Genomic DNA, 57,671 nt, shown 5'->3' with positions numbered 1-57,671 from the left:
AAATTAATCATCAGTATAAATGCCGTAAATATTAATTTTTTAAATTTCATAGTTATTTATTTTTCATAAGGTTTTTTATAATTTTCGTATTTTATCAATATTAGCTTAGATTTTTTTAATTAAAACTAATATAATTATAATTAATATATTTAATTGAGAAAATATTATAAATCTGTTATATTATATTAAAAACCTTTTTATATATTGGTATGTTGATTGGAGATTAAATTTATGAAAAAACAGCAAAAAGAGGAAGCTATAAGACTTGTAAAAGTTATATTGGAATCTGGTTTTGCAAGCAGAAGAAACTGCGAAAAAGCTATAATGTCTGGAAGAATAAGAGTTAATAATCAGGTTGTATTGGATCCTGCCTATAAAGTAAAAGAAGAAGATTCGGTTTCTATTGACAGAAATTTGATAAAAAGACAGACAAAAAGGTATATGGTATTATATAAGCCGCTTGGAGTTGTAAGCACAACTAAATATCTTCCAGGAAGAAGAATAATAACGGAGTTTTTTAAAAATATAAATGAAAGATTATTCTATGCAGGAAGACTTGATTCGGAATCAAGAGGCATAATGATAATCACAAATGACGGAGAGTTTGCAAATATAATTACACACCCTTCATACGAAATATTAAAAGTTTATGATGTTACCATTAACGGCAAAATAGATTCTGAGGCTCTCTTAAATACCAGTAAAGGAATAACTATAAAAAATATTGTTTATTCTCCTTTTAAGTTTAAAATTTTAGCTAAAGGAAGAATACAAAGTAAAATCCGTATGACTATCAATGAAGGAAAAAATAGGGAAATAAGAAAGATATTTGATTATCTAGGATATAAAGTTGTAGATTTGGAGAGAATATCTGTAGGGTGCGTAAATAAATATGATGAGGTTTCAGGAACATTAGAAGCGGGTCATATCAGAGATTTAACTCAAAAAGAAATAGACTTCTTTTTCAGACAAAAAGAGAAAAAATTAAAAGATATAGAAAGCATATTTTCAGATATAGGCAGCTTCAGCGATATTGATAAAACAAATGATAGTAATAATTATGAGGATAATAATATTATTATTGAAGAAGGGAAAAAACATAATAAATCAAAATGGGCTAAAGCAAAGCCTAAGAAAAAAAGATTGTCCTTAAAGAAAAACAGTACATACAAAACTAAAACTCAGAAAGATGAAAAAAATAACAGCAAAAAGAGAGATTTTAAAGATTATAAGAAAAAAACAAAAAGAGTTAATAAAAAAAATTTTTTATAATAACAATAAATATATTGACTTTATTTTATTGTATTGTAACATAGCTAACTAGATTTTTATATATTAAATTTACTTAATTTATTTTTATGAAATTTATTATCGGAAGTTTTTTATTAATTTATAAAATAATAAAAAAAATCTAAACATTAATAAGCGGATAATTTAGGTGCATTATGGAAAAAAATAAGATGTTGGAATTAACTGACGGAGATGTAAGCAAAGGACTTATTAAATTAGTTGTGCCGATGATATTGGGAAACCTATTAAATATAGCATATAATATAGTTGATACTATTTGGATAGGGCAGATGATAGGACCTAAAGGACTTGGGGCAATTGCTGTAAGCTTTCCTATTATATTGATACTTATGGCTATAGCTTCTGGAGTAACTGTGGCAGCAAATATTCTGATAGGTCAGTATTTCGGAGCTGATGATAAAGCTTCTGTATTTTATATATCTAAAGTTGCCACCACTATAAGTTTAATAACAGCTTTAGCTTTATCTGTAATAGGGTATATATTTGCTCCTTCTTTAATGATATTTTTAAATACGGCAGACAGCATAATGGAATATTCCGTCAGTTATTTCAGAATAAGCATGATAGGTTTTCCTTTTATGTTTTATTATTTTTTAGTTTCTGCACTTCTTAGAGGCATAGGAGATACGGTAAGACCTTTAATATTTTTGGCAATATCTTCTATTTTAAATTTGATATTGGATCCGCTTATGATAAAGGGCATAGGACCTTTTCCTTCTATGGGACTTGACGGCGCTGCTTATGCTACGGCTTTCTCTCAGTTTATTTCTGTTGCCGTTAGTATGATATATTTAAAAATGAAAGACAGTATTGTAAGAGCTAATCCTTTTAATTTAACATTTGATTTCAGAATAACAAAATTAATGTTCAGAATAGGCATTCCATTTGCCGCTATGCAGTTAATCGTGTCCGTAAGTTGGCTTTTTTTAAATAGACTTATAAATACTTACGGAGAATCCGCTTCAGCTTCCGTTGCCGTATCTATGAGGGTAGATTCTTTATCATTTCTTCCTCTTATGGCATTATCCGCAGGTATTGCGACTATGGCAGCTCAGAATATAGGTGCCGGAAAAATAGAAAGAGTTAAAGAAATATATAAAGCAGGTATGAAGCTTTCCGTATGCATATCGGCTTTTATGGCTGTTTTTTCTATGATGTTTCCCGAGATTATAGTAAGAATGTTTACAGATGATATGAGCGTTTTAAAATATACTAAGAGTTATATTTATGTGGTTATGCCTTCAATAATAATGCTTGCCGTGATGTTTTCTGCAAACGGAGTTATAAACGGCGCTGGAAAAACATTTATACTTATGCTTTTTGCTTTTTGCGCACATATAATAATAAGAGTTCCGCTTGCTTATATTATATCCCCTAAAATGGAATTATGGGGTATATGGACTGCTATGGCTATAAGTAATTTTTTCAGTATGACTTTCAGTTTAATATATTATTACTCAAATAAATGGAAAAAAGGATCAAATATAGCTGCATATAATAATATATAATAATTATTTTTAAATATCATTACCGTATAAAAACTCTTGAAAATAATCGGGATAATCAATTTCAAACTCAAATTTTTCATTACTTATAGGATGAATAAAACTTATTTTTTTAGCAACAAGCATAAGAGAAGAGTATTTATTAAAACTTTTAGAATATACTTTATCTCCGGCTATTGGAAATCCCTTATATGATGAATGAACTCTTATTTGATGCGTTCTTCCAGTTCTAAGATTAATTTCCATAAGCGTATGATTTTTAAATCTTTTTAAAACTTTTATATATGTAACAGCTTCCTTTCCGTCATCTCTTACCGTCATTTTCTTTCTGTATATTTTATGTCTTCCTATAGGCATATTAATTTCCATATAATTATCTTTTAAAACTCCTGCCGCAATTGCATGATATATCTTTTTAACCGTTCTGTTTTTGAATTGTTCCTGAATGCCTGATACTATATTGGAATTCTTTCCTATAATTATTAGTCCTGAAGTATCTTTATCAAGTCTATGTATTATTCCAGCTCTGCTTTTATTTCCCGCAAAGCTGAAATCTTTTATATTATAAAGAAGAGCATTAACTAAAGTACCGCTTATCTCTGAAGCAGAACAATGCACACTCATACCTGCAGGCTTATTTACTACAAGCAAATACTTATCTTCATAAACTATATTTAAAGGTATATTCTCTGGTATTGGATTTTCAGAATCTATTTTATAATTTTCTTTGTATAAATTTATTTCTATATTATCATTTAATTTTAGGGAATATGATAATTTTTTTACCCCTCCATTAACTATTATAGAATCTAAATAATTTTTTATCTGACTTCTGGTTATATTAAGCCTTTCGCTTATAAAAATATCCAATCTTTTATTAATATCTTCTTCCGTTATTATAAACGATATTTTTTTATTATTATAAAATATATCGGATTCATTATTATAATTTTCTTTATTATTGAAACTGCCGTTTTTAATATCTTTTTGAAACTCTAAGTTCATATTCTATTTTTCTGTATTGTCATCAGTTTTAATATTTTTATTTTTATCAAAATCTTCTTTAAATAAAAATACTCCTAAAGCTATAATACATATTCCTATTGTAATTGAACCATCGGCTATATTATAATTGTAAGGAAATCTTATAGTTTCATTAAATCCCATACTGATAAAATCGGTAACATATCCTCTCATAATTCTGTCCGTCAAATTTCCCATAGCCCCCCCTAATACCATAGTAAAGCCTATCATAGATAATTTCTGCTTATTAGGATTTATGGAAAGCATTATAAAAAATACTATAATCATAGCGGCAAATACAATAACTTTTAATAATTCGGGTATTATATGCTCTACAGCTCCATGAACATTATTGAGAAAACCGAATGATACGCCGTAATTTCTTGTATATATAAATATTAATATATCTCCTATAACTCTTTTTACTATAATATCCTGCAGATATTTATCTACAAAGTATTTAGAAACAATATCAGCCGTAAATATTAATAGTGATGCTGAAAAATATAATTTTTTTATTTTTATTTCTTCTATAATCCTATTTAATTTAATCATATTTATTTTTATCTCTGTAAAGTTAATTAATTAAAAATCGTATTTTATAATAAACTAAAAATGATAATTTGTAAATATTGTATAATCATTTTTTTAAATAGCATTGAAATATAAAAATGCTTATTATATTTATAAGTAAAGCTTATTTAAATAATTATTAAATATTTGCAATTGATTTTTTAATAAAAAATATTATAATTATTAATTGTGTTATTTTATATATATGAGGTGTTATATATGGAGTTAAAAGACTATATAAGAAATATTCAGGATTATCCTAAAAAGGGAATACTTTTCAGAGATATTACAACTTTGCTTCAAAATAAAGATGCATTCAAATATGCAATAGATAAGATGGCGGAGCATGTTAGCGATGAAAAAATAGATTATATAGTCGGAGCTGAAAGCAGAGGATTTTTGATAGGTTCCGCATTAGCTTATAAAATGAATACAGGGTTTATACCTGTAAGAAAAAAGGGAAAACTGCCTTATAAAACTATTTCAGAAGAATATGCATTAGAATACGGTACTGATTCATTATTTATGCATGAAGATGCGGTTAAAAAAGGAGAAAGAGTTTTGATAGTTGATGACTTAATTGCAACAGGAGGCACGGCTTTAGCTATGATAAAAATGGCTGAGAAATTAGGCGCTGTAGTGGTTGGTTCTTCTTTTTTAATAGAATTGAAAGAGTTAAACGGAATAAAAGAAATATCAAAATATCCTGTTAATGTTCTAATAAAATATTAAAAAATATTATTAAGATTAAATTATAAAAATTGTTTTATTATTTAATTTATTCGTTATTTTTTATATAGATTAAAAGAACATGATTAAAGAAATAAAATAATAATGAGTATTAATAGAAATAATAAATATCAAAAAAAGCGAGCAGCGAACTTATAACAACTAAAGTTGTTATAGGCTGTCAGTGAACTGCGGGCATAGCAATAATAAAGCAATTTTTATCAGCAATAATAAAAAATAATTTTTTTAGAAAGCTATTTAATCAGATTTCTGCTTTCATAATATTCTTTCCATTTTTTCCCAATCTTTTCCGATTTTATTTTAACGGAATTGTTAAAATAATTTTTTAATTTAGGCAGATCGTCTTTATTCTCTTTTGCAACGCTTCCTATTAAATTTTCAACTAAAGTTGACATTTTTATGTTTTTATCTCCGTAATAATAGGAATGAAGAGCCGACTGATAATAAACGGATACAGCTTCGGCGGTACTCATAACAGAGTTCAATTCCTGTATTTTGGCATTTTCAAAACTTTTTCCGCTTCTGAGTTCATTAAATGTTGTTGCAAGAACATCTACAACATCATATTCTATATCAATATCTATATCCGCAAGCTCAAGCAGCTTTCTGCATTGCTCCGTTATAATTTCTCCTTCAAGCTTAGGATTTTTTATAGGCTCTACGGTTTCAAAATTAAATCTTCTTTTCAGAGCGCTGCTCATTTCGTTAATTCCTTTATCTCTAGTGTTTGCAGTGGCTATGATATTGAAGCCGGCATTTGCAAATAATACTCTGTTTTGTTCAGGTATATTCATAATTTTATCGCTTAATATGCTTATAAGCGAGTCTTGTATTTCAAGCGGGCATCTTGTAATTTCCTCAAATCTGGTAATTATTCCGTTAGTCATGCCGCTGTAAACGGGCGACGGTATAAGAGCTTCATTTACAGGACCTTTTGCAAAAAGCATAGCATAATTCCAAGAATATTTTATATTGTCTTCGCTTGTTCCAGCCGTACCCTGTATTGTAATTGTACTGTTTCCGCTTATAGCAGCAGATAATAATTCGCTCAGCATAGTTTTTGCAGTGCCGGGCTCTCCTACAAGCATTAAACCTCTGTTTCCCGCTAATGTTATAATAGCACGCTCCACTAAAGCGTCATCTCCGTAGAATTTTCTGTTTATGACAGTTCCATTTTTTAATTTTTTTCCCAATATGAAATCCCTCACAGACTTAGGAGAAAGCTGCCAGTTTTTAGGCTTGCTGTTTTTATCTTCAGATTTTAAAGCGTCAAGCTCTTCTTTATATAGTTCTTCCATTAAAGGTTTCTGATGTATTATTTTTTCCGAATTATTGTCTTTTTCCATAAAATTTAGCTCCTTGATTTTTTAGTTTTATAGTAAGTATTATAATATTCAAAAATTATATTAATAAGCATTTCTTTTCTATTAAAAAATAATCCTATTCCAAGCAATATAATCAGTATTCCTGCAATATTCTCATTAAGTATAAAGTACCCTAATATGCATGCCCCCAGCAGCTTCTCCTAATATTGTAATGTATATAACGGAGGCTTTAAAAGCCAAGTGAATATTACCTGCCCAAGCATAGTTGATATTAATGTAACCGCCGATATATTAATCCAAGTTTTTAATGAATATACTGTAAGCCGAAGTAATAATATACTAAAAAAATGATATTTCGCAACTGTAAAACATATAAAATTATTGTAATTATAAAAAAATAATTAATAAATCTTTGACAAAAATAAAAATTTTAAGTATAAATTACTTAAATATTAATTTAAGTAAATTCGGCAGGATAATAGCAATAATAATATAAGGGAGTAAAATTTTTCTGTATTATTTTTTATTATTCTATATTTCTATTAATGTTTATTATTATTTCTCTTTCCTTTTCTTTTTTTGATAAAAAAAGAAAAGGGTTTTTTTGCTTCTTTTTTGCCCGTACAAAAAAGAACAGGAAAAATAGAAAAACATTAAATAAGGCAGGTACTCACATAGCAATAATAAAAGCATAACAATAAATAAAGCGGGAACGAGGCGGCGGGATTATTTATAAACCCTCCGTAATCAGCCAAGTTCAAGCATAGCAATAATAGAAATAAATAAAATAATAATATATAATGAAGCGAGCCGAAGGCGAACATAGCAACAATAAAAAAAATATATTTTAGGAGATGCCTATAATGAAAAAATATGTTTTTATAATAATTATATTAATTTCAAATATTATATTCGGATACAATCAGTCTTTTAAGCCCGGCGAGTATATAAAATATGATGTTTTAGCGCAGGTTCCTGAGTTTAATATAAGCGGGAAAGTGGGAGTTCTTGAAGCTGAAGTTCTTGCCGTAAGCAATGTAAACGGAAAGCCCGCCTATCATTTATATGCTCATGTTTATACAACGGGAGCTGCTAATTGGGTTTATAAGGTAAGCGATATATTTGAAGCATGGATATGTACAAATGATTTTAAGCCTATGATATTAAAAAAAGACACATCGGAGGGAGATTGGACTAATAAGGAAACTTTAATTTTTTATGATAATTATTATCTGTTCAGCGATAAAAGAACGGATAATGAAAAGATAGAGTTTAGCGGAATGGCTTTCGATGCTTTGTCTTTGGTGTTCTTTATGCGTTTTGTTGATAAAAATATAGGTACATTTAAAGTTAATTGGCTTGAAGGAAAAAATATAAAAAGAGATATAAGATTTACTATAGAAGAAGGCGAAGAGTTAAAAACAAAAATATCAAGAGAAAAACTCCCTGCTGTAAGGATTTATGAAAAAGATAAATACGGCACTGATGCATTGATTTCCGCAAATATTTATAATCAGGTGCCTTTAGATGTTATTATAGCTGAACAGAAAATTTACGGTCTTACAATAAGAGTAAGAGGAATTATCAGAGAGTATAAAGACGGCAAATAATTATAAAAGCTTTATAATATAAAAAGAGGCGGCTTTATAAACCGTCTCTTTAATTTCTGCATATTATTTGCCAGCTTCAAATTTATCGTTTATCTCTTTAACAAGACTGTCTATAATTTCGTCATTCATGCCATGACCCCTGCAGCCTTCTTCCAAGCTTTCCCAGCTTGCAACATGACAGCCTACGCAATGCAGACCTCTTTCCATCATTATTTCCACAGAATCGGGAAACATCTGTATAATCTCGCCTATACTCATAGTTTTGTTTATCATTTTATTACCTCTTAATTTTTATATTTTATAAAGCTATATATTACTATAATATATTTTTTTGTCAAAGATTAAAATCCCTGCTTAAAATAGGATAAAAATTATTGAAATTTTTTATATACTTTTTTAAATAATTAAGGTTTAATTCTCCCGTATTTTCTAAAGCCTTATTTTCCATTTTGGACATTCTTTTTACATCATAATTTCTACCAAGCTTTTTATATATTCTTTTTAATGTCATTATTATATATACATTAGAAGAATACTGTTCTATATTTTCAAACAGAGTCAAAGCTTTAAACAGATTAAATCCTTCTATATTATTAAGTGCAAAATATGAATATAATAATGCGGCATGTTCATGCAGATCTTTACCAAAAATATCGGCGTACTTTTTTATAATACTGAAAGCCTTATTTTCATTTTTTTTAACGCCTATTCCTTTATAATAGCAATGAGCTGTAAGCCCTGCAGAGCATGAGCATTTTGAATTATTTATACAGCAGAGTTTTTTAGCTTTAATGTACATTTCAAAGGCTTTATTGTTATTCTGTTCTAATCCTCTTCCAAGTTCGTATGCTTTTCCTATAATAGTTAATGCGCATTCTAAATTATTATCAATTTCAAATGCAGTATCAGCAATAGATACAGCCAATTTAGGATTAGGGCTTATAATATCTCCGTAAAATAATTCTTTTGAATATATAAAATACGATAAAGAATCATTCAATTCCATAGCTTTTTTTAACATATATATGCCCTCATCATTATATTCGCTCGGCATATTATAAAGCATTATATTTGCTGCATGTCTGTATATTAAGGCTTTATCTAAATCACTGTTTAAGCATGACTTAAAATTATTAAGTATTAATTCATAATCATTGGAGTATGTCATCTGAAGAGAATGAGCATAAATAAATTTTATATGATATACTTCATTATCGCTGTAATTTTCTAATTCAAAGAACTCTCTGCATAACTGCACAGCTTCCTCATAATTTTTTATTTTATAATTGCAGAATATCATAAGGCAGTAAGTTGAATATTTATACTGCGTTTTTTTTATATGAGATAGATATTTTAAGGCTTCTTTATAATCATCATTGCTTTGTGCATAATTATGGCAGAGTTCGGCTATTTTTTCATAGATCCAATCTTCTTTATTTTCATTTAGTATTTTTTTAAACTCTTCTATCGATTTTTTTATTTCTCCATTATAGGCATATAAGTTTCCTCTGTAATATCGGCACTGAATACTATTTATTCCTATTGCATTTATAGCTTTATCAAGAAGATAAAAAACCTCCTCTAAATCTTTTCCTTCCTGCTGACTGTCTGGGTAATCTTTATCTTCGTTCTCTATAATTAAATCATGCAAAGCCTGAATCTTTCCAAGTAAAGCGTCTAATTTATATTTATTACTGTTATTATTTAAAAGTTCATTATAATTTTCTATAGCCTTTCTGTAATTTTCCTTATTAAAATACCATTCGGCTCTTTCATATACGGCATTGAAATTAAAGGAGTTTAATTCTACTGCCCTGTCTAAAAAGAATATTGCATCATTATAAAACTCCGAACTGATGCCTTTTTTAGCAAGTATTATTCCTTTAAGAAAATAAGCGTCATCATAGAAAGGAAAATCGTATATAAGCTTATTTGCCTCTATATCCGCTTTTGTAAGTATATTAAGATTATAATAGCAAAGACCTCTTTCAAATCTTGCCGTTCTGCCGCTGTCAAAGCTTGAGTTTTTAATAAAATCGTCATAATAACCTATAGCCTGATAAAAATCGGCTTCGTTTTCACCGTTATTTAAATAGCTGCTTGCCAGTATTAAAAGCGCATCAAAAGCTGAAGCGTCTTTTTCAAAAAGTATCTGAGCATATTCTCTTTCTTTATCCGTATTCTTTAAATCCCTATTAAGATACATAAGACCTCTGTATGCATCTATTATATTAGGATCAATATCTATGGATCTATTCAAATCATATTCTATTGTTGAATATATTAAAGCTATTCTGGCATTGTATTCGTTTTTATCAAACTCCTTATTCTGAAGTTCTATAAATGCCGATTTGCCTCTCATATAAAAAGCTCTTGCATTATCAGGGTCTTTTGATATAATTATGTCTAATTCTTCTATTGCTTTTTTATAGTCGCCGTCATCAATATATTTACTTATTTCATCTAAGGAACTCATAAGTTATACCCTAGCAGCTATATTTAATAAAAATTGAAAAACTATTCTGAGTAATGCGGGAACTGCTAATTGAAGAATTAAAAGAAATACCAAAGGAGATATATCTATTACTCCTATAATGAGCTTATCTCTGAAATTTCCGAATACTTTATCTATTACGCCGTCTGTAATTTTATAAAAAAAGTTCACTATCGGATTATAATAATCCAAATGCATAGCTCCGAAAGCCTGAAGCCAGCTTAATATAATCCATATAAACCATATAAAAGAATATAGTTTCAAAGTCTGCATTAATAAATAATATATAAATTTGATAGTTTCTATTAACATATATTTCCTATAATTTATTTAATATTCTTAAGCGCATCATCTATATTATTTGCCGTATTTACTATAGTTAAAAATTTTGTAGCTTCAAATAGCTTCTTTAATTGTCTGCTTAATGAACAGAAATAAACAATGCCTCCGTTCTCTCCCGATATTCTTAAAGCAGATGCTATAAGTCCCAAAGCGGAGGAGCACATATACTCTATATTATGAAAATCAAATATAAAATTAAGCGCGCCTGCATTTTTTATATAATTTAATTTTTCTTCTAATATATCCACATTTTCTGATATAATATTTTTTTCTATGTTAATTATGGCTGTTTTATCCTCAATGATTGTACGAACCATACAAACTCCTTTATATAAATAAAATAGTATTGTATTCACTGATTTTTAATATTATTATAAAACTTTAAAAAATCAAGCAGTTTTTTATTTGTTAATTCCTGTCCCATTCAATTAATATAGGACAGTGATCGCTTCCCATAACATCAGTTAATATATCCGCTCTTTTTATATCGCATGCTATTTCATTATTAACAAAGAAGTAATCTATTCTCCAGCCCACATTTTTTTCCCTAGACCTTGTTTTCATATCCCACCAGCTGTAATGTCCGCCTTCTTTTACAAATATTCTAAATGTATCGGTAAAGCCTTTGCTTAAAAACTTTGTTATTTTTTCTCGCTCTTCTGGGAGAAAACCTATGCTTTTTTCATTTTCTTTAGGTCTTGCCAAATCTATAGCCTCATGCGCAATATTCATATCTCCGCATAATATTATATTTGTATTCTTTTTAATTCTGCTTAAATGTTTTGTAATTTCATCATAAAAAGAAAGCTTATACTGAAAATGCTCTTCGGATTTGCCTCCGTTCGGAAAATATACATTAAATATAGTAAAATCGTCAAACTCTAAAGAAAGTATTCTTCCCTCTCTGTCTGAAAATTTAGCCCCTAATTTGTTTTTTATTTCCTTATTGGGATTTAATTTAGTGTATATTGCAACGCCGCTGTATCCTTTTTTTATTTCAGGGTCTGCAGGATTTATAAAGAGTTTATATCCATCAATATTTTTTAAATCTTCGGGAAGCTGCTCTTCAAAAGCTTTAGTTTCCTGAAGGCATATTATATCAGGATTTTCTTTTTTTATAAAATCTGTTAAGCCCTTTTTATATGCTGCCCTTATGCCGTTTACATTCCAAGATATTATTTTAAAAAGTCCCATTAATAATAAACCTTTTTTATTTATTATGCTTATTATAAGCCTTATCTGCTAATAATACAAGTAAATATATTAATGATGATGATTGATTTTTTTTTATTATTATATTATTATAATAATAAAAAATCATTTAAGGTTAAATTGTGAAAGTAAGATTTCTTGGAAGCAGAGGTTCTATACCAACTCCCGGTAATAGTTTCAGCATATACGGCGGAAATACATCATGCTTGCAGGTTATAGATGATGATGGAAATTATTTAATACTTGATGCGGGAAGCGGACTTAAAAATGCAAGCTATTATGCTTTAAAATCTGAGAAAACGGAAAGCATTATATTATTAACGCATTTTCATTGGGATCATATTATAGGCATACCTTTCTTTGCGCCTTTTTTCTCCGATAAATACAGCTTTACAATATACGGACCTAAAGAATCATCTACAGGAATGTATGATACTATTAATAATATATTGGCTAAAGATTATTTTCCCATTAACTTAGAGCAGTTTGCCGCCAATTTAAAATTTGAAGCTTTTTATGAAGGAAAGAAAATAACTTTTGGAAATATGCTTATAGAAAGTATGTGGGTTAATCATCCCTGCCATACTCTTTCTTATAAAATAACATCTGAAAATAAGACAGTTGTATATCTTACAGATCATGAGCCTTATAAAAAGCGTCTTCATGCACAGCATCCTTCACTTTCGCATTATAATCATAATGCCGATTTGCTTCATGCGAGATTAATAGATTTTGTACGGGGAGCTAATGTTCTTATAATAGAAGGCGAGTATACTAAAAATGAATATTATAATGGGCATGTAGGCTGGGGGCATTCCACATTGAATGATGCTATTCAGGTGGGATTAGATGCAAATGTTCCCTATGTTATACTTCATCATCATAATCAGGAGAGAACGGATTCTCAAATAGATCTTATATATAATAAATTAATGGCATTTCTCAAAAAAGAAGAAATTGATTTGAAGCTGGCTTTTGCAAAAGAAGGCTATTATATAAATATATAAAAATTATAAAACTTAGTTTTTATATAATTATTATATTTCTATATTAATTTTAATATATAAAAATACTTTTAATAAGATGATATGTTAATTTTTTTAGCTTTACAAAAATATTTAATTTTAGTATAATAATTCTGTTTTTAAATATACTTTTTTCATAACTTAAGAGGCATACAGATGACAGACAAAAAGTTTTATATTACAACTCCGATATACTATCCTTCAGATTATTTGCATATAGGGCATTGCTACTGTACTATAGCAGCCGATACAATAGCAAGATATAAAAAAATGATGGGATATGATGTTTATTTTCTGACAGGTACAGACGAGCATGGAGAGAAGATAGCAAGAAAATCGGAAGAGGCCGGTACTACTCCCAAGGCTTATGTTGATAATATAGTTGATGCTGCTAAAAAGCTATGGAAAAGACTTCATATTGATTACAGTCATTATATAAGAACTACCGATGATTATCATGAGAGAAGGGTTCAAAAGATATTTAAGATTCTTTATGATAAAGGCTATATTTATAAAGGCGCATATAAAGGGCTTTACTGCGTAAGCGATGAGGCATTTTTTACTGAAAGTCAGGTAATAAAAAGAGACGGAGGCAAATATTATTGTCCCGACTGCGAAAAGGAATTAGAATATAAGGAAGAGGAATGCTACTATCTTAAACTTTCAGATTACGGTCAATGGCTAATAGATTATTATAAAGAGCACCCTGAATTTTTAGAGCCTAAAGAGAGGCAAAATGAAATGCTTAAAAATTTTCTTCTTCCGGGTCTTGAAGATTTAGCAGTTACAAGAAAAGGGCTTCAATGGGCAATACCTTGTCCTATTGACAGTGCGCATAGCATATATGTATGGATTGATGCTTTGGCAAATTATATAACTGCTTTAGGATACCCTGAAGACGGGGAAGATGATTTATATAAAAAATACTGGGCTGCCGATGTGCATTTTGTGGGAAAGGAGATAGTCCGTTTTCATGCCGTTATCTGGCCTATAATGCTTAAAATGCTTGATATACCTCTTCCTAAAAAGGTATTCGGTCATGGCTGGGTGCTTTTTGATGACGGTAAGAAGATGAGCAAAAGCAGAGGAAATGTTGTAGATCCTAATACCTTAATAGATAAATACGGAATAGATGCTTTAAGATATTTTCTTTTAAGAGAAATTAATTTTGGTTCTGACGGATATTATTCTCAGGAGCTTTTTTTAAAGAGAATAAACAGCGATTTGGCTAATGATTACGGAAATTTATGGCATAGAATAACTACTATGCTTGGAAAGTATTTTAACGGTATTCTTCCTAAAGAGGCTGAAAGTGTTTACGGAGATAGGGAGAGAGAACTTAAAAAAATGGCTCTTACTCTTGATGCTAATGTTGAATCTGCTTTGGATAGTTTTAAATTTCATGAGGCTTTATCCCATATTTGGGAGGTTATAAGAGTAACCAACAAGTATGTGGAAGAGAGTGCGCCTTGGAATTTGGCTAAAGACGAAACTAAAAAAGATCATTTGGCTAATGTAATGTATATATCTTTTCAGGTATACTATATAGTAACAGCTCATCTGCAGATATTTTTTGTTGAAACTCCTAAAAAAGTATTTAACAGATTAGGGCTTGGAGACAGTGTTTCTTTGGACAGTGCTAAGCAATGGGGATTTTTAAAAGCAGGAATGAAAATTGAGAAAGGCGGGCATTTATTTAACAGATATGATGTAGAAAAAGAAATAGGAGCAGTTGCGGAAGAAAATAAAAAACAAATTAATCCTCCAAAAGAAGATAAACATAAATCTAATATAGAAAAAGAAGATTTTGAAAAACTTGAATTATTAACTGCTAAAATATTAGTTGCAGAGAAAGCTGAAAATGCGGATAAGCTTTTGAAATTTGTACTTGATATAGGAGGAGGAGAACAGAGAGTTGTGGTATCTTCTATAGCCGAGTATTATAAGCCTGAGGATATGGTTGGAAAAACCGTGCTTTATTTGGCAAATTTAAAGCCTAAAAAGTTCAGGGGCATTACTTCTCATGGCATGCTTCTTTTGGCTGACAATGGAGAGACGCTTTCTGTTATGAAGCCCGAAAAAGATTTTGATTGCGGATGCAGTGTTAATTAAATTTAATTAACAACGCCGATATTATAATGAAGAATCCGAAAGAAAATAAACTTAAAAAAAAGTTAAAAAAGAATAAGCTTACAAACAGTCAGAAAAATATAATAAAAAAAATATTTATTATATTTGCTTTGATTACAGCAGTATTATCCTCCGCTGTTTTTATAAATAAAGCAAGAGTTTTAAGAGTTGAAATACGGGGATTAAGAAGTTTAGATGCTGTAGACATAATGAGAGAATCCGAATTATCAAAATACAATAATGTTAGTTTTTTTAATATACCGAAAAAAGAAATAAAATCTAATATAGAAAGAAATTTAAGGCTTCAGGTTGAAAGCATAAAAACCTCTTTTCCTGATTTGCTTATAATTAATGTAAAAGAGAGAGAAACTTTATTTCTGCTTGAGTCAGATACGGGAATATACGAAATTACTGATGATGCTTATATCATAAAAAATGAAGCTATTTATAATTATGATGTACCTTATATTACAGGGCTTTCCATTAATTCTTCAAATAAAAAAGTTGAGAATGATTATTCCAAATATTTATCATCTGTGATGTATGAGTTAAAAATAAATCATAATGAGATATATAATTTAATATCCGAGATTAATGCTTATGGAGATGATCTGATAGTTTATCCTAGGGGATATCAGGTTCAGGTAATATTAGAAAAATATGTAAAAAGCGAAAAGTTTGTGGATTTGGCAGCCATATTAAAAACATTGCAGTATCAGGAAAATCAGCCTCATAGAATAGATTTCAGATTTAATGAAGCTATAGTTAATTGATATTTTTAATCATTATGGAGTATATTTTTTAATTCATTTAAAAATATATTGTTTATTTTTTGAGAAGATACTGTAACTCTTAAAAAACCGCATAATATATTTTTTTCATCGTATTTTTTTATGAATATATTTCTGTTTAATAATTTATTATATATATAGTCAGAATTTTTATTTACATGCTTTATCAATAAAAAATTAGCTTTTGAAGGCATTACAATAAATCCTTCCTTACTTAGCAGAGTATCCAATCTCTTTCTTTCTAAAACTATATTTAATATATTTTTATACGATGTGTTTTCGTCTTTAACTGCCGCCAGAATTATAGTTTCGGATATTTTATTAATACCGTATTTTTGTCTTAATTTTGACATATTTTCTATATTGTATGCATTTGATATTATAAAATTAACATTTATTCCAGATATTGAATGCGAATGTGCGATGGATCTTATTATAATTAGATTTTTATAATCGTTTATTAATTTTACAGCGCTTTCGCCTGCAAAATTTATATATGATTCATCTATTACATATATACCCTCATAATATTTTAGGAATTTTTCAATTTCTTTTATATTTATAAACATTCCCGTTTCTGCATTGGGATTGCTTGATATTATTATTGAGTTTTTATTTTTAATGTTTTTTTTAAGCAGAATTTTATAATCTTCCTTAGCCTCTATTATATCATAATTCATTTTATAGTATGAAAATATTTTTACGTACAAATCCCTGTAAGGTTCCTGCAGGAATATTTTATATTTGTCATAAGAGTTTATGATACATGCAAAAGACTCATACATTCCGTTAACGGAAATTATATTATTTGCTTCTATATTGAAATATTTTGATATACTTTCATCTAAATTTTTAGGGCTGTAATCTGGAAAAAATCTTAATGAATCAATATCAAATTTTTCAAGCTCTTTAATAATATTTTTTGACGGCTTGTAAGGACTTTCATTTTTATCTAAAAAAAATTTTCTGTTCATTTCTGCATATAAATAAATTTAATAATTACAATATATAATTATCTTATTATTTTTAAATTAGTTTAAGCTTTTAAATTTTATGTTTAGTTAATGTAATATTTTTATTAAGTAATATATTATGTTTAAATAAATATCAAATCTTTCCGATAATGATTTCAGATTGATTATTCAATCATGTTAAATTTTGTATTTTATATCTTAAATTAAGAGGCAGATTTCAATGTCAGTTAAACAGGTTTCTGATCAAGAAATATTATCAATGTATCTAAATTATGAAGCGGTGGAAAAGGGATTATCTTCAAATACTTTAGAATCCTATAAAAGAGATATTGTAATATATCTTGATTTTTTAAATAGAAATAAAAAGACTATTTTAAAAGCCGCAAGAAAGGATATTGAGAAATTTTTAAGCGAGAGAAAGGAGCAGGGATCAAAGTCTAGAACTGTGGCAAGGAATAAGGTGAGCATTGTTAATCTCTATAAGTTTTTAGTTATGGAGAATTATATTTCTAAAAATCCTACAGATAATTTGGAGGTTATCCGTCTTAAAAGGGTATTGCCTGAATCTCTCACAACTATAGAAGTGGATGATCTTTTATCTGTGCATAATGAAAAAACGGATAAAGGTCTTAGAGATAAAGCCATATTTGAATTAATGTATTCGTCAGGCTTGAGGGTAAGCGAAATTTGTTCTCTGAAAATTGATGATATATTTTTTGAAGGCAAATATCTTAAAATATGCGGAAAGGGCAATAAGGAGAGAATAGTTCCTATTAATGACAGAGCTTTAGATATTTTGCAAAGATATATTCAGACAAGCAGAGTAATAATGGTTAAAGGAAAAAAAACAAGCGAATTATTTTTAAACTTTAGAGGCGATAAAATTTCAAGAGTAGGTATTTGGAAAATAGTAAAAGAAACTATGAAAAAAAGCGGCATAGAAAAAAATATTTATCCTCATACATTAAGGCATAGTTTTGCAACTCATCTTATACAGCATGGTGCAGATTTAAGAGCTGTTCAAAGAATGCTTGGTCATTCGGATATTACAACAACTGAAATTTATACGCATGTGGATTCTTCGCATCTTAAAAAGCAAATAGCTAAACATCCTAAACATTCAAAACATGAAAGATAAAATATAATAAAAATAAATTGGAAATAAACATATTATGAAAAGAAGTATAATAGCCACCACCATATTACTGCTTATATCTATATCATTAGTCGCTCTTACTTTTGGTATAGGCGAAAGAATGACTATAGTCGGAAGTCTTGAAGATACGGATTATCTTTTTAATGAATCTGAAAAAAATCATAGAATAGATATGTATAATCCTGATTCTCTTTCTTTAGTTGCCGCTAAGCCTATATATGATTATGATTTGTCGGTTGATTTAGATGATATTTATACAGAAGAGGAAATAAGCGCCGATTCCGATATACAATATTTTAATCAGAATATGCTTCTTAGCGATGATGAATTAAGCAGCGAAATGCCTAATCCGAATGTGCTTCCTGCTATGGTATTTAATGCAAATACTACAGATAGAACTGCAGATAAGCTAAGCGAAGCTGTTGATTTAGCTGTAAGGAATTCCAGAAATAGAGAAGCTCCCAGAGTAGCAATAGATTTGTCAAAAATATCGGTGTTCAGATATGAACCTGTAGTTATTAACGCTTCTGTATATACGGAAGATATTGTAAAAAATATTAGTATTTATGTAAGATATAAAAGAGATAAGACGGTAATAAAAAATATAGATGAAAAATATACCATTAATGTATTTAAAGTTCAGAATTTAGAGTATAAAGGTACTTATCTTCATCCTTTCGGAGGAGTTTTAGGAGAATATCAGGCGGTTGTATTAGTTCAGACTAAAAACGGTATTTACGGCTATACTAAAGATTTTACAGTAAAAGGAAAGCAGTCTCCTCCTGCCAAAGAAACTAAAAAGATAGCTACTTTGGAATATGCTGTAGATTTAACTACTAAAAAAATTCCTAGCGTGGAAACAGGAGAGCCTTCTACTTATGACGCTATATATGATTGGATCAGATATATGAAATGCGATATGTTCTGGGCTATAGGCGGACAGACTACAGGCTGGACAGGCGGAATTACTCCCGAAGAACCTTGGGCTAAGGATATGATTAAAAATATAGAAAATCTTGCCTCAAGCAAAGCGAAAGGAAATGTAGAGCTTGGTGCTTATGTTATGAGTTATTTTGCAGCAGGAGGCGGTGCTAGAAAAGGCGGTTATGAAGTTTCTATAGGGTATAATTCTGCTACTCAAAGCCTTGTAGAGAGCAGGCATATATCTTTGGCGGATAGTAAAAGAGTGCGTGATATTATAGATATATTAAAAAGATACGATGCCAATCCTAATATATCATGTATCGGTCTTGATTTTATAAGAACAGGGGAAGTTGATGGATATGAAATGGTTGATGAAATGGTGGAGCTTACAGGTGTTTATGTTCCCGCTAATTGGTCTACTATGAGTAAAGCCGCCCGTATGCGCTGGCTTGCCGTAAACAGAGGAAGAAAAGAAATAGGTATGAAATGGAGATGGTTCAGAGCTCATAAAGAAGCTTTGATAATAAAAGAAATAAAAGATTCAGGAATAAGAAAAAAATTATGGGCATTTACTTTGGGCTGGAATCATGGTCAGGAGCATGGGCAGGATCCTTATATGTTTTTTGATGCAGGCATAGATTATGATGCTGTTATGATATATGAAGCCAGCCGTCCTCAGCATGTCAGTATGCTTTCAGCTTGGCCCCAGTACTTATCAGGCGAATACAATGTGCTAGTTGGAAATATGATAGATAACAGACTTCAGGACGGAAGCTTAAGACCAGAACTTGAGTATATGAGAAGAGTATATGAATCGGAGGCTAAGTTTAACAGAAGCAGCAGAATAAGGGGTGTATTTTTTCATGATATATCCAGAATGTTATGGTCTAAATTCAGAGGTTCAGGAAACAATATAAGAGAATGGGCTAATATTAATGCCTCTATAGTGTCAAGAATAGAAGAAAAATATTCTGAAAATCCGTTTAATGTTTCTGTTAAATTAGATGAAAGAAACAGAACAGGAGTTCTTACAATAGTTAATAGAACTTCAAAAAAGCAGAATAATGTTACTATTAAAACTGATCTGTCTCAGGCTCTGTCTGCAATAGTGCTTGACAGAGAAACTCTAGATATAGATGCTGGAGAAGCTGCTGAGATAGGCTTCAGATATGCTTATGGAAGAAGCAGATATTCTTCGCTTATTTCTTTTAGAGTTGCCTCTTCTTTAGGGGAGGAGAATGTTGCTGTAGCTTATACTTTGCTTAATTCTTTAAGGGCTAAGCCTAAGCAGGAGGAGACGCCCGCTTTAGTTAAAGACGATGAAGATAAAAAATCGGAAGATGAAAAAATAAAAGATAATTAAATATTTAAGAGGGGATTAAATCTCCTCTTTTTTATATGCATATATAATTTACTGATTGGCTTAAAAAATATTTCCTGATATTTAATTTTAAAATTTAAATTCCGTATTTATTAATAATAAATAACTTATAAGGAAAATTAAAATGAATAGATATATATTATTAATTTCATTTTTTATACTATTAAGCGCATCTTTTTTATATTCGGACGAATTAAAGAGAGGATTCTTTTTTACTGAGAAGGATAAATTAACTTCTAAAATAAATATATATACATCTTGGAAAGAAACATATAAATATTTAAGAGATAATAGATTCAGATTTTATAAAAGAGCGGGAAAAACTTTAACATTGGAATTCAGATATAGATATCCTAACCCATTATTTGTAAATATCGGCACTCCTATAATATTTACATTTGAAGACGGAAGTACAGCTCAATTAACAAATATACAGAAGGTAATTTATAATAAATATTTAATGGGAGATATCAATTATTATGATGTGGAAGTAAGATATAAATTTAATCAGGATAATGAATTTAACAGTTTTGCAGATAAATCCATATCAAATATAAGATTTAATTTTGTAAATCAATTCGGTGAAAACGATTATGAAGATATAGGCATATCCGCATTATATACAAGTAATTGGAAAGAAATATTCAGCTCTTTCAGAAATGCAATGGAAAAATTAGAAGAACTTCAGTATAATAATACTAATAATTGATTATGTTAGTTTGCATGACATTAAATCCTGTTCTATTGAATTGCTTAAAAACTCTACAAACACATCATATAATATAGGATCAAGCTTAATATGTTTTTCTATAAAATCTTCTTTCATAATATTCAGAGCTTTTTCAGGAGTGAATGTTTTTCCGCCCTTGTATTTTCTTGCAGGATCTATTAAAGCATCATATACATCTATAATTTCAAGCATTTTAGCAGGAAAATAAGCAAAAGCCTCGCATTCGTCTATGGCTTTAGCATCATAAGTTATAATTCTTTGTATTTTAAAATCGGGGTGTTTTTTTAATTTTAATTTATACAGATTTTCATAAGGACCGTAGCCCAATCCGTAGTATTCATGATGCAAAGCTACAGTTAATATAACTTCAAGTGGATATTCCGAAGTCTGACTTACTAAAGCATAGCTGTTAAATAAATGATTCTTTATTCTTTCATAATCTCTTCCATTTGCGCCTTCAAAATAATCTAAATCTTTTACCTTACCTATATCATGAAGCAAAGCGCCTACAGAATAAAGCTTCATATCTCTTTCTTCTATTATCTTAATTCCTTTATCAATACAGTCTTCTAATGTTAATAAGCTTTTACATATACTGCTTTTATTAAATACGGTTTCTATCTGTTCATAGAATTTTTTATATTTATTTGTATATGATGTTCTTATTTTATGTACTAAATGTCTTCTGTTTATCAAATTATTATAAAATACCATAAAATTAACATAAGATATAAATACTCTGTTGGAATGAGCCATTATTCCGCCGTCCGAGTAATGATTAAGTTCATCAAATACCTTCTGTGTTTCGGTATTGGCGGAGAGCATATCTACTATTGTTGTAACAATATTTTTTGTAGTTTCTGTAATTTCCTGATTTTCTATTTTAGCATGTTCCTGAGTGATTTCTTCGCCTTTAATTTTTTGTATGCTTTCAAACATTGTAACTTTTGCTATAAGTCCTACATCATTTCCTACATTAACTATTTGCTGAGCTGTGTTTTTGCTTATTCCATTTTCTCTATCTATTTGTATATTCTGTAATTCTTTATTATAGGCTTCTATTGTATTAACTTTTTCTTTATATGTCATTTTAGAGATTTCGGATATTCTTTTACCCATCTCTTTTTCTGATTCTTTCGGGGTTCTGAATACATAATGAGATGAATCATCTTCTGTACCAGAGGTTTGAGTTATTGATTTGAATTCTTCTATAAATATTGAGAAGTTTTTAGGAGTATATATTTTTAAATTGCTGTATTTTTCATTATCTATTATTAAGCTAAGCTGTTCTGTTGGAAATGCAATAAGTTTTTTTTCTTTATCTAATCTAAATAACGGTATATTATGCATAACTAATTGGTCTTTTATATATTTAAGCTCTTTAGCAGTTAGAATTTCATATTTTGATGTTAAATCATTATTCATTATCAGTATTTCCAAAAATAAAAAATTTGTTCAATTATATAATATTTTTTTAAAAAATGAAATAAGAAAAATTATAATTTTTAAATATTGTTAAGATTAAATTATAAAAATTGCGAGCTTCTGGCATTCGCAAGAATGACAGAAACTTTAAGCGAACAATTTTTATTAGCAATAATAAGAAATTATAATTTTTTTAATTTAACCCCATGACAGTTTCTATTAAACTTGTCTGCTATTAAATTTCCGTTTTTATCGGTATACTCATTCCAGTACGGATAGGTGGAGCACTGATTTGGTTTTTCTATGTTAATCCCGCATTTATTATTTTTATCTAGAAAAGTGCAGGGCTTATCGCTTGCTACTTTTATATGATATCCGTAGCCTTCTTCATAATCTAAATATTGATTTATAAAAATTAGCGGAGATATTTCTAACAATTTTGACGCTCTTTTTATATCATCGTCTGTAAAAAATACATATCCTTTTTCTTTGCAGCATACGCCGCATAATGTACATGAAAATATTAATATAGAGTTTTTATTTTTTCTATTTGATTTTACTGATTTTTTCATAATTATATTTATTTTAATATGGAATCTGCCTGAGATTTTATTGAATTTGCAAGATTTTCCTTTCCTATTTTTAAATATATTTCTGCCACTTTTATATAGTCATTATATAAAGCTTTTTTTTCATCGCTGCTCATATCTTCCAATTTTTTTTTTTCTGCTTTAGGAATTTTTATATCCATATTAAAAACTATATTATCTGGATTATTTATTATATTTTCATTTAATACAGCTATGGAAGGCCATCTTTTTCCGTCCCCAAGTTCTGAAGTTGCTATTGATGATAATGTATCTGTCCATTTTGTTTTATAAATATCCGTGTTATTATTTTGTATTGTTTCGAATGCCGATGTGCTGGTGCTTAATGTATTATTAGTCTGAGGTCTCACTGCATTGGTATTGACTGTATTGTTAGTCTGAGGACTCGCCGCATTGATATTGACTATATTATTAGTCTGAGGTCTTACTGTATTAGTACTAACTGTATTAGTAGCTTGAGGTATTATTATAGTATTGCTGCTGTTATTTGTAATATTATTTGATGTTAAACTATTGGTATCTGATAAATAGTTATCAGCAGGGTTTTCATTTGTAACTATTTCATAAAATCCATCATCAGCTTCGTTATTTTTTCCTGAAAAGAATTGAATTGCTAAAAATGATAAACCCAATATTATGATTATAATGGCTATTATAGGCACAATTTTATTAGATTTTTTATTATTTTCTATAGAATGATTTGGAGCAATATACGGTTCTGCAGGTTTTTTTTCTATTTCAGGTAAGTAATGGGTTTTTAATTTATCTTGAGTTTCTATTATTTTTATATCTTTGTCTTTTAATTCCTGTATTTTCTGATTATCCTCATAATAATGAGGCTTAGAATAATTTTGATAATTTTCTATAGAAGTGTCTTCATGTATTAAGGGAGCGTCTTTTATGGCATTATCTATTTCTTCCTGATTAAATTTGTACTTTTGAATATGATCATCATTATTTGGTATAATAACGGTTCTTTTAAAAATATCGCTTTTGCTGTATATGGCTTTTTCTTCAGTAGTTTCTTCTTTAAGATCTGATTTCTCTTCTGTAATATGTTCTTCTGTAATGCTATCAGTCTCTTCTTCTATAAAATTTTCTTCAGTTTTTTCTATATACAGATTTTCTTCCGATATATCGTTTTTTTCTTTCTGAATATTATTTTCTTCAATGTACTCAATGTTTTCTTCATTTTCCCTATTTTCTTCAATAATTGATTCAGTATTTATATTATTATCTTCTTTATTATTAAAGTCCGTATTAGGAGCAACATTATTTTCTGTTTTAAGTTCTTCTTTAATATCATTTTCTTTAAATGTTTCAAAAGAATATACTGAGGTATTCTCATCGCTTACTATTGCTGAAGAAATAGGAGCATCTGTATTATTTTCATCTTTTATATATTCTGCCGCATCATTGTTCAATACAGAAATATCATCTTTTTTTTCATCTGCTTTATTATTTGAATCATTAACAGGAGTGCTTTTTGCATTAATATCATTTAGATTATTATCATCTGCCACAGCTATGCGTTTTTTTACCGTTACAGGTTTTGATACATTTTTGGACTTAGCTTTTATAGCCTCTTTAAGAAGCGTTATAGATTCTCTTTCGGTTTTATTTTCGTTTCTTTCAGTTTTAATAGATTCTATTTTTCTGATAGGACTTGAAGTTTTTAAAACTATATTTCTGCCGTCTGTTTTTTTAATAGAATTTTCTTTTTTTTCATCTTTAAGAGACTTCATCTCTGTTTTTTCTTCCAATATTTTTATATCAGAGTTTTTTTTATTAGTATCTGATTTTTCTGCAGTTTTTTTAATGGAATCTTCTTTTTTATCTGCCTTAGCAGAAGTTTTTTTGTTAGTATCTGCGGTTTTCTTTCTTACTGTTTTTTTTACAGTATCTTCTTTTTTATCTGCCTTAGCAGAAGTTTTTTTGTTAGTATCTGCGGTTTTTTTTCTTACTGTTTTTTTTACAGTATCTTCTTTTTTATCCGTTGTATTGTTTTTTTTTGTTGCCATAATTTTACTCTGTCATATTTTGTTTTCTATTTATTAATATATTTTTTATAATATTCATTGTGTTATCATCAAATATATTTTCTGTTATATTTCCTTTTTTCAATGAATCTATTAGATATTTATTTAAATTTATATCATTATTTAATTTTTTTTCTTTGGCTATATAAATATAATTGCACATAGACAAAATTATTCTAAGCTTATTTCCGTCTGAAGCATATTTATCTATTAACTTCTGAGGTTCATCTATACCCAAACAGCTTAAATTATAACAAACCTTAAAGAAAAGCTTATTGGTAACCTGCTTAACCTGAGTATCTTTTTTATTTTTTTTATTTATAGTATAAAGCACAGAAAAAACTCTCGTTTCAAAACGGCATACAGCTGAATAAAATTTTTCCTGATGCGGCATAAGATAATGATGGCTTTTTGCCTTAGATTCTACTCTGGTTATAAATCCTTTTTCCTCAAGCACATCCAACGATTTTACTATTGTGGCATTTCCTCCTATACCTGCTTCATTAAGTATCTGAGAATGAGTTGTTTTAGCGATTCCCAATTCATAATCATAATTAGCTACCAATGTTCTGTATACCTCTTTGGCTGAAGAAGGCAGTTTTTTCCAAATATTATTTTCCGTGACGGACTTAGGAATAAAAGAACATATTGAGGCTATTGATAAAAAAGTATCTTTATCTATTGTTTTCAATTGCGCTTTATTTATTATATCTAATATATTTTCCAAAATTAAGCTCCGATATTATAGACTTATATAATATATCTAAATGAATATAAAATCAAGCAATTAAAAAATTATATGTTTTAATTGAGTCTTTATTTATATATTTTATCGGTTTAGTTTTTATTAATTTTATTTTTATATATATTTAAATAAATATTCTTTGATTTTTTAATTCAGCCGTATAATTTTACTTGAATTTATCAAAAAAAGCTTAAAAAATCTGTATAAATTTGATTATATTATATCAATGAGCTTTGTTTTTTATAATAAAAATATATATATAATTATAATTAGGATAAAATATGTATTGTATGTTTTACAATACTGTATTTTTAATAAAAAACATATAAAAAATATATAAAACTCTTTTAGAGAGTATTGAGTTTTTTTATTTTGTATGCTATGATAATAAAACAGTTGATGAGAAACAAAAATAAAATATCAGCTGGAATAAAAGTTCTTTGAAATATGGATAGCAGAAGCAATTTAAGAAAAAACACAACTGGTGTAATGAACTTTAATTAGTTCTATGACCCAACGGTTACAATTTTGTAACATTTCTTTTAAGTTAAGTAAATCACTATTTGATAGAATAGTAAAACTAAAGAATCATTTCAGATTCACGAAGTGAGTATGGAGAGTTTGATTCTGGCTCAGAGCGAACGTTGGCGATGCGTCTTAAGCATGCAAGTCGAGCGGGCTTATTTGGGCAACTGAATAAGCTAGCGGCGAACTGGTGAGTAACACGTAGGTAATCTGCCGTAGAGTGGGGGATAACCCATGGAAACATGGACTAATACCGCATATACTCTTGCTGCATAAGCAGAATAGAGGAAAGGAGTAATCCGCTTTACGATGAGCCTGCGGCCTATTAGCCTGTTGGTGGGGTAACTGCCTACCAAAGCTACGATAGGTAGCCGACCTGAGAGGGTGACCGGCCACATTGGGACTGAGATACGGCCCAGACTCCTACGGGAGGCAGCAGCTGAGAATCTTCCACAATGGACGAAAGTCTGATGGAGCGACATCGCGTGAGGGATGAAGGCCTTCGGGTTGTAAACCTCGGAAATTATCGAAGAATGAGTGACAGTAGATAATGTAAGCCTCGGCTAACTACGTGCCAGCAGCCGCGGTAATACGTAGGAGGCAAACGTTGCTCGGATTTACTGGGCGTAAAGGGTGAGTAGGCGGATTTATAAGTCTAAGGTGAAAGACCGAAGCTCAACTTCGGGAACGCCTCGGATACTGTAAGTCTTGGATATTGTAGGGGATGATGGAATTCTCGGTGTAGCGGTGGAATGCGCAGATATCGAGAGGAACACCTATAGCGAAGGCAGTCATCTGGGCATTTATCGACGCTGAATCACGAAAGCTAGGGGAGCAAACAGGCTTAGATACCCTGGTAGTCCTAGCCGTAAACGTTGTACACTAGGTGCTTCTATTTAAATAGGAGTGCCGTAGCTAACGTCTTAAGTGTACCGCCTGAGGAGTATGCCCGCAAGGGTGAAACTCAAAGAAATTGACGGGTCCCCGCACAAGTGGTGGAGCATGTGGTTTAATTCGATGATACGCGAAAAACCTTACCTGGGTTTGAATTGTAAGATGAATGATTTAGAGATAAGTCAGACCGCAAGGACATTTTACATAGGTGCTGCATGGCTGTCGTCAGCTCGTGTCGTGAGATGTTGGGTTAAGTCCCGCAACGAGCGCAACCCTCACCCTTTGTTGCTACCGAGTAATGTCGGGCACTCTTAGGGGACTGCCTACGTTCAAGTAGGAGGAAGGTGGGGATGATGTCAAGTCCTCATGGCCCTTATGTCCAGGGCTACACACGTGCTACAATGGCAAGTACAAAGAGATGCAAGACCGCGAGGTGGAGCGAAACTCAAAAAAGTTGCCTCAGTTCGGATTGGAGTCTGAAACTCGACTCCATGAAGTTGGAATCACTAGTAATCGTAGATCAGAACGCTACGGTGAATACGTTCCCGGGGATTGTACACACCGCCCGTCACGCCATCGGAGTTGGTTTTACCTGAAGTCGTTAGCCTAACCGCAAGGGGGGCGGCGCCGAAGGTGGGACTGATGATGAGGGTGAAGTCGTAACAAGGCAGCCGTACCGGAAGGTGTGGCTGGATCACCTCCTTTATTCGGAGATTGTCCGACTTAAATCTTACTGCTATTCATATTTGAGTGAATTTTTCTATAATAGTTATATTTGTTATTTATATTTAATAAACTAGTCTAAAACGGCTAGTTTTTTTGTGTCTTTTATTTCACTATATATCTTGAATTATTATATAAACTTGTTATACTTTAAAAATATTATCATTTTCAAAGGGAATTTATATGTATCAGGATTTTAATAAAACTAATTTACAGAATTTACTGAATGTACTTAAAAGAAGAATATTAGCTCATTCTGATAACCTTATGACTGTTTGTATGTAATTTAATGAAAATGCTATAGCTGAAACTCATTCTCATAATGAACATGAAGAAATTACTTATATTATAGATGGAGAATTTACAGTTAATGGAGAAAAGTATTTAGCAAAGCAGGAGATAGTTTGCATTTCGCTAAAAATATGAGTCATGGCTGTAAGTGTATTAAGAAAGGCAAATTATTATATACTTTCACACCTAAAAGAGAAGATTTTTTGAATAATTAATTTATATCATAAGGGTTGTATTATGTCGATAATTGAAAAAGAATTAGAATTGTTGCCTTTAGGAAGTATTTTAGAAAAAAAATTAGTTATACCAGAATATCAAAGACCTTATAAATGGAAAGAAGAAACTATTTTAAAGCTTCTTAATGATATAAAAAATAATAAGAATAAAAATGAATATAGAATTGGTACTTTAATTTTACATAAAGAAAAAGAAGAATATAATATAGTAGATGGTCAGCAAAGATTAGTAAGTATTTCTATTATACGTGATATTTTAGAAAAAATTAATGATAAAAAAGAAAGTGTAGCAAATGCTATTTTAGATTCTTGCTTCAATGATATTTCTAAAAATAATATTATAAAAAATTATCAACATATAAAAAATTACATTTATGAAGAAGATAAAGATCTGTTAAAATTTATCTTGGATAATTGTAAAATGGTGGTAATTGTAGTTGATAAGTTGGAAGAGGCTTTTCAATTATTTGATTCTCAGAATTCAAGAGGTAAACCACTTGAGGCTTTTGATTTATTAAAGGCATACCATCTTAATGAATGGACTAAGTCTTCATCAAATGATGATTATAATAATATAAATGGTATCGTAAAAAAATGGGAAAAATTAATTGATGATAATAAATTGGGAGAATTATTTGACGTATTATATAGAATGAAAAAATGGACTATTAAAGATAATGCAAATGTCAAGTTTAGTAAAGATGATATACCCTTATTTAAGGGTATTAATAAAAATAAAAATTATCCATATATTAATAGCAGCATAGTTAATAATTATTATGATATAAATAGACCTATTATAAATGGGGAATATTTTTTCTATATGTTGGAATATTATAATGATTTGTATGATATTGTAGAAGGTAGAATAAAAAATGCCCCTCATATTAATTATTATAAGAGTGATAGAACAGGTGATATATTGGTTAAATCATTATATAAAGCAGCATTAATAGCTTTTATTAATAAGTTTGGAATTAATAGTTTAAATGATAATTTAAATATTAAAATATATGCCTATGCTTATAGGATAAGATTGGAGGAATATAGGGTTTCATATAAAACTATTAATAATTCTATAAATAATTATTTTTATTATATTTATAATTTTTGCTATGAACCTAATGATATATTAAAACTAGGTATAATGAATCAAAAAATAGAAGTGGATGAGAAAAGAAAAATAGTTGAAATTATTGACTATATAAAAAATACCATACCTGTTTTTTTGTAAAGATAAAGAAATTAAATAATTTGGGTATAAAAATGTCTAGTGAAGAATTAAAGACTTATACATTATACGAAATATTTGATAATGATGACCGCTATAGAATACCTATATATCAAAGAAATTTTGCTTGGGGTGAAAAAGAGATATTAGAATTATTATTAGATATTTATAATCAATATAAAAATGATAAAGAATCTAATTATTATATAGGTTCATTGATTGTTGCTCATAAAGAAAATGATAATATCTACGATGTTATAGATGGTCAGCAAAGGTTAACAGTTATAAGTTTAATTTATATTTATTTGATAGAAAAATCTCTTTTGACAAATGAATTAATAACTAAAGATATTACAATTTATTTTGAAATTAGAGATGAAATAAATGAATATCTGAAAAAGAAGTTAGGAAAAGAAGAAATAAATGAAGCATATGTAACAGAAGAAAATGGCTTGCAGTCGTTTGAATATGCTTTTAATGTTATAAATAATTTTTTTAATGAAAATTTCAAAGAAAATGAAGACATCAAAAAAGAATATACTGATTTTTTATTTGATAAAGTACAAATTATAAGAATAATACTTCCTAAGGATACTGATTTAATAGAATATTTTGAGATAATGAATACAAGAGGTGAGCAATTAGAATTACATGATATATTAAAAGCTAGATTATTAAGTTTTATTGAAGATAAAAAAGAACGTGAAAAATATTCTAATAAATGGGATATATGTTCAAATTTTAATATGTATGTTCAGTATGCATTAAATAATATAAAAAATAAAAATTATGATGACGGAGATAGATTAAAAAATATTTTTGAAAAAATGGAAAATGAAAAATGTAAAATTGATGAGAGTATTACTGATAATATAAATAAAGAAAATAGACATAGTCAATTTGAATCTATTATAGATTTTCCTAATTTTTTATTACACTCAATTTATTTGTTTGACTTTGAAAAAAATAACAAAAAAGAATATGTTCCTGATTCATTTAATGATAAATTTTTATTAAAAATATTTGATAAATATATAGAAAAAAATATGAAAAGAGAAGAAGAGAATTCTACATTTTCAAAAGAGTTTATAGAAAGCTTATTAGAATATAGAAAGATATTTGATAATTATATAATAAAAAAAGATAATTCTGAAGAGGCTTTTTCAGATCAATATAGATTAAGATCATATAAAAAAAATGAATCTATAGATAAGGAAGGAAAAGTAACATATAATCATAATTATATTTGTACAATAACAAACAATGAAGAAGAATATAAAAATATTGATAATATTAAAAAAATAAATGATTTTATTATACATTTGCAGACTATATTAGAAATTTTAACTCCAGCAAAACATAATAAAACTTGGCTATATAAATTATTAAAATCTTTAATATCTAATAATAATCAAAAAATAGTAATGTTAATCAATTTAACAAATACTTTATGGAATGTTTTTAGAGAAGATATTTATAGTTTAGATTTTAAGAATTTATCTCTTGGTACAGCTACTCCTCATAGACTTTTTTATTATATTGATTTTTTAATATTATTAGAGTTTAAATTAAATCCAAATGATTTTAAAAATAATTACTTTAAAAATGATGAAAAGAAATTTAAGGATTTTGAGAAAATAGCAGATGATTTTAAATTTGCTTCTGTTGGTTCTATTGAACATATATATTCACAAAAACAGGCTGAAAATATAGTATTAGACAATGATATTTTGCATAGTATAGGTAATTTGTGTTTGATATCTTCATCACAAAATACTTTACTAGGAAAATGGGATTATAATAATAAAAGAGTAGAATGGGAAAAATTTAAAAGAAAATATAGCTTAAAACAGGCTCTAGTTTTTTGTAAATATGATAAATGGGGAGAAGATGATATTAAAAATCATCAGGAAGAAATAATTAGTTTATTAGAAAAATATAAAGATAAAGATGATCTATATAGTATAATAACAGAGAATAAAAAAAATGAATATTAATCAAGTAATAATTAATTACGCTAAAAAATTAGAAAAAATTAATAATGATTATAAAGTGTCTTATATTGAGGCACAAACTATTATAATGCATGCTTTAAATTTTACAAAAAATCAATTAATATCCGAAGGTTTAAAAGAATTAAATAATTATGAGATAGAAAGAATTGAGAAACTTATTAATAGAAGATTAAATTATGATCCTTTGGCATATATTATAAATAAAAAAGAGTTTTACGGCTTTGATTTTTATGTTGATAATAATGTGCTTATACCAAGACCGGAAACCGAAGAGATTATTGATTTAGTATTAGATTATACAAAAGATAAAAATAATATTTCAATATGCGATATAGGGTCTGGAAGCGGAAATATAGCCTTAACATTAAAAAAATTATTTTTAGAGCAGAATAAAAACATTGATATTACAGCTATTGAAATCAGCAATGGAGCTTTTCAGGTTATAAATAAAAATGCTTTAAATATATTAGGAAATGAAAAAATTATAAATATAATAAATGCTGATGCTTTAATTTTTTCACCCGAAAATAAATTTGATATAATAGTTTCAAATGCTCCTTATGTGCCTTTAAGAGATAAAAATTCCCTTCAAAAAGATTTGGAGTTTGAGCCTCAAAATGCATTATATTCGGGAGAAGACGGACTTGATTTTTATAAGAGTTTTTTAAGTATCATAGAAAAATATTTAAAGGATAATGGAGCTTTCTTTTTTGAAATAGGCTATGATCAGGGAGAGGCTTTAATTAATATATGCAATTTTCTTGATATAAAAAATGTATCAGTAAAAAAAGATTTAAGCGGAAAAGACAGATTTCTTGTATGCGGTAATTTTCAGTATGCATAAAAATCTAATGCATACTGTTTCAGTATTTAAGTAAATATGCTATAATTCTTTATAAATGACATCTGAAATAAAATTAAAATATTTATTTGTTATGGATTTTATTTTTTGATTGGCGTTAATCTGCACATAACCTTCATATTTTTTTATCATCTCTATATCATTATTAGAATCTCCCGCAGTTATTATCTTTTCTATATTTTGATTATCATTTTTTAATAACTGATATATAAAGTTTACTCCGTTAGATTTATTAACAGAGTTTTTAACTATATCAACAGTTCTTATATTAGGGTATGCTATGACATCTTTAAATCTTTCATTAATTATATTTGCTGCTTTTTCAGTCTGCTCAGCATTAGGAGTCATTTTATTTATTTGTATAATATTTGATATTGTTTCTATTTCTTTAATATTTATTTTTTTATCCACTTTGAAGGGAAGCATATCCTTGCCGTTTTTAGATATTACAGATATTATATTGTCATCATTTGCTATTTCTATTGTTCCTTCAAAATTTTCGTATAGAAAATTAATAACATTATATGCCGTTTTATCTTCAATATCATCTCTGAAAATTATTTCTTTTTTATTATTAAAAATTAAAGCTCCGTTATTTGCTATTAAATAATCAAACTCTAAATTATATTTTTCAATATGTTCAAATATAGAAAATTTATTTCTGCCCGTTGCAATAATAAATATATTTCCCGAATCTCTCCATTTTTTCACTGCATCAAATACGCTTCCGTCAATTTTTTCATTAATATATATAGTCATATCATAATCGCTGAAAAACAATTTCATAACAACTCTCTTATTTATTAAATTCAATTAAAATATTTTATTATGCATTTTAATTTTTTATTCTCCTATAATTTTTATTAAAACCCTTTTTAATCTTTTGCCGTCATATTCTCCGTAAAATATCTGCTCCCAAGTGCCGAAGTCTAATTTTCCTTCCGTAACCGCTACAACAACTTCTCTTCCCATTAATTGTCTTTTCATATGGGCATCTGCATTATCTTCATAGCCGTTATGCTTATACTGACTATGAGGTTTTTCAGGAGCTAATTTTTCAAGCCATACTTCAAAGTCATTATGAAGTCCGCTTTCATCATCATTTATAAATACGCTTGCCGTTATATTCATAGCATTGCATAAAATGAAACCCTCTTTAATTCCGCTTTCATTTAGACATTTTTGTACTTCCTGAGTTATATTAATATAACCTCTTCTTTTCGGATAATTTATCTCTAAAACTTTTCTATAAGATTTCATAATATTTCTCCTAAATTAATTTTATTATAATATTTCACTATGATATAATAAAATATTAAGCTTTACAAGTTTTTATTTATGGAATTTTATATTGTTTATTTTTATAAAGTAAAAAGTATTATTATACAAGGTCTAATTTTCTAATATTTATTATATTTATATTATTTTTTGATAAATAGCTTTTTATATCTCTTATTCTTACAGCTTTTTCTTTGCTTTCCAAGAGAGTTATCAATAAACTTTTTTCATTATTTACGATAATATAATCTCCTTTTCTCTCTTCGCTTATTTTCATTTTATCTTTATACGATAATACATCAAAAGCCTTTTTATCATCGCTTGTAATAATTCTGTAAACTGTATTTTTTGGAAGAAGCCTGATATTTTTAGTATTTGCAGGTACTGAAACGGAACTTATTATTTCAATTCCTATATGATTAAGTAAATTATTAATTTTATTTTTTAATAATTCCGTATCTATTAAATCAGTTAAGCTTACTTCCATATATTCCGTCTCGCTTTCGCATGCAAACGGAGTAGGAGGTGTAAATGCAACTTTTTCAAGAGGGTGAAATCCTCTGCTTAATGATATGCCGGCTCCTGCAATTTTTAAAGCACAAATCATTATGCGTGACAGATCATGCATACCTAATAATGATGATATGCCTTCTTTTTTGAATTTTATAAATATTTTATGGTTTACGGCAAATATATCTCTTTTATTTAAACTTTTTAATTCTTCCGACATTTTATTAAAGTTGCAGTTTAAGATTTCTTTTTTGTATTTACTGCAGTATTTTTTATAATCAATACCGCAGTTCTGACATTTTCCTGTAAAGCAGTAATCAGTAAATTTACCTTTTTGAAATCTTTCATATTCCCTGTCAAAAAACTCATGGCTTACAAGAGTATCTATGCATTTCCAAGGCATATTTGTTTTTCTGCTTAATAATTCTTTTACAGTGTATCCGCTTTCTTCTATAACTTCCTTCCAAATATCATATTTGAAATGCTCAGCCCAAGCATCAAATCTTGCACCTTTTTTATAGGATTTATAAATTATATCGCATATTTTTTCATCGCCTCTGGATATTATACCTTCAATTTCTGCCATTCTTGGAGGATGGTATTTTATTAATACTTTAGTGCCTTTAAAATGATCTTTGATTTTTCCTATATAATAAATAGCCTCTTCATCTGTAAGCTGATTATTATTTTCAAGAGGAGTATGCGGTTTTGGTATAAATACATTAATTGCTGCATTAATTCTTATTTTATTTTTTGAAGCGGCTAACATTTTTTCAAGCGCATATATTATTTCTTCGGCTTCTTTATCTGTATTATCTGTAAAGCCAATCATAAAATAAATCTTTACTATTTTCCAGCCCATTTTCTGAACATCTGCAAGTATTTTATATATGGCGTCTTCATCCATTGATTTATTAATTTTTTCTCTTAATTCATGGCTTCCTACCTCAAGCGCAAATGTTAATCCAGTCTTTCTGAACTGAGCTATTCTTTCTGCGGCTTCCTTATCAAATGAGTCTATTCTAAGTGAAGGAAGAGATAATGAAAAACCTTTATGCTCTCCTAATGTCTGAAGATATTCTATCAAATCTGAAATATGAGGATAATCATCTGCAGAAAGCGAAAATAAATTAATGGTATTTGCCCCCGAAGCATTTAATGATTCAAGTGCTATTTCAGTAATTTTTTCTATAGTACGGTTTCTTACAGGACGGTAGGTAATTCCAGCTAAACAGAATCTGCAGCTATGAGTGCATCCTCTGGATATTTCAACGGATATTCTGTTTTGTATGCCTTCCACAATAGGAACCAAAGGTTTTTTTACATAAGGCATATTATTAATATTTTCAACAAATATTCTTTTTACATTATTTTTCGGGTATTTAGGAACATAAGCATATTCTAATTTTGAAAGTTCTTTTAATATATCATCTTTTTTTGCCCCCTTTTTTTTGAGATTATAAATTATATCAACAAATCTTTTTATCTCATAATCAAACTCGCCGAACAAAAATACATCTATAAAAGCGGTTAAAGGAAATGGATTAAATACACTAGGACCTCCTGCAGCTATTATAGGCATATCTTCAAATCTGTCATCTCTGTATATCGGTATACGGCTTAATTCTAATATTTGAAGTATATTTGTATATATAAGTTCGTACTGCAAAGTAAATCCTAAAATATCTGCATCTTTTACCCTGCTGAAAGTCTCTAAAGTATAAAGCGGTATATTTTTTTCTCTTAAAAGCTTTTCAAAGTCTTCCGCAACGGCATATACCCTTTCACAAGATGCATATTCTATAGAGTTTATAACCTCATAAAGTATTGAAAGTCCCAAATTGCTTATAGCTATTTCGTACATATCTGCAAAAGCCATTATGAATTTAAAAGGCATATTTGGTTTAATTACAGCATTTATTTCTCCTCCCAAATATCTTGTAGGCTTTATTATATCTCTGCTCTTTACAAGCTCAAGTATTTCATTTTTTAAGTTTCCGCTCATTATTAAATATTATCCTGTATTATTTGTGAATATTTATTATACAGCAAAGTCTGCTATAATACAAATATAATATTTCTAATCGTTAAAACCTACTCTTATGCTTATTTCATTCTCATTTAACTGACTTTTTAATTCCTTTCTTTTAATTTTTTTATTATTACGGTTTTTTATCATATCTGAAAATACTATAATTGCTCTTTCGCTTGGCGGATTATATTTATGCATTATTTTTTCTGTTTCGCATCTGTTGCCTTCTTTATCAATTTTTACTTCTTTTGTAATTTCTCTGCTGTAATATCCTATCGCCTTTTTTATTAATGCATTTTCTATTTTTATTTCTGCATCTTTAAAATATTCTTTTCTTGCTTTTATAATTTTTTTTATCAGGTTTTTTTTATATTTACGGCTTGATTTATTAATATAGTTTTTTAAGTCATTGCAGTCTATACTTAATTTTCTGCTTATAATTTCAAATGTGGGATTTTCTTTTTTTATAAGTTCGTATATTTTATCTTCCGTTTTTTTACTGTATTTATTTGATTTCATATATTTATTTATCCTTAAATTTTTTAATAATTTACAATATAAAATAATCAAAAAATATAAGAAAAAATAAATAACTGTTTTAATATGATAATTATATATAAAAAATACAATTGCGTATTTTTTATTCTTTTTCGTCATACTGCATATTGCTGAAATAATCTCTATTTAGAAAAAATAATGCTGTAATAATTTTAAAATATGTGTCAAATATGTATAATACTATCATAGAAATAAAATATGATAATAAATCCTCTCTGTTATTTAGAGAAGAAGGAAAAAATGTAATTGAAAAAACATTTTGAAACAGAAAAATAAATCCTAGTATGAATAAAGTTTTAAAAAATTTAGGCTTTGAAAGATAAAATGAATATTTTAAAGCATTTATACCCCAAGTATGCCTTAACACGCATATATTTTTACTGAATACAAATAATATTATCAAAGCTATTCCCGGAACTATAAAAAATGTAAATCCTAAAAATACCAGTATGGAATAAATTAAAGATGTAAATAATGCAGAAGGCAGAAAATTAAAGCTTTTTACAATAGCCCAAGAGGCTGTTTTTTTGCTTCCGTAAATTAATCTTTCTACTAACAAAGAGACTGATAAAACGGAAATAATATCCAAAAACCAAGAAAGAAATATATTTATATAAAACCCTATGTCGGCATCATATTTAAACCATTTAATTAATTCTTCGGCATTTTTTATTTGAGAAGGATCGAATATTTTTATAGGAAAATATATTCCAGTTAATATTAAAGGCATGCAGCATATTAATGATATTATCAGAAAATTAATAAAATTAGATTTAAATAATGAAAAAGAAATAGTGAATAAATCCAAAGTTTCCAATTCTCTTTTTTCTAATTCTTTTCTAAGCGTTGCCATAAAATTCCTTAAAATAAAATATCTTTTTTATTATCGTATATATTTAAATTAATTATTATTTTATTTCCATAACTTTTTTATATAATTTATCAAACATTTTTATAACATCAGTACTTTCAGAAAGATTTTGTAAATAGTTATCTACATCATCATACTTTATTGATAAAAATTCATCAAAAAATTTTTTGCCTCTTTTTATGTTTGAAGTTTCAGGTATGTAAATATTTCCTTTCATTCTTTTATTATTAAAAAAGAATAGTATAGGTACAATTTCCTCTGTTTTAAACTCATTGGAGAGGTATGCGAAAGTCTTTATAAATTTTCTATTAATATCAATAAATTTCCCAGTATCATGGTCATCATTATATTTTATTTCTAAATAATATATAATATTACTTCCTTATCTTCAAAAAGTAAATCTATATCATGTTTAAATGAATTAACAATATTATCTTTATTATTTTTTATGTCATTTAATATTTCTTTTTTCAAATTATTAAACAACTTTTCTAATTGCTCATTAGTATTTATAGCAGTTTGGCAGTTAGTTATGTAATTATCTATTCTAGTTTCATTAGATTTAGAAATCATAAAATTATTGCTTTTTTTACCGCTGTATTTATCTATAATTCTATATCTGTCATCATTAGATATAATTATTTTCATAAGCTCCTCAATAAAATTTCCGAATTGTATATTCATACTTTGAAGTAATCCGCCAAAGATTCTATATTTTCTTGGTATGAAATGTATTTTAACATTATGTTTTTTGTTTAATTTACTTATTTTATTATTAGAAGCAGATTTTTTTATAATATTATATACAGCTTGGTTTATAATATCTTTTATATTACTATTCATTATTATACCCAATATAAATATATCTTAATTTATCTATAGGTATAAATTTACATTGTAATATGTATAAAAATAATTCCAACCGTTATATTTAGATAAATTCTGCAGTTTTGCGCTCATTTGATGTATAGAAAATATTCCAAGTCCGTTTTCAACATTCCCGTCTTCATTTAATTTACATACTTCCTCTCCTTTTTCAGTATATAAAATTTGATTAGGCTTTAAATATCCTTTTTTAATAAGATTTTTTATAGGTACTTTAGGAGGCTTAACTTCATAATTAAGATTAATCAAATCAGTAAGTTCCGTTTCCGTATTTTTTATACGCTCTTCAGCATATAAAATATATTTGCTTTCTCTTTCTATTCCTATATAGTTTCTTGAAAGTCTTTTAGCAACGGCTCCCGTAGTACCCGTTCCGAAAAAAGGATCCAAAACTATATCGTCAGGTTTTGAAGAGGATAGAATAACTTTAAATAAAAGTTTTTCAGGTTTTTGAGTTGAATGTACTTTATTTCCGTATTTATCTTTTAATCTTTCTCTGCCTGTACAAAGAGCTATATTCCATACGCTTTTATCCTGTTTATCATTATTCAGATGCTTCATAGTTTTATAATTAAAAGTGTATTTAGTATTTTTATTTTTTCCGCACCAAAGCAGAGTTTCATGTGCATTACAGAATCTGGTTCCACCGAAATTAGGTACGGGATTTGATTTACTCCATATTATATCATTTAATATCCAAAATCCTAAATCCTGCATTATTTTGCCTATACGGAATATATTCTGAAATGAGCCTATAACCCAAATACTTCCTGTAATTTTTAATATTCTCTGACATTCTTTTAACCAATTTACAGAAAAATTATCATAATCTTCAAAACCGTTAAATTTATCCCATTCATCATCAACGCCGTTAAACTTCCCGCCGTTTGTTCTTAAGAGCTCGCCTTCCGTCTGCATATAATAAGGAGGATCTGCAAATATCAAATCTATGCTGTTATCAGGTATTTTTTTTAATTCTTCTAATGCATCGCCTTTTATAATAGTATTTTTTATATCATCAATAATATACATTAAATAAAAACCTTAAAATAATAGATTTTATTTTAACCTATAGCTTATAAAATTACAAATTTATTTATAATATAAAACTTATAATAAAAAGACCGCACTTTTAATAAAAAATACGGTCTCAACTAAACATAATATTTCAAATATTTATTTAGAGTTAATGGCATCTATTATATCTGCGCATTTCATGTACATTCTAGGTATATGGAAAGGTCCTTTATACATATTTCCTTTTAAGTCTGTAGATATTCTTCCATCTCTATGAAGGTATCCGAACCATTCGCCGTATTTTACATCTATAAATTTTTTAGTATATTCTTTTACAGCATCATGTTTTTCTAAATATTTATTATCTTTTGTGAAATAGTAGCAGTATAAAGATGCTATAGCAGCCTCAGTCTGTGGCCACCAGAATTTCATATCATGATGATATTCGCTTTTAGGCTTTCCCAGAACATCCATATACTGAATAATGCCGCCGTATTCCTTATCCCAGCCCCATTCCCACATCCAATCAAATATTTTAAGTCCTATAGCTTTTAAGTTTTCATCATGATTTCTTTCTATAGATTCTCTTAATATAAACCAAGATGCTTCAAGGGCATGACCAGGATTTAATAGTCTTCCTTCAAAAGTGTCCTGCAGACTTCCGTCAGGATTGCATTGCTCTAATACGGCTTTTTTATCCTCATATAAAAACAGATTCATATCTGAAATAAGATTATCTATATATTTATTGTAATAGTCTTTATTATCTGGGTCGGCTTTTCTTAATTCCTGAACTGTGGCAAGCATTATCATAGGAGGTCCGAAAGCTATAGCCGGTCTGTTTTTCTGATTTATTTTAGGAATTAAAAGTCCTTCTCTTTTATATCTGTCTATATTGTTTAGTATATCTGCTGCTTTTTTTATATAGCTTTTATCTCCGCTTGCTCTTGAATATGCCGCCATAGCTATAATACAAAATGTTTCCGAGTAGTAGTATCTTAATCTTTTTATGATAGGCTTTCCGTCTTCTGTTACTCTGAAAAACATTCTGCCGTCGCCTTCATTGTCAAAACAGTATTTCTCTAAAAAGTCTATTCCAGATTTTGCAGCATCTAGATACTGCTGATTTTTTTCAAAGTCGGCATAAAGCGTAGATAATACCCAAGCAAATCTTCCTTGAAACCATACGGATTTATCGCTGTCTATAAGTTTGCCTTCCCTGTCTAAAGCGGTATAGTATCCGCTATGCTTTTTATCAAGTCCGTTATTAAGCCAAAATGGTATGATATTATCCTTCAACATGTGAAGATATTCATTTTTTACTTCGTTTAAATTACTCATATAAAAATTCCTTAAAGTCAAAATCAGATTTTTATTAAATAATATTAACAGATTGATATTATAAAATCAATTCCTAATATCATAATATTTCATTGATCATTAATGCATATATCATATAATTTTAAATATTAAATGGTGTATTGATTTTTTTAATCAAAAATCTAAATTTTATACCGTACAATAACAAAGATAATATTAAAAATAAAAGTCATCAAAATAAAAATTAATTAATATATTTATGATAAGCATATTAATGTTTTTTATCATTGATTTTTTTAATTAAGGAGTTTTTATTATGAATAGAATATCGTCCGATAATATAACAAAATTAGAAGATAATGAAATATTTGTCTTCGGCAGCAATACTCAGGGAGCACATATAGGAGGCGCTGCAAGATTTGCTATGGGTTTCGGAGCAGTTTATGGACAGGCATTCGGTATTCAAGGCAGAACATTTGCCATACCTACTGTTGATTATACTAAAAGCTCAAAGATGAAAGTATATGAAATAAAAAAATATGTTGATAAGTTTTTGGATTTTACTTTAGAGCATAAGGAGCTTAATTTTTTAGTAACGGAAATAGGCTGCGGAATAGCAGGATTTAAAGTTGAAGAGATGGCGGAGCTTTTTAAGGATGCTTTAAAAGATGTCTGCGGCAATGTTTATCTTCCGAAAAGATTCTATGATTATTTAAAATCATAGACTTTAAATATAAGTCATAGTTTATAAATAAAAAGCCCCTTAAAATTATTATAGGAGCTTTTTTAATATTATTTATTTAGAAATTAATAAGCTTTATTTCCTTTTTCTTTAGAGCTCATTAAAGCTTCTTCGGCTTTCATCATACCTGCAGTTTTTTCAGTTTTATTAAGAACTGCATTATCAGTTTTTGAAATTTCGCTTTGAACGGCAGTATTTATTTCGGCTTCAATAGCAGCTTTCATATCCCCGAATTCATTTTTATCTCCGTTAATGTTTTCATCTTCATTGTCATAGGAGGGTCTTATAATCTGAGCTTTATCAACTATTGAAGACTGAAATACTTTAGAAGCTTCATCTTCATTTTGAGCATCCATTATCTTAGAAACTGCAGCCTCTTCTGACGCCATCAAATCTCCGCTTGAATGCACTATCATAACATCTTCAGGTCTTACAGTAATAAGTCCGTTTTTAGTTCTGACTGCAAGGGCAACTCCGGTATCATTTTCCATAACCATTTCCACAGGACCTAAAAATCTGTTTCCCGCTTCGTCCATAATTTCAACGCTTTTTCCAAGCATAGAATATCCTGTCTGACTTGAATAAAAAGTTTTCATAGATTCAAGATTTTTATTAACTTCCGTCATCTGTTCAACTGAAGAGAATTGAGCCAGCTGAGCTATCATATCCTTATTGTCCATAGGAGACAGAGGATCCTGATGACTCATCTGAACAGTTAATAATTTTAGAAAAGCGTCTTTGCCTAAAGTATTGCCGCTTGGATCTCTTTCAAAATTATGCTGTAAATTAAAAGCGCCTACTTCTTTTTTTAATATTTTTATCTCTTTATCCGACATTCTCAAAGCTTCTTTTGATATCATTTATTAATCTCCTCTTAAAATATTTTTACTTATAATAAACTCAATTAAATAAGCAAATTTAATTTTCTCTCAGGAATTATATAAGCTTTTATATCCGTTTTTACTTCCTCAATATTGCTGCCGTTATTTTCAAAACCGAATCCTCTTTCAAAGTTTTGAAATTCTCCTTCATTATTAGGCATATCCTGTTTAAGCATTATATCAAAACCTTCTATATTAACGCCTATTTCATTTAATGAGGTTATAACTGTATCTAAATTTTTAGCGAATATATCTTTAACATCGGCATTATCAACAAATATTTTTCCTATTAAATTATCTCCGTCCATACTTATTTTTAATCTTATTTTTCCAAGATATTCAGGATTAAGACTCATTAATACTTCGCTTTTACCGTTACTTACAGCCACTTGAGCTTTTTCTGCAAGCTTTCCCATTAAGTCTTGAAATTTAATCATGCTGTCTGAAATATTAGTCCCATTCTGAGTTTTAGAAACATTATTATTGTAATGATTATATCCTTTTAGATTTACTCCTTCTGCCGAATCTTTCATGTTTATTATGGTAAGTTCGGTGCCTTTCTCATCGGAGATTGTATTGTTAATAGAGCCTGCACCGTTTTTTATTTCTAAAGTATTTTTATCGTTTTTATCCGTATATTTAATTTCCGTATCAGTAATATTTATTTGAACATCTTCCGTAAAGCTGCTGTAAGTTTTATTTATTATATCTTCCGCTTCGGTATTTTTATTATTCTCTTTATTTGATTCAATTTTTATTTCTTTGCTTTCTGAGGAATCAATATCTTTTACTTTTAAATTATTATGATCAGTTTCTTTTATATTCTCTTCATTTTCATTACTATTTAATTTATCATTATTAATATTTGATTTCTCCATAATAGATTTAATATTTTCTAATGATTCTATAAGCTCTTCTAATTCTTCTTTATGATCCTCATCTTTTAAATCTAAAGAATCTATTTGTTTTTTTATATTTTCTATTTCTTCGGTATTTTTTATATTATCTTTTTTATGTAATGCATTTTTTTTAATATCAGCTTCTTTAATTTCATTATTGCGGGTATTATCTGATTTTTTATTATTTTCATTATTTTTTATAATGAGTTTTTCTTTTAGTTTTGCTTTTACAGAAGTCCGTTTTTCTTTTAGCGGTATATTTTCAGAACTTATATTATCGGCTTTTTCTGTATTATATTCTGAACTCTGATTATTATCATCGGAAACTAAGTTATCTTTTGAAATTTGCTTTTTTTCAGCATCTTCATTAATTTCAGATTTTTTTAAATTATCATCGGTTTTTTTATCTTTGGCTTCTTCTTTGCCTGATATTTCCGATATTTTTTTCTCTGGGATATTTGAGTAATCTTCAAGATTATTATAATTATTAATATCCGAATCCGAACAATGTTCTATAATTTTGTTTGAAATATCTTCCTGCGTTTTGTTCAGCATCTTAGCAAAAGAATCATCATAACTGCGGTTATTAATATTATAAGAATTATTATCAGATGAAACATTAACATCTGCAAAAGATAATAAATTTCCCAATCTGTTTATCATAATTTACTTCCTAGATTATTATTCTATTATATTAATATTCGGAAGCATAAAAAAATCCTTTATAAAAAAACTAATTTATATTAACAAAAATTATTAATATGAATATTAGCTATTAACAAATTATTAAAAAAATATATAATATCAATATGCTTGATATCAATAATAAATATTATAATTTCATAACTAATAAAAATAATATTCAGATAAAAGACGGCGATGTTGTAAGATATTCCATTATGAGAAAGCTTGATAATAATAAAGCATTAATAAATGTTATGGGTAATAAATTAATAGCATTATTTAAAAATGGCATGACAGATAAAGGCTTTGCTTTGGTTAGTAAAAAAAACGGTGAAGTAACTTTAACTATACTTAAAAGTGCAGAAAGTTTGAAAGAGGCAAAAGAAGTAATACAAAATAAGAATAATGCTAATGTTTTACTTAACATAACGGATAGTAATTCAGAAGTTTCAGTTATGCTGTCTCAGAAAGGCATAAAACCTAGTTCAGAAAATATAAGATACTTTGAAACAATACTGAAATATATTTCGGAAATTGACAGCAATAAAAAAAAGTTTATATTAAATGCAATGTCTAACGGCATATATTTAACTGTGGAAGAGATAAATACTTTCGGCAGTATTTTTAAGCGTTTGAATGCTTTGATAAGCAATATAAAAAACTCTAACAAAAATAATGAAACAGCCGAAATATTAGTAATGCTTGCAGGCAGCGTCATTCAAAATTATAATGACAATACTGCAGAAAGCTTAAACGGCTATATAAATACAAATGCTTGTTTTGGTATATGGTTTATGCTCTTTGATATGCTTCATAGCGAATTGTCTTTTGATAATTCCAATATGCTTACTCTGATTTTGAAAATTTTATCTTCAAATAGGAGAAACAGAAATTTTAAGGAAACTGCATTTATGATTCCAATACCGTTTATGGCAGACGGAGAATTAAAAGAGGTATTGCTTTATATTAATAAAGATAAAGACGGAAATAATAATAAATTAATATTTGTAATTTATGATGATGATAAAGAGCTATGCAAAATAGATATATATAAAAATGATAAATATTTATTGAAAGTTTCTGTATTTGATAAAAGGCTGTATGATAAATTAAATAAATCAAGAGAAAGCATATATAATGATTTAAGCATTTTTGATAATATGGATATTGAAATAAATTATGGGGGGTTATAATGAAAACGAATAAAGATATAAAAAAAGCCGCAGCCGTTTTATATGATAAAGATATGCATAACGCTCCTGTAGTTATATCAAAAGGGAGTAATTATCTTGCAGAAAGAATGGTTTATATTGCAAAAAAGTATAAGATTCCTATTGTTTCCGATGAAAATACGGCGGAGCATCTTATGAGTTTAGATATAGGCGAAGAGATACCTTATTCGCTTTATGAAGCTGTGAGTATAATATTAAAATATATATATAAATTAAAGGCAGATTGAATAAATGGGAAAATTAAGTAAAGTAAATATTAAAGATATAAAAACAGAAGCGGAGAAAAAAGATATATATCTGTATAATGATTTTCTTGCATCCACAGGATATATAGATATAAAGCCTGAAGATATTCAGAGACTTCAGAAATGGGATTTAGGGGAAGTCTTCATTGAAGATGATTCTATTGCTATGGATAATGAAGAATCGGCTAGTTTTGATAAATTTTTAAGAGAATATAAAGTATTCAAAAAAATATATTTTAATGTTATAAAAAAAGTAAAAAATAATTTAGTCGGATACAGAAATAATAATTTAGTTAATATTAATGAACTTAATGAGATAATAGAAGAAGTACTTGATATCGTTAATAGAAATTTAAACAGTGTACTGCAGCTTTTTAATTTAACTAATTTTCATAAATCCGACGAATATTATGTAAGATCTTTAAATGTTTCCTTAATATCTATGATTATCGGACGCGCTATGAAATTTTCAGAAAACAGGGTAAAGAAATTGGGAATAGGCGCAATACTCTATGATATAGGGCTTGTAAAAGTTCCAAGCAGTATTTTAGATAAAATAGGAAGATTTACCGCAGATGAATATGCCGAAGTAAAGAAGCATACCGTTTACGGCTATAAGATAATGAAATCAAGCTTCAGATTTGAAGAGGATTTGGCTGCTATATCTCTTATGCATCATGAATACTGCAACGGCAAAGGGTATCCAAGAGGCTTAACAGGCAGTCAGATAAATTTATATTCAAAAATAGTAGCTATAGCGCATGCGGTTGAAAAAATGCTTAAGCCTGTAAGAATAGAAAGTTCAAAATTAAAATCCAATTCTCATAAATCTTCAATCAGTTTAATGATTGAAAGAAGCAATGAAAGTAAAAATAACAATATTCTGTTGTCTGATGCAGTCAGAGAAATTATAAAAGGTGCAAATACGAAGTATGATCCCAACATATTAAAAACTTTTTTAGGCATATTTACATTATACCCTATAGGATGCATAGCCATACTGAATGATAAGAGAAAAGGTTTTGTTTTTGCCGCTAACAGGAGTTTTCCTATGAGACCCATCATAAAAATAGTTTCAAATGAAAACGGGGAGTTTATAGAAGACGGAGACACTATTAATTTACTTGAAACTAATCAATTATTTATAGCGGGCATTGATAAAGATAATAATTTTTTGGAGGAGGTAAAAGCAAAAATATTAGACTCTGAAGAAAAGTAATATAAAAAATGAATGATAAAAGAAATATAGGCAGTATTGGAGAGGATATTGCCTTACAATATCTCAAACATCTTGGATATTCTTTAATAGAGAGGAATTTTAAAGGCAAAAAGACAAGAGGCGAGATAGACTTAGTGATGACAAAAGGAGTTGTTATTGTGTTTATAGAAGTTAAATATCGAAGACAGGGAAGTTTTGGATATGCCGCTTTCTCAATATCTGAGCGTAAAAAGAAAAAATTGTATGAGACAGCCGAAGAATACTTAATTGAAAAAGGATTAGGCTGCAATCAGAAATGTTCTTTCGGTGCTGTTCTAATAGACGATACCCATTATAATAGGCATATATCTTTTATTGAAGATATATTTATTTAGGGGAATCAATATGAAAACAGCAGTAAAAATTAACCCTGAAAAAATAGATCTATATAAGAAAAAATTAAAAGATGAAAAGTATATAGATAAAGCCATAGAAAGATTGGCAGGGCACTTAATAAGTGCAGTAATAGATTAATATATAATTGGATTTTGTTATGAATATAATTGAACGAGGAAAAGCCACGCTTTTATTAGAAAGCGAGAATATTAAAATTTTATCCGATAAATTGGATATAAATTTTGAAAATGCTGTAAAAGAGTTATTTAAAATTAAAGGAAGAGTAATAACATCGGGTGTTGGAAAAAGCGGGCATATAGCAAGAAAAGCTGCTTCAACTTTTGCTTCCACAGGTACTGCAAGCTTTTTTGTGGATCCGAACGAATGTATGCATGGTGATTTCGGTATGATTACCAAAGAAGATTACTGCCTGCTTTATTCCAAAGGCGGAGAATCTCGTGAAATTATAGAGCTTGTCAATTGGCTATGCAGGCAGAATATTCCTTATATAGCAGTTACAAATGAAATTAAATCAACTATTTCTAAAAATGCTGAAATTATACTGCTTACACATGTTAAAGAAGAAGCTTGTCCCCTTAAATTAGCGCCTACTGTAAGCACTACAGTTTCATTAGCTTTATCTGATGCTTTGGCTACGGCATTAATGGAATTAAGAGGATTTAAAGCCGAAGATTTTGCTGTATTTCATCCGGGAGGAAGCTTAGGCAGGCAATTAGCTAAAGTTAAATCTATTATGAATAGCGATAATCTGCCTATTATAAAATTAAACACTTCATTGCAGGAAGCCCTATTCAAGATTATAGAATGCAAATTAGGAATTGCTATTGTTGTTGATGATTTTGGTATATTAAAAGGAATTATAGTTGACGGAGATTTAAAAAGGCTTCTAGTTCAAAATGGTGATATAAAAAATATTCTATCTAAAGAAGTTCAGTATATAATGAATACTTCTCCTAAAGTTATTTATGAAGATACTTTAATAGGCGAGGCTTTGCACACTATGGAAGGTAAAATAACTAATTTGGTTGTAGTAGATAAAGAAAATAATAAACCTATAGGAATAGTTCATATACATGATATTTTAAAAATAAAAGCTTTTTAAATATAGATTTATTCTAATCGCTTAAGTTTTTATTTCTGTTTTTTATAAAAAATAAATGCATATATATATTAAAAAATTTTATTAAGTTTTTTATTAATAATGATATTTTTAATTTATATTATTTACTTTTTTTAATGTTTATGTTTTAATTTAAAATATTTATATATTTAAGGATACAGAAAACTACATGGATTTAAAAAATAAAGCCCGTAAAATATCGGATGCTAAAGTTCTTGTTATAGGCGATTTAATGCTTGACAGATTTACTTACGGCGATGTTATAAGAATATCTCCTGAAGCTCCCGTTCCCGTTCTTCATGTTAATCATGAAGAGAATTATCTAGGCGGGGCTGGAAATGTTGCAAGAAATATATCGGCTTTGCTTTTAAACAATAATAACAATAGTAATGATAATATATTTATAATAGGTGTTATAGGTAAAGATAAATACGCTGATACTATAATAGACAGTATGAATTATTACAATATATCGTTAAAAGGCATTATAGAAGATGATACAAGAACAACCATAACAAAAAATAGAATAGTGGCAGGATCTCAGCAAATAGTCAGAATAGATGAAGAGAATACCAATCCTTTTTCTGCAAATATAGTAAAAAAAATAGAAAAAACATTTATGGATAATGCTGATAATTATAATACGGTTATAATAAGCGATTATGCCAAAGGAATTATTACAAATAAATTATCAAAAAAAATAATAGATATATGCAATAAAAAAAATAAGCTTGTATTGGTAGATCCAGCCATAAAGCATTTTTCATTTTATAAAAACGCCACATTGATGACTCCTAATTTAAAAGAAGCTGCGGAAGGATCAGGCAGCAAACGTCCTTTTTATGAATATAATACGAAATTGATAAATAGTTTGGGACATAGTATTATAAAAAAATTAAATCTTAAAAAATTAATGATAACATTAGGCGCTAACGGTATGGCATTGTTTGATAAGGATATAAAAACAGATAATTCTCCTTATATAATACCTACAAAAGCTAAAAGCGTATTTGATGTTTCGGGAGCAGGCGATACCGTCATATCGGTTCTTGCTATGTGCATGTCTGCAGGGATATCATTTAAAGAATCGTCAGAGATTGCAAATGCAGCTGCAGGATTGGTTGTGGGAAAGAGGGGAACTTCCACTTTAAGTTTGAATGAATTAATTAATGTATTATAAAACGGATATATTATTTTATGAATAAGAAAATATTTATATTATTACTGTTTATTACTTCATGTCTTCCGAAACCTTTAATTATACCCGCTAAGGTTGTAACAGAACTTACTTTAGGAAAGGATATAGGAGTTTACAGCAATGAAATTGTTGATTTGGACAGTCCTAAAATATATGAATATAATAATGAATATTATTTCGGAGATTTCTATAGGGTAAAGAACAATACCGTTTATGCATTAGATTTATCAAATTCAAGAATGGTTATAGCTTCAGGCAGTAATGTAAGACATTTTCCTTTAAGGTATAAAAATCTTGAGACATCTAAAATATCTCTTATAGATTCAAATGCTAATATATATATAACAGGTTATAATTTAAGATATGTGGGAGATATTGTAGTAAGCAATGTTATGATGTCTCTTCCTTCCGAGAGTCCATCAACTGAGGGAGATGATGCGCCTCGTATAGAAACATATACAGTTAAAGTTACAAATACTAATTATACTAAAATAGGATTCGTTTCTTTAAATAAAATATCGCCAGACGGACATACATTATACAGCATAGATACCGTTATAGATAATGAATATGAATCTTTAGTAAAGCTATTAACTTTAACAAATCATAAATTTGCCATACTCAAAAGAGATAAAGACAGAATACCTCTTTTAGATATATACGACATGGACAGCGGTAAAATGGAAAACAGATATTCTCTTAAAGAAGCGGAGTACATGGACACTAATAAAATATCCTATAGGGAGATAGTTGACTGTGTTTATGTGACTGAAAAAGAAGTTGTGGCGGTACTTACTATGAATATAGTTGAAGGAAAGCATCAGGAAGATATAATATATACCTCAAAACTAGATGATTTTAAATTAAAAGAAGCATATAAAATACCATGCAGGGATAATTCTTTAGCCGTTGGAATTGCGAGTACAGGAAGGGTTATATATACAGGAATGGATAACGGAATGTATTTTTTTATACAGACCAATCCTTTTTTATCGCATAATTACAATAAAGAATATTTAGGTACAGACGGTTTTAATAAATTAAGAGGAATACATATGTTTGACGATTCTGTATACGGATTTATGCTTGAAAATGCGGTTATACAGTTTCATAATTATTAAGATGCAGATATTTATTATTTATTTTTTTCTTTTAAATGACAAAAAATAGCTTCAATATCTTTTTTATTTAAATCTATTTTTGAAAATAAATCGGCTCTGTTTTTAAAAGTTTTAATAATGCTTCTTTTTCTTCGGTATTCGTTAATATTTTTATGATTTCCTGAAAGAAGAATTTCCGGCACTTTCATATCATCTATTTGCTTGGGTCTTGTATATTGCTCATATTCCAGAAGTCCTCCGCTGTTTTTCTCAAATGTATCGCTTGTTACAGATTCATTATTATTCATAACATCTTTATATCTTGCAACTGCATCTATTAGTAAAAGAGCAGGTATTTCTCCTCCGCTTAATACATAATCCCCTATGCTCAAAGATTCATTGCAGTATTTTTTTTCAACTCTGTAATCTATTCCCTCATAATGTCCCAATACCATAGTTATATGATTCATATCGGACAGCTCTTTTATTTTTTTCTGATTTATGGTTTTTCCTGAAGGCGAAAAAATAACGGTATAACCTCTTTTATGGGATTCAAAATACTTTTTAAAAATGCCGTAAGTCATAATCATACCTGGTCCGCCTCCATAGGGATAATCATCGCATTTTTTATAATTGCCTTCTCCGTATATACGCATATCAATTATATTTAAGTCTATTTTTTTTTCATTAACCGCCATGCCTATAACCCCCACAGACAGAGGACTTTCATAAAATTTAGGAAAAAGTGTAAGAATATCTATTATCATTTTATAAATTATACTCTATAAAAACCATATATCAAGTGATTTAATTAATGTTTTTATATTAGTAAATTAATTTATATAGAATACTAAATATACAGCTTTATTATATTGAATTAAATTTATAAAAAAGTTAAATTATATATTGACATTGGAGTACAGTTTAATGTTATAATATGTCTATATTTTAAAAGGAGCGATTATTATGTTATTAGAAAAAAATTTAGAAGAAGCTAATTCAGGTAAAAGAATAAACGCTAAAGGATATGCGGTTCAAAGTAAGACTGATACTTTTAAGCCTTTTGAGTTTTCAAGACATTCTATGGGAGATAATGATATACTTATAGAGATAATGTATGCGGGAATATGTCACAGCGATATACACTCTGCAAGAAGCGAATGGCATGAAGGCATATATCCTATGGTTCCAGGTCATGAAATAGCGGGCAAGGTTGCAGCCGTAGGTAAGAATGTAACCAAATTCAAAATAGGAGATTATGCTGGTGTAGGCTGTATGGTAAATTCCTGCGGAGAATGCGAGGCATGCAGAAAAAGTCATGAACAATTCTGCGAGAGAGGACAGACAGTTCTTACTTATGATTGTAAAGACCATTTTCATAATAATGAGCCTACTTACGGAGGATATTCAAATAATATAGTAGTAAGCGAAAAATTTGCTGTTACAGTTCCAAATGATGCACCGCTTGACAAGGTGGCTCCTCTTTTATGCGCAGGAATTACAACATATTCGCCTTTAAAGTTTTCAGCAGTAAAAGAGGGCGACATAATAGGCGTTGCAGGTTTCGGAGGATTAGGATCTATGGCTGTAAAATATGCCGTTAATATGGGAGCTCAGGTTTATGTATTTGCAAGAAATGATAAAAAGAAAAAAGAGGCGCTTGAAATGGGAGCTAAGGATTTATTTACTTCTGTAAAAGATGCTTCAGTTCATTTTGATTTAATAATATCTACAATACCTACTGGATATGATGTTAATGATTATGTAGATCTATTAAAATACGGCGGTGAGATGGCTATTGTTGGGCTTCCTCCTTCCGAGTTAAAACAAAGCATAGATTTGGCAAGACTTATATTTGCAGGAGGTAAAAAAGTTTATGGTTCTATGATAGGAGGAATTAAAGAAACTCAGGAAATGCTTGATTTCTCTCTTAAGCATAAAATATATCCTGAAACCGAAATAATATCTGCAAATCAAATAGATGAAGCCTATAAGAAGCTTACAACAGGTCAGGCAAAGTTCAGATATGTAATAGATATGAAAACACTTTAATTTATTGTAATATTCTTTTATTTTTCATAGTATAATTTTGGGGCATGGTATTTTACCGCTGCCTCATTTTTATTATGTTGACAAACGATTCTTATAGTTTATAATATGCTTATTATGCAAAAACGGATTTTTATGATACTAGATGAAGTTAAAAAATATTTTGACATTGTAAAATCCTCAGAATTAAAATCTCTTTATGAAGATGATTTTCAATTTGAAGTTATAAAGAATACCGAAGAATTAGAAGAACATATATGCGTTTTATATGAAGATGAAAAAGAGAAAATAAGAAATGCGGTTGCAAATGAAATTAATGAAAATAAAGAGATAGTATTTTATACATCTGAAAGTGCGGGAGATGTTTATTCAAGCGTAGAAGATTTTTTAGTATATCTGCTTAATGAAGTATTATATCAGAAATTATTGGTCAGAAGCGAAAGAAAAACATTGTCTAATTATTTTATGGAATTGGAAATAAGCATAAAAAAGCTTCTTATACTTATTTGGACTAAATAATTTGAGGAATATTTTATGAAGAGAGTTTATATTTTATTTATTTTAAGTTTTATTTTTATATCATGCTACAGATCTTCGAAATCATATTTTGATATTGTATCTGCAGTTAAATATAATGATAATATAAAAGTAATAGTTGAAGCTGAGAAATTGGGAAGACAATCTGAAAATATATTTTTAGTTTCTCAATTCTTTAATGATGATGATGTTATAGTTAATACTTCTATGTTTCAGATAGGTCCTATGATGTTTGATGCGGGCAAATATGAGTTTAATGTTCCTTTTCCTACAAATGCTTTTACTAAATATACTAATTTTATTGAAGAAATACAGCCTGAAAAAGCTCAGAGAATAGCTGACAACGGAGGATTTGCGGGTAATTTTTTTACTTATATGATGCTTATGAATCTAATGGATAGCAGAAGACCCGTATATTATGACGGTAACGGAAATAGAAGAACTATTAATAAAAATTATTATGATGAAAGATATGCAAAATCTTTAAGAAAGAGTATATTTAAAAACTCTGGAAAAACAACTGTAAATAATAATAATTCATACAGAAGAAGAACATTATTTAATCCTAGCTCTGGAAGCTCCGTCAGAAAAAAATCAACATTCAGAAGACCTGCAGTAAGAAGACGAAGATAAATAAATTATATATGCTTTATAATCCATTCATAACGCTTTTTTAATTCGCGTTCTTCTCCTATATCCGCAGGCTTATAATATTCTTTTTTTATTCCTTTTTCCAAATAATCCTGCTTTGCTATATGATAAGCATAATCATGAGGATATTTATATTCTTCATTGCTTTTTTTATCAAATGATGCCGAATGATTATCTCTTAAATAGTTTGGAATGGAATAAAGTTCTCCGTTTCTTATATCTCTTATTGCTTTATTAATAGCATTGTATGCTGAATTTGATTTCGGACACAATGCCAAATATATAGATACTTCAGCTAAAGGAATCCTTCCTTCAGGCATTCCTATAAAATCAATAATATTCACAAGCGAAGATGCAATATTTATAGCATTGGTATCTGCAAGTCCTATATCTTCTGAGGCTAATATGCATAATCTTCTTGCTATATATCTTGGGTCTTCTCCCGCCTCAAGCATTCTAGCCAAATAATATACAGCCGCATCAGCATCGCTGCCTCTTACGCTTTTTATAAATGCGCTTATAGTGTTGTAATGTTCATCTTCATCAAATGTCATTGACTGCTTGCTTGTAACATCTTTAACTATTTCTTCCGTAATGGTAAGTTTTTCTTTAGTTTCGTCTATTTGAGTGGCTAGGTATGAAGCCTCAAGATAAGTAAAAGCTTTTCTTACATCTCCATGCGAATAGCGTACAATCAAATTTACAGATTCTTCTTCAACAGCAATATCATCTTCTCCAAGTCCTCTTTTATCATTAATTGCTTTTAATACGGCTTCTTTTATATCTTCATCGCCGAGATTTCTAAACTCAAAAAGCATTATTCTTGAGAGAAGAGCATTATTAAGATAGAAGTACGGATTTTGAGTTGTGCTTCCTATTAGTATTACTGAGCCGCTTTCAACTGCGGGAAGAAGAGCGTCCTGCTGGCTTTTATTAAATCTGTGTATTTCATCTATAAAAAGAATAGTTTTTTTTCTATTTTCTAAATTTTTTTCCGCTTTTTTAATAGACTCTCTTATCTCCGAAACATTGGAAAGCACAGCATTAATTTTAATATACTCGCTTTTAGTTTTTTTTGCTATTATAGATGCTACAGTTGATTTTCCGACACCAGGAGGACCAAAGAAAACCATAGATGTAATTTTATCATTATCTATCATTTTTCTTAATGTTTTATTTTTATCTAATATATGTTTCTGACCGAAAACCTCTTCTATTGAAGCGGGACGCATTCTTTCAGCTAAGGGTCTGAAATTGTTAATATCTTCTTCAAAATCAAACATTGAGTTTTTCAATATATGCCTCTACAAACGGTATATAATTCATAATATTTTCTATTCTTTCTTTAATTTCATATTCAAGCAAATCGGCTATTAATATATAATCTTCATTTGCAAACGCTTCAAGTACATTATTCATCATATCATTAAAGTCATTAATAGCATCGCTTAGAGTAATAGAATTTAATGAGATTTCAGAATAATCTATTGAATATATAGACGCAACATTTGAAAGTATGCTGAAAGCGTAGCTTACTATACGGGAAAATTTTTCGGCATATATAAAAGCTTCTCTGTCGTTTCCTGATTGAAGTTTATTGACTATAAAATCCAGTATATCCAAGATTAGAGGCAGAAATTTAGGCAGGCTTCCTACTTTATATAAAGCATTGCTGTTTGTAATATTTCCTGCAAATAAAAATATAGTGTTTATTTTTGCCTCTTCTATAGCAAGATACATAGCAGGAATCATTTTATCATCTAAAAAAGGCTTTAAATCATTATTGAAAAACTCATTAAATTTATCTATATTGTCGGATATATTATTGAATTTTTCTAATTTCACTTCCAGCATTTTTAATAAGTGAATCATTCCGTAAGATTCCAAACTCATATTAAAAAGAAATATAGTTCTGGGTATGGAATCCAATATCCAATTCATACCGTCTTTTAAATCCTCAATATCTTTTTTGCTTAATGAGCTTGTATTAAGCACTTTTTCTATATATTCTGCAATAGACATAATAGAATGCAGAGAATATTCAGCCTGACTTAATGCCTCCACCTCTATTTTTTTTATGTTTTTTATAGGTATGGTTTCGTATTCTTCATCTATATAAGGCTGAAGTTCCGTATCATCTATAACAACTTTATTTATTAAAAAGTCGTTGGAACTGCACCATTCCTCTATGGGTTTTAGTATCTCGTATGCATTTTGCTCATTTTCAAGCATTACCGATAATTCTTTTCCGTTAATAAAAATATTCATAATTTTTGCACCATAAATTAAAAAATTTCTTTATCTTTATAATATTCGGATTTTATAAACTATTAATGATTATTTTTTAATTAATTTAATATAAAAAACTTATTTTTAAGCTTAGTATTTGATAAAAGTTATTATAAATTATTTTCTATTGATTTCATTAAAATAAAATAAAGCTCTATATCATGTTTATTGTAATAATTATACATAAAGTTCAGTATGCAGTCAGAAGTATAATCAAATAATTCTTTTATATTATCTATAGTTATTTGAGCCTCTTCATATTCATTTTTATTATTATTATAAAAATCTGTTACAATATTTTTTATTATTTTTATATTATCAGAATGATCATTAATAAAATTATTTTTAATAGAATTATTAATTATCTTTTTATAAGACATAAAATTATATATATTAAAACTCTTAAAATCTATATAATTCTTCTTTTCAGCATTAGATGAATATAAATTATATAAATCGTTATTTTCAATATCCTGAAATAAAAAATTGATAAATCTGGCAATGTCCGTTTTTTTGGAATTATAATAACTCTCATCAAGGACTCCGTATTCATCACAGAAGCCTAAGGCATTATTATAAATATTTTTTATATCAACTTTATTGTAAAATATTTTCTGTTTTAATACTTCATTATCCAATATAGTATTGCCTTTAAGGTAATCATTATAAAAATAGGATTTATAATCTCTATTAATCCTTTTAATATAATTATCAATATCCTTTTTTTCCGTCTTTTTTAAGAGTTTCTTATGCTTATTAATATAAGAGCAGTATTTGTCTTTTTTTCCCATTTTCATATATAATTCTGCAATTATTTTATAGGTTTCTGCTTCATCATCTTTTAATTTTAATGATTTTTTAAAATTAAATAATGCTTTTTTATGATTTCCTAATTTAAAATAGCATTCTCCTATGCATAGCAGAATAAGATAATTCTCCTCATAATCATTATCATTTAAAATTATTGATTTTTTTAAATATTTTAGAGCATCTTGATATTCTCCGTTTACATAATTAATATATCCTATCCAATAATAAGCTGAATAATTATTTTCATAATCATTATCATTTAAAATTATTGATTTTTTTAAATATTTTAGAGCATCTT

At 28.3% G+C, this 57,671-nt stretch carries 52 protein-coding genes, 1 rRNA gene and 1 pseudogene (1 of these 54 cut by a window edge); 26 read left to right on the top strand and 28 right to left on the bottom strand.

The genetic code is table 11. The annotated features are described in order from the left end of the window. Positions 1-50, bottom strand: partial view of a PepSY-like domain-containing protein gene (locus QZ306_RS01610; protein WP_295160141.1) — the start only. The gene continues 400 nt to the left of window position 1, outside the view; only the first 50 of its 450 coding nucleotides appear in the window; the start codon lies at positions 48-50; the stop codon falls past the left edge of the window. 181 nt (positions 51-231) lie between these two features. On the opposite strand from QZ306_RS01610, the gene QZ306_RS01605 reads away from it, so the two are divergent. Further along, complete coding sequence (locus QZ306_RS01605) at positions 232-1,272, top strand: pseudouridine synthase (protein WP_295160139.1); 1,041 nt, start codon at positions 232-234, stop codon at positions 1,270-1,272. Positions 1,273-1,445: 173 nt separating this feature from the next. After that, positions 1,446-2,819, top strand: coding sequence for an MATE family efflux transporter (locus tag QZ306_RS01600; RefSeq protein WP_295160136.1), 1,374 nt, complete (start codon positions 1,446-1,448; stop codon positions 2,817-2,819). A gap of 9 nt (positions 2,820-2,828) precedes the next feature. Here QZ306_RS01600 and QZ306_RS01595 read toward each other — a convergent pair whose 3' ends face one another. Together QZ306_RS01595 and lspA are read right to left on the bottom strand one after the other, a co-directional pair. Continuing rightward, positions 2,829-3,821 carry an RluA family pseudouridine synthase gene (locus QZ306_RS01595; RefSeq protein ID WP_295160135.1) on the bottom strand — a complete coding sequence of 331 codons (993 nt, stop codon included), beginning with the start codon at positions 3,819-3,821 and terminating at the stop codon, positions 2,829-2,831. Between the two features lie 3 nt (positions 3,822-3,824). After that, the gene (lspA, locus tag QZ306_RS01590; RefSeq protein ID WP_295160133.1) at positions 3,825-4,394 is read right to left on the bottom strand and encodes a signal peptidase II; all 570 of its coding nucleotides are present in this window, start codon (positions 4,392-4,394) and stop codon (positions 3,825-3,827) included. A 237-nt stretch (positions 4,395-4,631) separates the two neighbouring features. On the opposite strand from lspA, the gene QZ306_RS01585 reads away from it, so the two are divergent. After that, the gene (locus tag QZ306_RS01585; protein ID WP_295160130.1) at positions 4,632-5,144 is read left to right on the top strand and encodes an adenine phosphoribosyltransferase; all 513 of its coding nucleotides are present in this window, start codon (positions 4,632-4,634) and stop codon (positions 5,142-5,144) included. A gap of 251 nt (positions 5,145-5,395) precedes the next feature. Here QZ306_RS01585 and QZ306_RS01580 read toward each other — a convergent pair whose 3' ends face one another. After that, on the bottom strand, positions 5,396-6,508 hold the full coding sequence (locus tag QZ306_RS01580) for an AAA family ATPase (protein WP_295160126.1): 1,113 nt from the start codon (positions 6,506-6,508) through the stop codon (positions 5,396-5,398). Positions 6,509-7,350: 842 nt separating this feature from the next. Here QZ306_RS01580 and QZ306_RS01575 point away from each other — a divergent pair. Further along, complete coding sequence (locus tag QZ306_RS01575; protein ID WP_295160123.1) at positions 7,351-8,097, top strand: DUF3108 domain-containing protein; 747 nt, start codon at positions 7,351-7,353, stop codon at positions 8,095-8,097. Between the two features lie 63 nt (positions 8,098-8,160). On the opposite strand, the gene QZ306_RS01570 is transcribed toward QZ306_RS01575, so the two are convergent. The 5 genes from QZ306_RS01570 to xth all read right to left on the bottom strand — a co-directional run bounded on the left by QZ306_RS01570 (position 8,161) and on the right by xth (position 12,127). Then, on the bottom strand, positions 8,161-8,370 hold the full coding sequence (locus QZ306_RS01570; RefSeq protein WP_295160121.1) for a DUF1858 domain-containing protein: 210 nt from the start codon (positions 8,368-8,370) through the stop codon (positions 8,161-8,163). A 61-nt stretch (positions 8,371-8,431) separates the two neighbouring features. Beyond that, positions 8,432-10,573, bottom strand: coding sequence for a hypothetical protein (locus QZ306_RS01565; RefSeq protein ID WP_295160118.1), 2,142 nt, complete (start codon positions 10,571-10,573; stop codon positions 8,432-8,434). Positions 10,574-10,576: 3 nt separating this feature from the next. Continuing rightward, positions 10,577-10,903 carry a YggT family protein gene (locus tag QZ306_RS01560; RefSeq protein WP_295160115.1) on the bottom strand — a complete coding sequence of 109 codons (327 nt, stop codon included), beginning with the start codon at positions 10,901-10,903 and terminating at the stop codon, positions 10,577-10,579. A 14-nt stretch (positions 10,904-10,917) separates the two neighbouring features. After that, positions 10,918-11,250, bottom strand: a complete 333-nt coding sequence (locus QZ306_RS01555) for an STAS domain-containing protein (protein WP_295160112.1) — start codon at positions 11,248-11,250, stop codon at positions 10,918-10,920. Positions 11,251-11,341: 91 nt separating this feature from the next. Then, positions 11,342-12,127 (bottom strand): exodeoxyribonuclease III, encoded by a 786-nt coding sequence (xth, locus tag QZ306_RS01550; RefSeq protein ID WP_295160109.1) that lies wholly within the window; start codon positions 12,125-12,127, stop codon positions 11,342-11,344. 140 nt (positions 12,128-12,267) lie between these two features. Between xth and QZ306_RS01545 the strand changes: the two genes are divergently transcribed. From QZ306_RS01545 to QZ306_RS01535, 3 genes are all read left to right on the top strand, one after another. Beyond that, positions 12,268-13,152 carry an MBL fold metallo-hydrolase gene (locus QZ306_RS01545; protein WP_295160106.1) on the top strand — a complete coding sequence of 295 codons (885 nt, stop codon included), beginning with the start codon at positions 12,268-12,270 and terminating at the stop codon, positions 13,150-13,152. A gap of 141 nt (positions 13,153-13,293) precedes the next feature. Further along, on the top strand, positions 13,294-15,282 hold the full coding sequence (metG, locus tag QZ306_RS01540) for a methionine--tRNA ligase (protein ID WP_295160615.1): 1,989 nt from the start codon (positions 13,294-13,296) through the stop codon (positions 15,280-15,282). A gap of 26 nt (positions 15,283-15,308) precedes the next feature. Beyond that, positions 15,309-16,073, top strand: a complete 765-nt coding sequence (locus QZ306_RS01535) for an FtsQ-type POTRA domain-containing protein (RefSeq protein ID WP_295160103.1) — start codon at positions 15,309-15,311, stop codon at positions 16,071-16,073. A gap of 5 nt (positions 16,074-16,078) precedes the next feature. Here QZ306_RS01535 and QZ306_RS01530 read toward each other — a convergent pair whose 3' ends face one another. After that, a complete protein-coding gene (locus QZ306_RS01530) occupies positions 16,079-17,065 on the bottom strand; it encodes an aminotransferase class I/II-fold pyridoxal phosphate-dependent enzyme (RefSeq protein ID WP_295160101.1) in 987 nt (328 codons plus the stop codon). 220 nt (positions 17,066-17,285) lie between these two features. On the opposite strand from QZ306_RS01530, the gene xerD reads away from it, so the two are divergent. The 3 genes from xerD (at position 17,286) to QZ306_RS01515 (ending at position 21,235) form a co-directional block, all read left to right on the top strand. Continuing rightward, a complete protein-coding gene (gene xerD / locus QZ306_RS01525; protein WP_295160099.1) occupies positions 17,286-18,203 on the top strand; it encodes a site-specific tyrosine recombinase XerD in 918 nt (305 codons plus the stop codon). Positions 18,204-18,237: 34 nt separating this feature from the next. Continuing rightward, positions 18,238-20,508, top strand: a complete 2,271-nt coding sequence (locus QZ306_RS01520; protein ID WP_295160097.1) for a hypothetical protein — start codon at positions 18,238-18,240, stop codon at positions 20,506-20,508. Between the two features lie 142 nt (positions 20,509-20,650). Next, complete coding sequence (locus QZ306_RS01515) at positions 20,651-21,235, top strand: hypothetical protein (protein ID WP_295160094.1); 585 nt, start codon at positions 20,651-20,653, stop codon at positions 21,233-21,235. Here QZ306_RS01515 and QZ306_RS01510 read toward each other — a convergent pair whose 3' ends face one another. The 4 genes from QZ306_RS01510 to QZ306_RS01495 all read right to left on the bottom strand — a co-directional run bounded on the left by QZ306_RS01510 (position 21,236) and on the right by QZ306_RS01495 (position 26,055). Next, positions 21,236-22,681 carry an HD domain-containing protein gene (locus QZ306_RS01510; protein WP_295160091.1) on the bottom strand — a complete coding sequence of 482 codons (1,446 nt, stop codon included), beginning with the start codon at positions 22,679-22,681 and terminating at the stop codon, positions 21,236-21,238. Positions 22,682-22,863: 182 nt separating this feature from the next. Next, positions 22,864-23,253: a YkgJ family cysteine cluster protein gene (locus QZ306_RS01505; protein WP_295160088.1), complete on the bottom strand. Its 390-nt coding sequence runs from the start codon at positions 23,251-23,253 to the stop codon at positions 22,864-22,866. 8 nt (positions 23,254-23,261) lie between these two features. Beyond that, on the bottom strand, positions 23,262-25,310 hold the full coding sequence (locus QZ306_RS01500; RefSeq protein ID WP_295160085.1) for a hypothetical protein: 2,049 nt from the start codon (positions 25,308-25,310) through the stop codon (positions 23,262-23,264). Between the two features lie 4 nt (positions 25,311-25,314). Continuing rightward, positions 25,315-26,055 (bottom strand): hypothetical protein, encoded by a 741-nt coding sequence (locus QZ306_RS01495; protein ID WP_295160083.1) that lies wholly within the window; start codon positions 26,053-26,055, stop codon positions 25,315-25,317. A 627-nt stretch (positions 26,056-26,682) separates the two neighbouring features. Between QZ306_RS01495 and QZ306_RS01490 the strand changes: the two genes are divergently transcribed. The 4 genes from QZ306_RS01490 to prmC all read left to right on the top strand — a co-directional run bounded on the left by QZ306_RS01490 (position 26,683) and on the right by prmC (position 32,832). Beyond that, a 16S ribosomal RNA gene (locus QZ306_RS01490) occupies positions 26,683-28,197 on the top strand. Between the two features lie 546 nt (positions 28,198-28,743). Continuing rightward, complete coding sequence (locus tag QZ306_RS01485) at positions 28,744-29,976, top strand: DUF262 domain-containing protein (protein WP_295160081.1); 1,233 nt, start codon at positions 28,744-28,746, stop codon at positions 29,974-29,976. A gap of 32 nt (positions 29,977-30,008) precedes the next feature. Next, a complete protein-coding gene (locus QZ306_RS01480; protein ID WP_295160079.1) occupies positions 30,009-31,970 on the top strand; it encodes a DUF262 domain-containing protein in 1,962 nt (653 codons plus the stop codon). After that, positions 31,960-32,832, top strand: coding sequence for a peptide chain release factor N(5)-glutamine methyltransferase (prmC, locus tag QZ306_RS01475; RefSeq protein ID WP_295160076.1), 873 nt, complete (start codon positions 31,960-31,962; stop codon positions 32,830-32,832). Before QZ306_RS01480 ends, prmC begins: the two co-directional genes overlap by 11 nt. 39 nt (positions 32,833-32,871) lie before the next feature. Here the strand turns inward: prmC and QZ306_RS01470 are convergent, their stop codons facing one another. The 8 genes and pseudogenes from QZ306_RS01470 to QZ306_RS01430 form a co-directional block, all read right to left on the bottom strand. Then, positions 32,872-33,636 (bottom strand): HAD-IIB family hydrolase, encoded by a 765-nt coding sequence (locus QZ306_RS01470; protein ID WP_295160074.1) that lies wholly within the window; start codon positions 33,634-33,636, stop codon positions 32,872-32,874. Positions 33,637-33,693: 57 nt separating this feature from the next. Further along, positions 33,694-34,110 carry a secondary thiamine-phosphate synthase enzyme YjbQ gene (locus QZ306_RS01465; protein ID WP_295160072.1) on the bottom strand — a complete coding sequence of 139 codons (417 nt, stop codon included), beginning with the start codon at positions 34,108-34,110 and terminating at the stop codon, positions 33,694-33,696. A gap of 121 nt (positions 34,111-34,231) precedes the next feature. Beyond that, a complete protein-coding gene (locus QZ306_RS01460; RefSeq protein WP_295160070.1) occupies positions 34,232-36,643 on the bottom strand; it encodes a TIGR03960 family B12-binding radical SAM protein in 2,412 nt (803 codons plus the stop codon). A 75-nt stretch (positions 36,644-36,718) separates the two neighbouring features. Continuing rightward, positions 36,719-37,189 (bottom strand): hypothetical protein, encoded by a 471-nt coding sequence (locus QZ306_RS01455; protein ID WP_295160067.1) that lies wholly within the window; start codon positions 37,187-37,189, stop codon positions 36,719-36,721. Positions 37,190-37,310: 121 nt separating this feature from the next. After that, entirely contained in the window at positions 37,311-38,081 is a 771-nt protein-coding gene (locus QZ306_RS01450; RefSeq protein WP_295160065.1) for a hypothetical protein, read from the bottom strand. 55 nt (positions 38,082-38,136) lie between these two features. Continuing rightward, positions 38,137-38,942, bottom strand: a pseudogene (locus tag QZ306_RS10640) (HinfI family type II restriction enzyme). Between the two features lie 33 nt (positions 38,943-38,975). Continuing rightward, positions 38,976-40,016, bottom strand: a complete 1,041-nt coding sequence (locus QZ306_RS01435) for a site-specific DNA-methyltransferase (protein WP_295160059.1) — start codon at positions 40,014-40,016, stop codon at positions 38,976-38,978. A gap of 144 nt (positions 40,017-40,160) precedes the next feature. Further along, positions 40,161-41,342 carry an AGE family epimerase/isomerase gene (locus QZ306_RS01430; protein WP_295160057.1) on the bottom strand — a complete coding sequence of 394 codons (1,182 nt, stop codon included), beginning with the start codon at positions 41,340-41,342 and terminating at the stop codon, positions 40,161-40,163. Positions 41,343-41,637: 295 nt separating this feature from the next. On the opposite strand from QZ306_RS01430, the gene QZ306_RS01425 reads away from it, so the two are divergent. Then, positions 41,638-42,045, top strand: a complete 408-nt coding sequence (locus tag QZ306_RS01425) for a hypothetical protein (RefSeq protein ID WP_295160055.1) — start codon at positions 41,638-41,640, stop codon at positions 42,043-42,045. An 83-nt stretch (positions 42,046-42,128) separates the two neighbouring features. Here QZ306_RS01425 and QZ306_RS01420 read toward each other — a convergent pair whose 3' ends face one another. After that, on the bottom strand, positions 42,129-42,923 hold the full coding sequence (locus QZ306_RS01420; protein ID WP_295160052.1) for a flagellar hook capping FlgD N-terminal domain-containing protein: 795 nt from the start codon (positions 42,921-42,923) through the stop codon (positions 42,129-42,131). Between the two features lie 44 nt (positions 42,924-42,967). Continuing rightward, entirely contained in the window at positions 42,968-44,506 is a 1,539-nt protein-coding gene (locus QZ306_RS01415) for a flagellar hook-length control protein FliK (RefSeq protein WP_295160050.1), read from the bottom strand. Between the two features lie 146 nt (positions 44,507-44,652). Between QZ306_RS01415 and QZ306_RS01410 the strand changes: the two genes are divergently transcribed. From QZ306_RS01410 to QZ306_RS01375, 8 genes are all read left to right on the top strand, one after another. Further along, a complete protein-coding gene (locus QZ306_RS01410) occupies positions 44,653-45,720 on the top strand; it encodes a hypothetical protein (RefSeq protein ID WP_295160048.1) in 1,068 nt (355 codons plus the stop codon). Beyond that, a complete protein-coding gene (locus QZ306_RS01405) occupies positions 45,720-45,986 on the top strand; it encodes an EscU/YscU/HrcU family type III secretion system export apparatus switch protein (RefSeq protein ID WP_295160047.1) in 267 nt (88 codons plus the stop codon). The genes QZ306_RS01410 and QZ306_RS01405 overlap by 1 nt, the downstream gene beginning before the upstream one ends. Before the next feature lie 4 nt (positions 45,987-45,990). After that, positions 45,991-47,223 carry an HD domain-containing phosphohydrolase gene (locus tag QZ306_RS01400; RefSeq protein WP_295160044.1) on the top strand — a complete coding sequence of 411 codons (1,233 nt, stop codon included), beginning with the start codon at positions 45,991-45,993 and terminating at the stop codon, positions 47,221-47,223. 8 nt (positions 47,224-47,231) lie between these two features. Further along, positions 47,232-47,597, top strand: a complete 366-nt coding sequence (locus tag QZ306_RS01395) for a YraN family protein (RefSeq protein WP_295160041.1) — start codon at positions 47,232-47,234, stop codon at positions 47,595-47,597. Positions 47,598-47,607: 10 nt separating this feature from the next. Then, positions 47,608-47,736, top strand: coding sequence for a hypothetical protein (locus QZ306_RS01390; protein WP_012671505.1), 129 nt, complete (start codon positions 47,608-47,610; stop codon positions 47,734-47,736). Between the two features lie 19 nt (positions 47,737-47,755). Continuing rightward, positions 47,756-48,721, top strand: coding sequence for a KpsF/GutQ family sugar-phosphate isomerase (locus QZ306_RS01385; RefSeq protein WP_295160038.1), 966 nt, complete (start codon positions 47,756-47,758; stop codon positions 48,719-48,721). Positions 48,722-48,908: 187 nt separating this feature from the next. Beyond that, positions 48,909-49,919 carry a D-glycero-beta-D-manno-heptose-7-phosphate kinase gene (gene rfaE1 / locus QZ306_RS01380; RefSeq protein ID WP_295160036.1) on the top strand — a complete coding sequence of 337 codons (1,011 nt, stop codon included), beginning with the start codon at positions 48,909-48,911 and terminating at the stop codon, positions 49,917-49,919. A 17-nt stretch (positions 49,920-49,936) separates the two neighbouring features. After that, the gene (locus QZ306_RS01375) at positions 49,937-51,058 is read left to right on the top strand and encodes a hypothetical protein (RefSeq protein ID WP_295160034.1); all 1,122 of its coding nucleotides are present in this window, start codon (positions 49,937-49,939) and stop codon (positions 51,056-51,058) included. A 14-nt stretch (positions 51,059-51,072) separates the two neighbouring features. Here the strand turns inward: QZ306_RS01375 and trmD are convergent, their stop codons facing one another. Continuing rightward, positions 51,073-51,804, bottom strand: coding sequence for a tRNA (guanosine(37)-N1)-methyltransferase TrmD (gene trmD / locus QZ306_RS01370; protein ID WP_295160033.1), 732 nt, complete (start codon positions 51,802-51,804; stop codon positions 51,073-51,075). Between the two features lie 199 nt (positions 51,805-52,003). On the opposite strand from trmD, the gene QZ306_RS01365 reads away from it, so the two are divergent. From QZ306_RS01365 to QZ306_RS01355, 3 genes are all read left to right on the top strand, one after another. Beyond that, entirely contained in the window at positions 52,004-53,089 is a 1,086-nt protein-coding gene (locus QZ306_RS01365; RefSeq protein WP_295160031.1) for an NAD(P)-dependent alcohol dehydrogenase, read from the top strand. 132 nt (positions 53,090-53,221) lie between these two features. Beyond that, positions 53,222-53,605 (top strand): hypothetical protein, encoded by a 384-nt coding sequence (locus tag QZ306_RS01360; RefSeq protein ID WP_295160029.1) that lies wholly within the window; start codon positions 53,222-53,224, stop codon positions 53,603-53,605. A gap of 15 nt (positions 53,606-53,620) precedes the next feature. Next, positions 53,621-54,256, top strand: a complete 636-nt coding sequence (locus QZ306_RS01355; RefSeq protein ID WP_295160027.1) for a hypothetical protein — start codon at positions 53,621-53,623, stop codon at positions 54,254-54,256. 5 nt (positions 54,257-54,261) lie between these two features. Here QZ306_RS01355 and QZ306_RS01350 read toward each other — a convergent pair whose 3' ends face one another. From QZ306_RS01350 to QZ306_RS01340, 3 genes are all read right to left on the bottom strand, one after another. Then, positions 54,262-55,557, bottom strand: coding sequence for a replication-associated recombination protein A (locus tag QZ306_RS01350; protein ID WP_363322630.1), 1,296 nt, complete (start codon positions 55,555-55,557; stop codon positions 54,262-54,264). Continuing rightward, complete coding sequence (locus QZ306_RS01345; protein ID WP_295160024.1) at positions 55,550-56,542, bottom strand: hypothetical protein; 993 nt, start codon at positions 56,540-56,542, stop codon at positions 55,550-55,552. The genes QZ306_RS01350 and QZ306_RS01345 overlap by 8 nt, the downstream gene beginning before the upstream one ends. Before the next feature lie 131 nt (positions 56,543-56,673). Further along, positions 56,674-57,671 (bottom strand): M48 family metallopeptidase (locus QZ306_RS01340; protein WP_295160022.1); only part of this gene is annotated, 998 nt, incomplete at its 5' end.

This window comes from uncultured Brachyspira sp. (assembly GCF_910588665.1).
In the GTDB taxonomy this organism is placed as follows: Bacteria; Spirochaetota; Brachyspiria; order Brachyspirales; family Brachyspiraceae; genus Brachyspira.
The sequence above is the reverse complement of the archived record's forward strand: the minus strand, read 5'-3'. Positions and strand labels throughout refer to the sequence as shown.

What these genes read in the sequence shown, in the direction of transcription:
- lspA (WP_295160133.1), bottom strand. Translation starts at nt 4,394, where the DNA reads ATGATTAAATTAAATAGGATTATAGAAGAAATAAAAATAAAAAAATTA.
- QZ306_RS01460 (WP_295160070.1), bottom strand. Translation starts at nt 36,643, where the DNA reads ATGAGCGGAAACTTAAAAAATGAAATACTTGAGCTTGTAAAGAGCAGA.
- QZ306_RS01605 (WP_295160139.1), top strand. Translation starts at nt 232, where the DNA reads ATGAAAAAACAGCAAAAAGAGGAAGCTATAAGACTTGTAAAAGTTATA.
- QZ306_RS01425 (WP_295160055.1), top strand. Translation starts at nt 41,638, where the DNA reads ATGAATAGAATATCGTCCGATAATATAACAAAATTAGAAGATAATGAA.
- QZ306_RS01400 (WP_295160044.1), top strand. Translation starts at nt 45,991, where the DNA reads ATGGGAAAATTAAGTAAAGTAAATATTAAAGATATAAAAACAGAAGCG.
- QZ306_RS01565 (WP_295160118.1), bottom strand. Translation starts at nt 10,573, where the DNA reads ATGAGTTCCTTAGATGAAATAAGTAAATATATTGATGACGGCGACTAT.
- QZ306_RS01435 (WP_295160059.1), bottom strand. Translation starts at nt 40,016, where the DNA reads ATGTATATTATTGATGATATAAAAAATACTATTATAAAAGGCGATGCA.
- QZ306_RS01585 (WP_295160130.1), top strand. Translation starts at nt 4,632, where the DNA reads ATGGAGTTAAAAGACTATATAAGAAATATTCAGGATTATCCTAAAAAG.
- QZ306_RS01485 (WP_295160081.1), top strand. Translation starts at nt 28,744, where the DNA reads ATGTCGATAATTGAAAAAGAATTAGAATTGTTGCCTTTAGGAAGTATT.
- QZ306_RS01405 (WP_295160047.1), top strand. Translation starts at nt 45,720, where the DNA reads ATGAAAACGAATAAAGATATAAAAAAAGCCGCAGCCGTTTTATATGAT.
- QZ306_RS01600 (WP_295160136.1), top strand. Translation starts at nt 1,446, where the DNA reads ATGGAAAAAAATAAGATGTTGGAATTAACTGACGGAGATGTAAGCAAA.
- QZ306_RS01530 (WP_295160101.1), bottom strand. Translation starts at nt 17,065, where the DNA reads ATGAACAGAAAATTTTTTTTAGATAAAAATGAAAGTCCTTACAAGCCG.
- QZ306_RS01360 (WP_295160029.1), top strand. Translation starts at nt 53,222, where the DNA reads ATGATACTAGATGAAGTTAAAAAATATTTTGACATTGTAAAATCCTCA.
- trmD (WP_295160033.1), bottom strand. Translation starts at nt 51,804, where the DNA reads ATGATAATAGATATTCTTACACTTTTTCCTAAATTTTATGAAAGTCCT.
- QZ306_RS01570 (WP_295160121.1), bottom strand. Translation starts at nt 8,370, where the DNA reads ATGATAAACAAAACTATGAGTATAGGCGAGATTATACAGATGTTTCCC.
- QZ306_RS01385 (WP_295160038.1), top strand. Translation starts at nt 47,756, where the DNA reads ATGAATATAATTGAACGAGGAAAAGCCACGCTTTTATTAGAAAGCGAG.
- QZ306_RS01515 (WP_295160094.1), top strand. Translation starts at nt 20,651, where the DNA reads ATGAATAGATATATATTATTAATTTCATTTTTTATACTATTAAGCGCA.
- QZ306_RS01365 (WP_295160031.1), top strand. Translation starts at nt 52,004, where the DNA reads ATGTTATTAGAAAAAAATTTAGAAGAAGCTAATTCAGGTAAAAGAATA.
- QZ306_RS01520 (WP_295160097.1), top strand. Translation starts at nt 18,238, where the DNA reads ATGAAAAGAAGTATAATAGCCACCACCATATTACTGCTTATATCTATA.
- QZ306_RS01355 (WP_295160027.1), top strand. Translation starts at nt 53,621, where the DNA reads ATGAAGAGAGTTTATATTTTATTTATTTTAAGTTTTATTTTTATATCA.
- prmC (WP_295160076.1), top strand. Translation starts at nt 31,960, where the DNA reads ATGAATATTAATCAAGTAATAATTAATTACGCTAAAAAATTAGAAAAA.
- QZ306_RS01430 (WP_295160057.1), bottom strand. Translation starts at nt 41,342, where the DNA reads ATGAGTAATTTAAACGAAGTAAAAAATGAATATCTTCACATGTTGAAG.
- QZ306_RS01415 (WP_295160050.1), bottom strand. Translation starts at nt 44,506, where the DNA reads ATGATAAACAGATTGGGAAATTTATTATCTTTTGCAGATGTTAATGTT.
- QZ306_RS01555 (WP_295160112.1), bottom strand. Translation starts at nt 11,250, where the DNA reads ATGGTTCGTACAATCATTGAGGATAAAACAGCCATAATTAACATAGAA.
- QZ306_RS01480 (WP_295160079.1), top strand. Translation starts at nt 30,009, where the DNA reads ATGTCTAGTGAAGAATTAAAGACTTATACATTATACGAAATATTTGAT.
- rfaE1 (WP_295160036.1), top strand. Translation starts at nt 48,909, where the DNA reads ATGGATTTAAAAAATAAAGCCCGTAAAATATCGGATGCTAAAGTTCTT.
- QZ306_RS01470 (WP_295160074.1), bottom strand. Translation starts at nt 33,636, where the DNA reads ATGAAATTGTTTTTCAGCGATTATGATATGACTATATATATTAATGAA.
- QZ306_RS01560 (WP_295160115.1), bottom strand. Translation starts at nt 10,903, where the DNA reads ATGTTAATAGAAACTATCAAATTTATATATTATTTATTAATGCAGACT.
- QZ306_RS01595 (WP_295160135.1), bottom strand. Translation starts at nt 3,821, where the DNA reads ATGAACTTAGAGTTTCAAAAAGATATTAAAAACGGCAGTTTCAATAAT.
- QZ306_RS01510 (WP_295160091.1), bottom strand. Translation starts at nt 22,681, where the DNA reads ATGAATAATGATTTAACATCAAAATATGAAATTCTAACTGCTAAAGAG.
- QZ306_RS01450 (WP_295160065.1), bottom strand. Translation starts at nt 38,081, where the DNA reads ATGGCAACGCTTAGAAAAGAATTAGAAAAAAGAGAATTGGAAACTTTG.
- QZ306_RS01580 (WP_295160126.1), bottom strand. Translation starts at nt 6,508, where the DNA reads ATGGAAAAAGACAATAATTCGGAAAAAATAATACATCAGAAACCTTTA.
- QZ306_RS01395 (WP_295160041.1), top strand. Translation starts at nt 47,232, where the DNA reads ATGAATGATAAAAGAAATATAGGCAGTATTGGAGAGGATATTGCCTTA.
- QZ306_RS01410 (WP_295160048.1), top strand. Translation starts at nt 44,653, where the DNA reads ATGCTTGATATCAATAATAAATATTATAATTTCATAACTAATAAAAAT.
- QZ306_RS01455 (WP_295160067.1), bottom strand. Translation starts at nt 37,189, where the DNA reads ATGAAATCAAATAAATACAGTAAAAAAACGGAAGATAAAATATACGAA.
- xerD (WP_295160099.1), top strand. Translation starts at nt 17,286, where the DNA reads ATGTCAGTTAAACAGGTTTCTGATCAAGAAATATTATCAATGTATCTA.
- QZ306_RS01535 (WP_295160103.1), top strand. Translation starts at nt 15,309, where the DNA reads ATGAAGAATCCGAAAGAAAATAAACTTAAAAAAAAGTTAAAAAAGAAT.
- QZ306_RS01420 (WP_295160052.1), bottom strand. Translation starts at nt 42,923, where the DNA reads ATGATATCAAAAGAAGCTTTGAGAATGTCGGATAAAGAGATAAAAATA.
- QZ306_RS01345 (WP_295160024.1), bottom strand. Translation starts at nt 56,542, where the DNA reads ATGAATATTTTTATTAACGGAAAAGAATTATCGGTAATGCTTGAAAAT.
- QZ306_RS01500 (WP_295160085.1), bottom strand. Translation starts at nt 25,310, where the DNA reads ATGGCAACAAAAAAAAACAATACAACGGATAAAAAAGAAGATACTGTA.
- QZ306_RS01390 (WP_012671505.1), top strand. Translation starts at nt 47,608, where the DNA reads ATGAAAACAGCAGTAAAAATTAACCCTGAAAAAATAGATCTATATAAG.
- QZ306_RS01375 (WP_295160034.1), top strand. Translation starts at nt 49,937, where the DNA reads ATGAATAAGAAAATATTTATATTATTACTGTTTATTACTTCATGTCTT.
- QZ306_RS01465 (WP_295160072.1), bottom strand. Translation starts at nt 34,110, where the DNA reads ATGAAATCTTATAGAAAAGTTTTAGAGATAAATTATCCGAAAAGAAGA.
- QZ306_RS01575 (WP_295160123.1), top strand. Translation starts at nt 7,351, where the DNA reads ATGAAAAAATATGTTTTTATAATAATTATATTAATTTCAAATATTATA.
- xth (WP_295160109.1), bottom strand. Translation starts at nt 12,127, where the DNA reads ATGGGACTTTTTAAAATAATATCTTGGAATGTAAACGGCATAAGGGCA.
- QZ306_RS01505 (WP_295160088.1), bottom strand. Translation starts at nt 23,253, where the DNA reads ATGAAAAAATCAGTAAAATCAAATAGAAAAAATAAAAACTCTATATTA.
- QZ306_RS01350 (WP_363322630.1), bottom strand. Translation starts at nt 55,557, where the DNA reads ATGTTTGATTTTGAAGAAGATATTAACAATTTCAGACCCTTAGCTGAA.